We start from the raw sequence: 57,671 nt of genomic DNA on the forward strand, positions 1-57,671 counted from the left end.
AGTGTGCTAGATGCCTTGACTATTTTGGCTTCTGTCAGGCTTGTATTTTGGGTGTCGATTTTGAATTCATGTTTGTAACTTTCCTGTGTGCCTGGGTAAAGTTCGAAGGTGACAAGGTCTTGGGAGTATGAGACATTTAATAATATTGCGCTTTCGTCCTTTATGGACTTTAGCCGGGGTGGATAGGGTTGGACTGGGTTGTTGACTTTCGTATCTTCCCATTCTATCGTTAGCGAAAGTCCCAGCGCAGATATGATTTTTTCAGGAGTGTAGTCAGTTATAACTATGTCAGTTTCAGTGTCAGGTCTGATACTGCCTTTTTTAATAAAGTGCAGGTGAGGAACTAGTCTCTCAGTTGTTCCATCTTTATGTACGACGGTAGGGTGTCGTGGGTCGCTGCCTCGTTCCAGCGTGAAGGCCGGATGGTATAAGTCGTTCTGATCTGTCGTCCACACCCCGCCGGTTGAAAGATATAGAGTGCTGAAGCGGCTTTGCCCGTTAGTGTGAAGGTGGGTAAAGCGCAGTGCCCAGTTTCCAAGGTGGTCGTCGTATAGCTCTGGAGAATAAAAGAGATTGAGGTCCAAAAACGGTCCGCGGCCTTCGTTACCGACTATTGATGCGATAGGTAAGTAAGTATGAAATTGGCCTGTTCGAGGGTCGACTTCATGTATTTGAGGGCTTTGGGTGTCGAAAAGCGGATATTTTGTGATGTCCATGGCTCATTACCTCTTCGTGAAGGGGTTATAGAGGATTGAAATGAAGTAGCCCAAGCATTGCTGACTTCTCAGTCGTTCTCGGGTATGGAAAAATCTTAGGCGGCATGTAATGGGGAGTGAACTGTCAGAAATACTAGTTGTTTAGCTTAAAAAGAAATTAAGGCTATAACCGGATTGGTTTGTTACAGATCGGTCACTTTCATCCGACGTTGCTCAACCACTGATGCTCATGGCGCAGTATTCATCAATCCGATTGGGTAGGCCGTTTACCCTTTGCACGCTAAGCTGGTTGTTCCTACGTCCGACGGACTCCAGCATGTCAGAACTGATCCTCCATCATTACCCAACCTCCCCATTCGCAGAAAAAGCCCGCCTGCTGCTGGGTTTCAAAGGCCTGTCCTGGCGTTCGGTAGGTATCCCGCCAATGATGCCCAAGCCGGACCTGACGGCCTTGACCGGCGGTTACCGCAAGACGCCGGTGTTGCAGATCGGCGCGGACATCTACTGCGACACGGCGTTGATAGCTCGGCGACTTGAGCAGCAGAAAGCCTCCCCGGCGCTGTTTCCCGAGGGCCGGGAAATGATCGCTGCGTCCTTTGCCGCATGGGCGGATTCGGTGGTGTTTCAGCATGCGGTAAGCCTGGTGTTCCAACCGGAATCGGTGGCGGTGCGTTTTGCCAAGTTGCCGCCCGAGGCGATCAAGGCGTTCATCAGCGACCGTGTCGGGCTGTTCAGTGGCGGCACGGTCACGCGTCTATCCGCCGAGCAGGCCAAGCACCAGTGGCCTGTGATCATGGCGCGCCTGGAGCAGCAGTTGCAGCGTGAAGAGGGCGACTTCCTGCTGGGCGATCCGTCGATTGCCGACTTTGCCATGGCCCATCCGCTGTGGTTTCTCAAGGGCACGCCTGTCACTTCACCTTTGGTGGACGCTCATCCGGCGGTATCGGCGTGGCTGGCGCGGGTGTTGGGTTTCGGCCATGGCGCGTCGAGCCAGATGAGTTCCGAAGAGGCCTTGGAGGTGGCTCGCAATGCGACGCCGGCAGCGCTGCCGGATGAGTCATTCGAGGAGCCGAACGGGTTTGTGGCGGGGCAGCGGGTGAGCATCGCGGCGACTGATTACGGTGTCGATCCGGTGGTTGGGGAGTTGTTGTTTGCCGGTAGCGAAGAATTGATTCTGCGTCGTCAGGACGAGCGTGGCGGGGTGGTGCATGTGCACTTTCCGCGGCTCGGGTTTCGCATCGAGGCGGTCTGATTTTTGCTGAGGTGGTGACTGGTCTAACGCCATCGCGAGCAAGCTCGCTCCCACAGTGATTTCGGCGGACGCGAATCCGATGTTCACCGCGCACCTAATGTGGGAGCGAGCTTGCTCGCGATGGGGCCATCAGGGCCGACATCACCGTTGGGCGGCAGATTTATATCGCGGCCAACGCCTTGAGAATATTCTCCGGCTCATACCCACGAATCAACGTGCCATTCACATCCAGGATCGGAATCCCCCGGCCGCCCAGCGCCTCGTAGGCCTTGCGCGCTTCGATCGTGCCCCAGTTCTGGTACGCGACCACCACCAGCAGAACCAGCAGGCACTTTTTCAGTACCCGGGTGAGCATCAGTTACGCCGCTTGAGCTGATCGGTCAGCGAGGTCGGTAAACCCTTGATGATCAGCGTGCCGGCCTCTTCGTCGTATTCGATCTTCGAGCCCAGCAGATGCGCTTCGAAGCTGATGGACAAGCCTTCGGCGCGGCCGGTGAAGCGGCGGAACTGATTGAGGGTGCGTTTATCCGCCGGAATTTCCGGCGACAGGCCGTAGTCCTTGTTGCGGATGTGGTCGTAGAACGCTTTCGGGCGCTCTTCGTCGATCAGCTCCGAGAGCTCTTCCAGGCCCATCGGCTCGCCGAGCTTGGCCTGGCTGCTGGCGTAGTCCACCAGGGTCTTGGTTTTCTCCCGGGCGTCGTCTTCGGGCAGGTCTTCGCTTTCGACGAAGTCGCTGAAAGCCTTGAGCAGGGTGCGGGTTTCGCCGGGGCCGTCGACGCCTTCCTGGCAACCGATGAAGTCGCGAAAGTACTCCGAAACCTTCTTGCCGTTCTTGCCCTTGATGAACGAGATGTACTGCCTGGACTGTTTGTTGTTCTGCCATTCCGACACGTTGATCCGCGCCGCCAGGTGCAACTGGCCCAGGTCCAGGTGGCGCGACGGGGTCACGTCCAGCTCGTCAGTCACGGCCACGCCTTCGCTGTGGTGCAGCAGGGCGATCGCCAGGTAGTCGGTCATGCCTTGCTGGTAATGAGCGAACAGCACGTGGCCGCCCACCGACAGGTTGGATTCTTCCATCAGCTTTTGCAGGTGTTCCACCGCCACGCGACTGAACGCAGTGAAGTCCTTGCCGCCGTCGAGGTATTCCTTCAACCAGCCACTGAACGGATGCGCCCCGGATTCGGCATGGAAGAAGCCCCAGGCCTTGCCTTGCTTGGCGTTGTAGCTCTCGTTGAGGTCGGCGAGCATGTTCTCGATGGCCGTGGACTCCGCCAGTTCGGAATCGCGGGCATGGAGCACAGCGGGCGTGCCGTCGGGTTTTTTGTCGATCAGGTGGACGATGCAATGACGGATCGGCATGGATTTCTCGGCTGATGAAAGAGAGGAGGGCGCGCTCCCCGAAAAAGGGCCCAGTGTACCGCAATCACTGGTTTTGGGACGTGGTGAAGGCCCTTTCAGACCGGTCTGACACCCGGTGAGCATTTTTTTACCGATTTAGCGCAATAAAGCTGACCAAATGGGTAGGTAGAGGCGGATATTTCACAGGCGTTGTGCTAGTTTTGCCCGGTCTTACGCGAAGTCACTGCGTTAAGCGTGCATTCAGCATTTGTCAGGTCGAACCAAACCCGGATTTCGGCATCTATTACCCCGATCCGTCGTGGTGATGACCGAGGGAGGCTGATCAGATAGATCGGCTCGATGGCTGACACTGCACTCTGCAATCCATATGAATTTGATAGGGAAGGAACACTACATGGCTCTTACTAAAGACCAACTGATCGCTGATTTGGCTGAATCTGTAGACGCACCAAAAGCTACCGTGCGTGCGCTGCTGGACCAACTGGGCCAAGTGGTTGCCGATCAGCTGGAAAACGGCGGCGAACTGACCTTGCCAGGTGTTGGCAAGCTGAAAGTCACCGAGCGTCCTGCCCGTACCGGTCGCAACCCTTCGACTGGCGCAGCCATCGAAATCCCGGCCAAGAAAGTGATCAAGCTGGTTGTGGCCAAAGGCCTGACCGACGCGGTCAACAAGTAAGATCGTTTTATGAAAAACCGTGCCGCGGAGCGATCCGGGCACGGTTTTTTGTTGCCTTGAAAAAGTGGACAGTGGTGACTAATGCTGATCACTCAAGAAAAACGACGTACCTGTGGCGAGGGAGCTTGCTCCCGCTCGGCTGCGAAGCAGTCGTATTCCGGCGGGTACGGTGTGTTTGATGCTGCGTATTCGGCAGGTTTTGGGGCCGCTACGCAGCCCAGCGGGAGCAAGCTCCCTCGCCACGGGGATGTCGATACCTTAAGTGAACCGCATCAGGCTGTGTTGAGGGAGTTTCAGTCCTTGCGAGCCCAGCGCGCCTGGCGCCAGGCTTGTTGCTGCGCCTGGTCCTGAAAGGTCCAGGCCACGAACCGACTCTGCTTCTGCCCTTGGGACATTTCCACGACCTGGCTGTGCAGCGCTCCGGCCTTCTTCAGCGCGGCTTGAATCGCCGGCAGGTTCGAGGCCTTCGATACCAGCGTGCTGAACCACAGCACTTGCCCGGCGATCTGGGCGCTCTCACTGATCAACTGCGTGACGAAGCGCGCCTCGCCACCCTCGCACCACAGCTCCGCCGCCTGGCCGCCAAAATTCAGCACCGGCAACTTGCGTTTCGGATCCGCCTTGCCCAATGCCCGCCATTTTCGCTGGCTGCCCTTGGTGGCTTCCTCCAGGGAGGCGTGGAACGGCGGGTTGCACATCGTCAGGTCGAACCGTTCGGTACTTTCCAGAAGCCCCGACAGGATGTGCTTGCGGTTGGGTTGCTGGCGCAGCTGGATGGCTTTGTTCAGGCCGTTGGACTGGACGATGGCCTTGGCCGACGCGATTGCCGTCGGGTCGATTTCCGAGCCCAGGAAGTGCCAGCGGTAATCGCTGTAGCCGATCAGCGGATAAACGCAGTTGGCGCCGGTGCCAACGTCCAGCACCTTGACCGCCGCGCCGCGAGGAATTTCGCCTTCATTGTGGCTGGCGAGCAGGTCGGCGAGAAAATGCACGTAGTCGGCGCGCCCCGGCACGGGTGGGCACAGGTAGTCCGCCGGAATGTCCCAATAGGCGATGCCATAGAAGGACTTGAGCAGCGCCCGGTTGAACACTCGCACCGCCTCGGGGCTGGCGAAGTCGATGCTTTCCTTGCCGTAGGGATTGATGATCACAAACTTCGCCAGTTCCGGTGTGCTCTTGATCAGCGCCGGGAAGTCGTAGTGGCCCTGATGGCGATTGCGCGAATGCAGGCTGGCCTTCTCCCGCGGCGCCTTGGCCTCGGCGACGGGCTTGGGCTTCTGGCGGGGAGGGCGGGGAGGGCGAGGAGGGCGAGGAGGGCGAGGAGCGGTCATGGCGGGTCGATTCAGGGCTGGCTTAAAAAGTGGCGGGCATTGTCCCACATTCGGCGTTGATGGCTGCGCGAATTAAATGTGGAGGCGAGCTTGTGTGGGAGCGAGCTTGCTCGCGATGGCTGTGTATCAGCTGGCATATAAATTGGCTGACCTGCCGCTATCGCGAGCAAGCTCGCTCCCACAGGTTCTCTACTGTCTGAAGGATGGGGCAGGCAGAAACAAGGAGGCCACCAGGGCCTCCCTTTTCAATCACGAACCACCGTTACAGGCTGGCAATCCGCGCGTGCTGCTCGGCCAGCTTGCCCAGGGCCTGTTCGGCCTCGGCCAGTTTGGCCCGCTCCTTCTCGATGACTTCGGCCGGTGCCTTGTCGACGAAGCCGGCGTTCGACAGCTTGCCGCCGACGCGCTGGACTTCGCCCTTCAGACGCAGGATTTCCTTGTCCAGGCGCGCCAGTTCGGCGGCCTTGTCGATCAGGCCGGCCATTGGCACCAGCACTTCCATCTCGCCAACCAGGGCGGTGGCTGACAGCGGTGCTTCTTCGCCCGTAGCCAGTACCGTCACCGATTCGAGTTTCGCCAGCTTCTTGAGCAGCGCTTCGTTCTCGTTGAGACGGCGCAGGTCTTCGGCGTAGGCGTTTTTCAGGAACAGGGTCAGCGGTTTGCCTGGGCCGATGTTCATTTCGGCGCGGATGTTGCGCAGGCCGAGCATGAAGGTTTTCAGCCACTCGATGTCGTCTTCGGCTGCCGGATCGATGCGGCTTTCGTTGGCCACCGGCCACGGTTGCAGCATGATCGTCTTGCCCTGGGCACCGGCCAGCGGTGCGACGCGCTGCCAGATTTCCTCGGTGATGAACGGCATGAACGGATGCGCCAGGCGCAGGGCCACTTCCAGTACGCGAACCAGGGTGCGACGGGTGCCGCGCTGGCGCTCGACCGGTGCGTTTTCGTCCCACAGTACCGGCTTGGACAGTTCCAGGTACCAGTCGCAATACTGGTTCCAGATGAACTCGTACAGCGCTTGTGCGGCCAGGTCGAAACGGAACTGGTCGAGCTGGCGGGTCACTTCGGCTTCGGTGCGTTGCAACTGCGAAATGATCCAGCGATCAGCCAGGCTCAGCTCGTAGGCTTCGCCGTTCTGGCCGCAGTCTTCGCCCTTGTCCAGCACGTAGCGCGCGGCGTTCCAGATCTTGTTGCAGAAGTTGCGATAGCCTTCGACGCGGCCCATGTCGAACTTGATGTCGCGACCGGTGGATGCCAGCGAGCAGAAGGTAAACCGCAGAGCGTCGGTGCCGTAGCTGGCGATGCCCTCGGCAAATTCTTCGCGGGTGGCCTTCTCGATCTTCTTCGCCAGTTTCGGCTGCATCAGGCCCGAGGTGCGTTTCTGTACCAGGGTTTCCAGGTCAATGCCGTCGATGATGTCCAGCGGGTCGAGGACGTTGCCCTTGGACTTGGACATCTTCTGGCCCTGGCCGTCGCGCACCAGGCCATGGACGTAGACAGTCTTGAACGGCACTTGCGGCGTGCCGTCCTCGTTTTTCACCAAGTGCATGGTCAGCATGATCATCCGGGCGACCCAGAAGAAAATGATGTCGAAGCCGGTGACGAGCACGTCGGTGGAGTGGAATTTCTTCAGGAACTCGGTCTGTTGCGGCCAGCCCAGGGTCGAGAACGTCCACAGGCCCGAACTGAACCAGGTGTCGAGAACGTCGTTGTCCTGCGCCAGCGCTACGTCCGGGCCAAGGTTGTGCTTGGCGCGGACTTCGGCTTCATCGCGACCGACGTAGACCTTGCCCGACTCGTCGTACCAGGCCGGGATGCGGTGGCCCCACCACAGCTGGCGGCTGATGCACCAATCCTGGATGTCGCGCATCCAAGAAAAGTACATGTTTTCGTATTGCTTGGGCACGAACTGGATGCGGCCGTCTTCCACGGCGGCAATCGCCGGCTCGGCCAGCGGCTTGGTCGACACGTACCACTGGTCGGTCAGCCACGGCTCGATGATGGTGCCAGAGCGATCGCCTTTCGGGACTTTCAGCCCATGGTCGTCAACGCTGACCAGCAGGCCGGCGGCGTCGAATGCGGCAACGATCTGCTTGCGCGCTTCGAAGCGATCCAGGCCGGCGTATTCGGCCGGGATCTGGCCGTCGACGCTTTCGTTCAGGGTGCCGTCGAGGTTGAATGCCTGGGCGGCCGGCAAGACATTCGCGTTCTTGTCGAAGATGTTCAACAGCGGCAGGTTGTGGCGCTTGCCGACTTCGTAGTCGTTGAAGTCGTGGGCCGGGGTGATTTTCACGCAACCGGTGCCGAATTCAGGATCGCAATAGTCGTCGCCAATGATCGGGATGCGACGGCCAACCAGCGGCAGCTCGACGAACTGGCCGATCAGCGCCTGGTAGCGCTCGTCGTTCGGGTTCACCGCTACGGCGGAGTCGCCCAGCATGGTTTCCGGACGCGTGGTGGCGACGATCAGGTAATCCTTGCCTTCGGCGGTCTTGGCGCCGTCGGCCAGCGGGTACTTCAGGTTCCACAGGAAACCTTTCTCGTCGTGGTTCTCCACTTCGAGGTCGGAAATCGCCGTGTGCAACTTGGTGTCCCAGTTGACCAGGCGCTTGCCGCGATAGATCAGCCCGTCTTCATGCAGGCGCACGAAGGCTTCCTTGACCGCTTCGGACAGGCCGTCGTCCATGGTGAAGCGCTCGCGGCTCCAGTCGACGGACGAGCCGAGGCGACGAATCTGACGGCTGATGTTGCCGCCGGATTCGTCTTTCCATTCCCAGACTTTCTCGAGGAATTTCTCGCGACCCAGGTCATGGCGATTCTGGCCCTGGGCTTCGAGGCGACGTTCCACCAGCATTTGCGTGGCGATACCGGCGTGGTCGGTGCCCGGCTGCCACAAGGTGTTGCGGCCTTGCATGCGACGGAAACGGATCAGGGCGTCCATGATCGCGTTGTTGAAACCGTGGCCCATGTGCAGGCTGCCGGTGACGTTCGGCGGCGGGATCATGATGGTGTAGGAATCGCCCGCGCCTTGCGGAGCGAAATAATTCTCGGACTCCCAGGTGTTGTACCAGGAAGTTTCAATGGCGTGCGGCTGGTAGGTCTTATCCATGCGCGGCGGGACCCTATTGGCATTTATTCAGGAAAAGCCGGGAAGTATAGCGGGCGGGGCGAGTGCAAGCCACAGGCTGGGAGCGGCACGTCGGGTATATATAGGGGCAGTGAACCCTGTGGGAGCGAGCTTGCTCGCGATGGCGGTGGTTCAGCCTGCACTTATATTGGATGTGCCGGCCCCATCGCGAGCAAGCTCGCTCCCACAGAGGAAGATCAGTAGGTCTGTTATCTATTCGTACTGGCTCAACAACCGCTCCATCCGCGCATCCAGCCGGCGCTTGATCTCGGTTTCGATGTGCGGGGCGAAATCGTCGATCACGTCTTGCAGGATCAGTTGGGCGGCGGCGCGCAATTCCTGGTCCAGATGCAACAGGGCGTCGGGGCCTTTTGGTTCGGCCTTCGGGGCTGGCTTGGGTTCGGGCTGGCCGGTGATCGGTTCGAACAGCAGCGGAATCTGCTCGTCATGCACGGCTTCGTGTTCCACCGTGTCGGTCAACAGCGGTGGCTGCAGGGTGTCGTCACCGAGCAGTTGGCGGATCGACTCGAGGTCATCCAGCAGGTGAGCAGGTTTTTGCGGCGGTTTTGGAGTGTCCATCGTAGGCTCAGAGTCGCTGTAAACGGTGGTCTTGCAGAGCATAGCCCTGTTCGCGGTAGAAACGGAAACTCTCCCGCGCGGCTTGCCGGATGGCCGGGTCTTCAACCACGACTTCCGCCACGCGGGCGAAACGCTGGGCAAACGCCGGCACTTTCAGGTCGAGATTGACCAGCAGGTCCTGATGCTGACCGCAGTCTTCCCCCAGCCCGAGCACGATCAGCCCTTCGGGTTCGCTTTCGGCCGGACCGTGGGGCACGAAACTCTCGCCCTTGAACGCCCACAGTCGCGCGTCCAGGTCTTCGCGCTGAGCGGCATCGCTGCAATGCAGATAGATGCGATGGCCCATGCGCCAGGCTTTCTCGGTGAGCTTGCAGGCGAAATCCAGTCGCGCCGAGGGATCGGCGCTGGGCAGGATGTAGAAGTCGACTTTGGTCATTGCGTTCCTTGAATCGCCGAGGCGTCACCCGAGGGCGACGCACCGGCGATCATCGGTGTCAGGCCTTGGCGCGGTCCAGCAGGTACTGGGTCAACAGGGGTACCGGACGGCCAGTGGCGCCCTTGTCCTTGCCGCCGCTGGTCCAGGCCGTGCCGGCGATGTCCAGGTGCGCCCAGTTCAGGTTCTTGGTGAAGCGCGACAGGAAGCACGCTGCGGTGATGGTCCCGGCTTTCGGGCCGCCGATGTTGGCGATGTCGGCGAACGGGCTGTCCAACTGTTCCTGGTACTCATCGAACAGCGGCAACTGCCAGGCGCGATCGTCGGCCTGCTGGCCGGCGCTGAGCAGTTGGCCGATCAGCTCGTCATTGTTGCCCAGCAGGCCCGAGGTATGGGCGCCCAGGGCGACGACGCAGGCGCCAGTCAGCGTGGCGATGTCGATCACCGCTTGCGGCTTGAAGCGTTCGGAATAGGTGAGGGCATCGCACAGCACCAGACGGCCTTCGGCGTCGGTGTTGAGGATTTCCACGGTCTGGCCGCTCATGGTGGTGACGATGTCGCCCGGGCGCGAAGCCGTGCCGCTGGGCATGTTCTCGGCGCAGGCGAGGATGCAGACCAGGTTGATCGGCAATTGCAGCTCGAGCACGGCGCGCAGGGTGCCGAACACGCTGGCGGCGCCGCCCATGTCGTATTTCATTTCATCCATGCCGGCGCCGGGCTTGAGGCTGATGCCGCCGGTGTCGAAAGTGATGCCCTTGCCCACCAGGGCGTACGGCTTCTCGGATTTCTTGCCACCGTTGTATTGCATCACGATCAGGCGTGGCGGCTGGGCGCTGCCCTGGCCGACGGCATAGAACGAACCCATGCCCAGGTCCTTGATTTTCTTCTCGTCGAAGACCTCGACCTTCAGACCCTTGAATTCCTTGCCCAGTGCCTTGGCCTGTTCACCCATGAAGGTCGGGTGGCAGATGTTCGGCGGCAGGTTGCCCAGGTCGCGGGTGAAGGCCATGCCGTTGGCGATCGCGGTGGCGTGGGTCACGGCGCGCTGGACTTCGGCCTGGGCGGCCTTGATGGTCAGCAGGGTGATTTTTTTCAGCGCACGGGGTTCGGCTTTCTGGCTCTTGAACTGGTCGAACTGGTATTCGCCATCCACCAGGGTCTCGGCCAGCAGGCGATTCTTGCCGTAGCTGTCGCGGCCTTTTACAACCAGTTCGTCCAAGGCCAGCACGGCGTCGCCACCGCCCAGGTTTTTCAGGGTGCCCAAGACGCCGGCAATGATCTTGCGAAACGGACGGTCGCCCAGTTCAGCGTCCTTGCCAACGCCCACCAGCAACACGCGCTCGGCCTTGAGGTTGGGGAGGCTGTGCAGCAGCAGGCTCTGGCCGACCTTGCCGGCCAGGTCGCCGCGCTTGAGTACGGCGCTGATGGCGCCGCCGCTCAAGGCGTCGAGCTGGGTGGCGACGACGCCGAGCTGGCGGTTCTCACCAACGGCAACCACCAGCGTGGCGGTCTTCAACGTTTCTGGGCTGACGCTTTTTACAACCAGTTCCATGTCCGGATCCTTGAGTCAATGGTCAAGAGGCCAGGCGCCGCGACGACAGTGGCGCGCTGAACAGCTGTCTTCTATATAAAAGAAGCGCCGGAGCTTGCCGGCGACAAAGGCCGCAGTTTGAACCCCGGCGCCCGAAGCTGACAACCCTCGCAACGGTTAACTTTTTTGGCTGGGGAGCGTCTGCTTAAAGCATGCGCAGTGACAGGCGCCTCCAATCACAGGATAATGCGGCTCTTTTTTCGGCTGCTCGCAGTATGCGTCGGCTCGATACGTTTCTTGTTTGGCCGCCTAGCCTGACAATCGTGGAGTGTCTGGTTTGATCGTCTTCCGTTATCTATCCCGCGAAGTCCTGCTGACCCTGAGCGCGGTCAGTGCCGTGCTGCTGGTCATCATCATGAGCGGGCGCTTCATCAAGTACCTTGCCCAGGCGGCTTCGGGCGCCCTCGATCCGGGCTCGCTGTTCCTGATCATGGGGTTCCGCCTGCCGGGCTTCCTGCAACTGATCCTGCCGCTGGGATTGTTCCTCGGGATCCTGCTGGCCTACGGTCGCCTCTACCTCGACAGTGAAATGACCGTGCTGTCGGCCACCGGCATGAGCCAGCAGCGTCTGTTTCGCATCACTCTGTTCCCGGCCACATTGGTGGCGCTGGTAGTGGCCTGGCTGAGCCTGAGCCTGTCGCCCCAGGGCGCCAACCAGTTCCAACTGCTGATCAACCAGCAGGACGCCATGACCGAATTCGACACCCTGGTGCCGGGGCGCTTCCAGGCCCTGCGTGACGGGACGCGTGTCACCTACACCGAACAATTGTCGGACGACCGGGTCAACCTCGGCGGCGTCTTCATCACCCAGAAAAATATCTCATCGGACACCAAGAAGGACCGCGGGATTTCCGTGCTGGTGGCTGAAAAGGGCCGCCAGGAAATCAACCCCGACGGCAACCGCTACCTGATCCTGGAAAACGGCTATCGCTACGATGGCACCCCGGGGCAGGCCGATTATCGGGCGATCAAGTACGACACCTACGGTGTGCTGCTGCCCAAGCCCGATGTCAGCGATGAAGTCACCGACCGTGATGCCATGCCTACCGCCAGCCTGCTGGGCAGTGACGACATCCGCGCCCGCACCGAATTGCAATGGCGCCTGTCGCTGCCGTTGCTGGTGTTCATCGTGACCCTCATGGCGGTCCCGCTGTCGCGGGTCAATCCGCGCCAGGGTCGTTTCCTCAAGCTGCTGCCGGCGATTCTTTTGTATATGGCCTACCTGACCATCCTGATTTCCGCCCGCAGTGCCCTGGAGAAAGGCAAGATCCCGCCGGCCCTGGGCCTGTGGTGGGTGCACTCGATCTTCCTGGTCATTGGCCTGGGCTTGCTCTATTGGGAGCCGTTGCGCTTGAAGCTGGCCAGTCGTCGCAGCGCGGTGGAGGTGGCCCGTGGTTAAACTCGACCGCTATATCGGCAGCAGCGTGTTCATGGCGATCCTCGCGGTGCTGGGGATCATTCTTGGCCTGGCGACCCTGTTCGCGTTCATCGACGAGATGGGCGATGTCAGCGATACCTATACATTGCTGGACGTGGCGAGCTACGTGTTGCTGACGGCACCACGGCGCCTGTACGACATGTTGCCGATGGCTGCGCTGATCGGTTGCCTGATCGGCCTGGGGAGCCTGGCGAGCAACAGCGAACTGACCATCATGCGCGCCGCCGGCGTGTCCATCGGCCGCATCGTGTGGGCGGTGATGAAACCGATGCTGGTGCTGATGCTGGTCGGGCTGCTGGTCGGCGAGTACGTCGCGCCGGCCACCGAGAACACCGCCCAGGCCAATCGCTCCCTGGCCCAGGGCGGCGGTGATGCCCAAAGCGCCAAGCATGGCTTGTGGCACCGCCAGGGTGACGAGTTCATCCACATCAACTCGGTCCAGCCTAATGGCACGCTGTACGGCGTGACCCGGTATCGCTTCGACGACGAGCGGCACCTGCTGTCGTCGAGCTTCGCCAAACGCGCCAATTTCGCCGAGGATCACTGGCAACTGACCGACGTCACCACCACCTTGTTCCATGACAAGCGCACCGAGGTGGTCGCCGCTCCGCAGGAACGTTGGGACGTGCAGATCAGCCCGCAGTTGCTCAGCACCGTCGTGATGGCGCCGGAGTCGCTTTCGATCACCGGTTTGTGGGGTTACATCCACTATCTGGCGGACCAGGGCCTGAACAATGGCCGCTACTGGCTGGCATTTTGGGTCAAGGTGTTGCAGCCGCTGGTCACTGCCGCCCTGGTGTTGATGGCGATTTCCTTCATCTTTGGTCCGCTGCGCTCGGTGACCCTCGGCCAGCGGGTCTTCACCGGCGTGCTGGTGGGCTTCACCTTCCGTATCGCCCAGGACCTGCTGGGGCCATCGAGCCTGGTGTTCGGTTTCTCGCCGCTGCTCGCGGTGCTGGTGCCGGCCACGGTCTGCGCGCTGGCCGGGCTCTGGCTGCTGCGCCGGGCGGGTTGATCCATTTTATCGTGGCGGGGGGAGCTTCTGTGGCGAGGGAGCTTGCTCCCGCTGGACTGCGCAGCAGTCCCCTGCAGCCTGCCTGACACATCGCCGTGGCGCATAATCGAGGGGCCGCTTCGCAGCCCAGCGGGAGCAAGCTCCCTCGCCACACGTGACGCTTGCACAATGGATCAGGTACAATTCCCGGCTATTTTTCGGCGGGCCTTGCCTGCAGCCTTTTTGAGTGTTGATCCGTGAGTGATTTGAGTCATATCCGCAATTTCTCCATCATCGCCCACATTGACCATGGCAAGTCGACGCTGGCTGATCGCTTCATCCAGATGTGCGGCGGTCTGGCCGAGCGTGAAATGGAAGCCCAGGTCCTGGACTCCATGGACCTCGAGCGTGAGCGCGGGATCACCATCAAGGCCCACAGCGTTACCCTCTATTACAAGGCTCGCGACGGCGTCACCTACCAGCTCAACTTCATCGACACCCCCGGCCACGTCGACTTCACCTATGAAGTCAGCCGGTCGCTGGCGGCCTGCGAAGGCGCGCTGCTGGTTGTCGATGCCGGCCAGGGCGTCGAGGCCCAGTCGGTCGCCAACTGCTACACGGCCATCGAGCAGGGCCTGGAAGTCATGCCGGTGCTGAACAAGATCGACCTGCCCCAGGCCGATCCGGACCGCGTGAAAGAAGAAATCGAGAAAATCATCGGCATCGACGCCACCGACGCGGTCACTTGCAGCGCCAAGACCGGCCTGGGCGTGGATGAAGTGCTCGAGCGCCTGGTCACTACCATTCCGGCGCCGACCGGCAATATCGAAGATCCGCTGCAAGCGTTGATCATCGACTCGTGGTTCGACAACTACCTGGGCGTGGTTTCCCTGGTTCGCGTGCGCCATGGCCGCGTGAAGAAGGGCGACAAGATCCTGGTCAAGTCCACCGGCAAGATCCACCTGGTGGACAGCGTCGGTGTGTTCAACCCGAAACACACCGCCACCGTCGACCTGAAGGCCGGCGAAGTAGGCTTCATCATTGCCGGTATCAAGGACATCCACGGTGCGCCGGTCGGCGACACCCTGACCTTGAGCTCGACCCCCGACGTCGACGTGCTGCCGGGCTTCAAACGCATTCAGCCGCAGGTCTATGCCGGCCTGTTCCCGGTCAGCTCCGACGACTTCGAGGATTTCCGCGAAGCGCTGCAGAAGCTGACCCTGAACGACTCGTCCCTGCAGTACACCCCGGAAAGCTCCGACGCCCTGGGCTTCGGTTTCCGCTGCGGGTTCCTCGGCATGCTGCACATGGAAATCATCCAGGAGCGCCTGGAGCGCGAATACGACCTGGACCTGATCACCACGGCGCCGACGGTAATCTTCGAGCTGCTGCTCAAGAACGGCGAGACCATCTACGTCGACAACCCGTCCAAGCTGCCGGACCTGTCGGCCATCGAGGACATGCGCGAGCCAATCGTGCGGGCGAATATCCTTGTGCCTCAGGAACACCTGGGCAACGTCATTACCCTGTGCATCGAGAAGCGCGGCGTGCAACACGACATGCTGTTCCTCGGCACGCAGGTCCAGGTGACCTACGACTTGCCGATGAACGAAGTGGTGCTGGACTTCTTCGACCGCCTGAAATCTACCAGCCGCGGCTATGCTTCGCTGGACTATCATTTCGATCGTTACCAATCGGCTAATCTGGTGAAGCTGGATGTGTTGATCAACGGCGAGAAAGTCGATGCCCTGGCATTGATCGTGCACCGTGACAACGCGCACTACAAAGGTCGCGCGTTGACCGAGAAGATGAAGGAGCTGATTCCGCGGCAGATGTTCGACGTGGCAATCCAGGCCGCCATTGGCGGGCAGATTGTGGCGCGCACAACCGTCAAGGCACTCAGAAAGAACGTATTGGCCAAATGCTACGGCGGCGACGTCAGCCGTAAGCGCAAGCTGTTGGAAAAGCAGAAGGCCGGTAAAAAACGCATGAAGCAGGTCGGTAACGTGGAAATTCCACAGGAAGCCTTCCTTGCGGTGCTCAGGTTGGATAGTTAGGTCCTATGTCGCTAAATTTCCCGCTGTTGCTGGTGATCGCCGTGTTCGTCTGCGGCCTGTTGGCGTTGCTTGATCTGTTGTTCCTGGCGCCTCGGCGTCGGGCCGCCATTGCCTCATATCAGGGCAGCGTCAGCCAGCCTGATGGCGTGGTCATCGAAAAGCTCAACAAGGAACCGCTGCTGGTCGAATACGGCAAGTCGTTCTTCCCGGTGCTGTTCATCGTCCTGGTGCTGCGCTCGTTTCTGGTGGAGCCGTTCCAGATCCCGTCCGGCTCGATGAAGCCGACCCTGGACGTGGGCGACTTCATCCTGGTGAACAAGTTTTCCTACGGGATCCGGCTGCCGGTGATCGACAAGAAAGTCATCGAGATCGGCGACCCGCAACGGGGTGATGTCATGGTGTTCCGCTTCCCGAGCGACCCGAACGTCAACTACATCAAGCGTGTGGTCGGCCTGCCGGGCGACAGGATTCGCTACACCGCCGACAAGCGTCTGTTCGTCAACGGCGAACTGGTGGCTGAGCAGTTGATCGGCTCCGAGCCGGGCACGCTGGGCAGCGCCGAGCTCTACAAGGAAAAACTCGGCGAGGCGGAACACCTGATCCGCAAGGAAATGAGCCGCTACCGCGCCACGCCGGACCATTCGTGGACCGTGCCGGCCGGGCACTATTTCATGATGGGCGACAACCGCGACAATTCCAACGACAGCCGCTACTGGGATGATCCGAACATTCCCAGGGACATGCTGGGCATGGTCCCCGACCGCAACATCGTCGGCAAGGCCTTTGCGGTCTGGATGAGCTGGCCGGAACCCAAACTCAGTCACCTGCCGAATTTCTCGCGGGTTGGCCTGATCAAGTAATCACACACGGCGCTGTTGAACACAGCGCCGAATGCATTTCTGGAGCCTGCACAAGGCTGCCCGAAGGCATGAAGCCAACGATAGTCAGGACGTCATTTTTGAACACAGCGTTAATTGTCCCAAGCCAACGGCGCTCAGTCGCCGTGGCGGTGGAATCCAGCCACGAACTCAGCGTGGGTAAACCGTGAGCGTTTCTCTAAGCCGTCTCGAGCGTCAGCTCGGCTACACTTTCAAGGATCAGGAGCTGATGCTTTTGGCCCTGACTCACCGCAGTTTTGCCGGGCGCAACAATGAACGCCTGGAATTCCTCGGCGATGCCATCCTCAACTTCGTGGCCGGCGAGGCGTTGTTCGAACGCTTCCCCCTGGCGCGGGAAGGCCAGTTGTCGCGTTTGCGTGCACGGTTGGTAAAAGGTGAGACCCTGGCGGTACTGGCCCGTGGTTTTGACCTGGGCGATTACCTGCGCCTGGGCTCCGGCGAGTTGAAAAGTGGCGGTTTTCGTCGCGAATCGATCCTGGCCGATGCCCTGGAAGCGCTGATTGGCGCGATCTATCTGGATTCCGGCATGGAAATGGCCCGCGAGCGCGTGCTGGCCTGGCTGACTTCCGAGATCGACAGCCTGACGCTGGTGGACACCAACAAGGATCCCAAGACGCGCTTGCAGGAATTCCTGCAGTCGCGCAGCTGCGAACTGCCGCGCTACGAAGTGGTGGATATCCAGGGTGAGCCGCATTGCCGAACCTTCTTCGTCGAATGCGAAGTGGTCCTATTGAATGAAAAAAGCCGAGGCCAGGGCGTCAGCCGTCGTATTGCCGAACAGGTAGCGGCCGCTGCAGCACTGATCGCCCTGGGCGTGGAGAATGGCAATGACTGATACAACCGTCACCCGCTGCGGCTATGTCGCCATCGTTGGCCGGCCGAACGTGGGCAAGTCGACGTTGCTCAACCACATCCTCGGCCAGAAGCTGGCGATCACGTCGCGCAAGCCGCAGACCACTCGCCACAACATGCTCGGCATCAAGACCGAAGGCGCCGTCCAGGCGATCTACGTCGACACGCCCGGCATGCACAAGGGGGGCGAGAAGGCCCTGAACCGCTACATGAACAAGACGGCCTCGGCGGCGTTGAAGGACGTTGACGTGGTCATCTTCGTGGTCGACCGCACCAAGTGGACCGAGGAAGACCAGATGGTCCTCGAGCGTGTCCAGTACGTGACCGGTCCGTTGATCGTTGCGCTGAACAAGACCGACCGCATCGAAGACAAGGCCGAGCTGATGCCGCACCTGAGCTGGTTGCAGGAGCAGTTGCCGAATGCCCAGATCATCCCGATTTCAGCCCAGCACGGTCACAACCTCGACGCGCTGGAGCGGGTGATCGCCGAGCACCTGCCGGAAAACGATCACTTCTTCCCCGAAGACCAGATCACCGACCGCAGCAGCCGTTTCCTCGCCGCCGAACTGGTGCGCGAGAAAATCATGCGCCAGATGGGTGCCGAGCTGCCGTACCAGATCACGGTGGAAATCGAAGAGTTCAAGCAGCAGGGCAAGACCCTGCACATCCATGCCTTGATCCTCGTCGAGCGTGACGGCCAGAAAAAAATCATCATTGGCGACAAGGGTGAGCGCATCAAGCGCATCGGCACCGAGGCGCGCAAGGACATGGAGCTGCTGTTCGACTCCAAGATCATGCTCAACCTGTGGGTCAAGGTGAAGGGTGGCTGGTCCGATGACGAGCGGGCGCTGCGCTCGCTGGGTTACGGCGACCTGTAACCTGATTGGCTGGGGGCGGGCTCTTGTGGCGAGGGAGCTTGCTCCCGCTGGGTTGCGAAGCAGCCCCAGAACCTGCGACTTCGTTCCGCCAGACATACCCCGCTGCCTGATTTTACGACTGCTTCGCAGCCGAGCGGGAGCAAGCTCCCTCGCCACAGGATCTGTTCATCCATTGATGTCTTGCTGATACTCAGGCCCCCGATGTCGCCCAACCAACCCCTCGCCCAACCCGCCTACGTCCTCCACAGCCGCGCCTACCGCGAAAGCAGCGCCCTGGTGGACTTCCTCACGCCTCAAGGGCGGCTGCGGGCGGTGTTGCGGGGGGCTCGGGGCAAGGCCGGGACGCTGGCGCGGCCGTTCGTGCCGCTGGAAGTCGAGTTTCGCGGCCGGGGTGAGTTGAAGAATGTCGGGCGCATGGAAAGCAATGGCGTCGCTTCCTGGCTCAATGGCGAAGCGCTGTTCAGTGGCCTGTACCTCAACGAATTGCTGATCCGCCTGCTGCCCGCCGAAGATCCCCATCCCGCCGTGTTCGACCATTACACCGCCACGTTGCTGGCCCTGGCCGAGGGTCGACCCTTGGAGCCATTGCTGCGCTCTTTCGAATGGCGTCTGCTGGATGACCTGGGCTACGGTTTTGCCCTGGACGCCGACCTGCACGGTGATCCTATTGCGGCCGACGGTCTGTATCGCCTGCAAGTGGATGCAGGCCTGGAGCGGGTCTACCTGCTGCAACCGGGACTGTTCAACGGCGTCGAGTTGCTGGCCATGGCCGAAGCCGACTGGACAGCGCCTGGCGCGCTGGCGGCGGCCAAGCGGCTGATGCGCCAGGCCCTGGCGGTTCATTTGGGCGGCCGGCCGCTGGTCAGTCGCGAGTTGTTTCGCAAGCCCTGATCTCCCCGTATGCTGTGGGCCGAATCTCTGTCCATTCAGGAGCGCTTTTCGTGAGCACCAGCAATCGCATTCTTCTCGGCGTGAACATCGACCATGTCGCCACTCTGCGCCAGGCCCGTGGTACGCGTTACCCGGACCCGGTCAAGGCCGCGCTGGACGCCGAAGAGGCGGGCGCCGATGGCATCACCGTGCACTTGCGCGAAGACCGTCGGCACATCCAGGAACGCGACGTTCTGCTGCTCAAGGATGTACTGCAGACTCGCATGAATTTTGAAATGGGCGTGACCGAGGAAATGATGGCGTTCGCCGAACGCATCCGTCCGGCGCACATCTGCCTGGTTCCGGAGACGCGCCAGGAATTGACCACCGAAGGCGGCCTGGATGTAGCGGGGCAGGAGTCGCGGATCAGCCTGGCGGTGGAGCGCCTGTCGAAGATCGGCGCCGAGGTCTCGCTGTTCATCGATGCCGATGAACGGCAGATCGAAGCTTCCAAACGAGTCGGTGCGCCGGCCATCGAGCTGCACACCGGCCGTTACGCCGACGCAGAGACACCTACGGACGTGGCCGATGAGCTGCAGCGGGTCGCCGACGGCGTCAGCTTCGGCCTGGCCCAGGGGCTGATCGTCAATGCCGGCCATGGTCTGCATTACCACAACGTTGAAGCCGTCGCGGCCATCAAGGGCATCAACGAGCTGAACATCGGCCACGCGCTGGTAGCCCATGCGTTGTTTGTCGGGTTCAAGTCGGCTGTGGCGGAAATGAAAGCGTTGATCCTGGCGGCTGCCCGACTCTGACCCCACCGAGTAAGCACCCCAATCAAAACTGTGGGAGCGAGCTTGCTCGCGATGAGGGCCTGATATTCAACATGAATGTTGACTGACAGACCGCTATCGCGAGCAGGCTCGCTCCCACAGGGGCACTGGGTGGACATAAAACTTGTGGATAAACCAGGCAAGACTGTGGGGAAGCAGCTGTCAGAGCTGTGGAGATTCCTGGTTAGGCTTGCTCTTGTCCACGCCCGGTACATGCAGGTTGCCTTCGGCCACCTGGTCGCCTTCGAGCTGTGGCTGCGTCACCCATGTGAGAATGTCGTAGTAGCGACGGATGTTCGCCACGAAATGCACCGGTTCGCCGCCCCGGGCGTAGCCGTAGCGGGTCTTGCTGTACCACTGTTTCTGGGACAGGCGCGGCAGGATTTTCTTCACGTCGAGCCACTTGTTCGGGTTCAGTCCTTCCTTGGCGGCGAGCTTGCGCGCATCGTCCAAGTGACCACTGCCCACGTTGTAGGCGGCGAGGGCGAACCAGGTGCGGTCCGGCTCCTCGATGCTCTCGTCCAGTTGTTCCTTCATATAGGCCAGGTACTTGGCGCCGCCCATGATGCTCTGCTTCGGATCGAGGCGGTTGGACACACCCATGGCCTGGGCGGTGTTCTGGGTCAGCATCATCAGGCCGCGCACGCCGGTCTTGGAGGTGACCGTTGGTTGCCACAGCGATTCCTGGTAGCCGATGGCAGCCAGCAGGCGCCAGTCGACCTTTTCCTTCTTGGCGTAGGTCTTGAAGTGTTGCTCGTATTTGGGCAAGCGTTGCTGCAGATGCTGGGCGAAGGTGGTCGCGCCCATGTAGCCGAGGACGTCGACGTGCCCGTAATAGCGGTCCTTGAGGCGTTGCAGCGTGCCGTTCTTCTGCACCTTGTCGAGGTAGGCGTTGATTTCGTTGAGCAGGCTGTTGTCTTCGCCGGGGCCCACCGCCCAGCTCTGGTTGCGGGCATCGCCGAGGTCGAACGCCACGCGCACGTTAGGGAAGTACACCTGGTTCATCGCCACTTCGTTGGAATCCACCAGCGTCAGGTCGATCTGGCCTTCATCGACCATGCGCAGCAGGTCGACGACTTCAACCGCGTCGGATTCCTCGTATTCGATTCCTGGATACTGCTGTTTCAACTGCGCCAGCTGCTCCGCGTGGGAGCTGCCCTTGAGCACCATGATCTTCTTGCCCGCCAGGGCGGCCGCGTCGGTGGGGCGGGACTGGCCGTTGCGGTAGATGACCTGCGGGGTAACCTCCAGGTAGGCGTGGGAGAACCTCACCTGTTTCTTGCGCTGTTCGCTGCTGACCAGGCCCGCCGCGGCCAGCACCGGGCCATTGGGCTTGCCGACCTGGCTGAACAGGTCGTCGAGGTTGTCAGCGGTCTCGATCTTCAGCTCGACCCCCAAATCCTCGGCGAAGCGCTTCACCAGCTCGTATTCGAAGCCGGTCTCACCATTGCGATCCTGGAAGTAGGTGGCGGGGCTGTTCCGGGTAACCACCCGCAGCACGCCATCCTCCTTTACGCGCTCCAGTGTGTTGGGTTTCTCAACACAACCACTGAGCACCAGGAAGAGTCCGGTTGCGATCAGCCATCTGGCGTACCGCGGACGCAAAGCCGTTGGGGAAAACATCTGCGCAGTATACGCAAACGGCCTCGACCGCCATATATCGACAGCAAAAGGCCAGTCTGCTAGAGGTTGCAAAACGTGTCCGCAACGCAGGCGGGCCGGCGTGCGGCGGCGGTTGCGCCGGAAAAAAATAACTCCGCTGAATTATCCCAATGACGCCTGGCTGCAGCCGTCCGCGGGATGACCGACGTCCGGCTGGCATCGCACGTAGCGTTTCGGGTGCCGTTGCCAGCGGTTTAGGCTAGAATGCACGGCCTCAAAGCACACCCCCTTCCCGAGGCTGTCCCGAAGATGTTGATCCTGCGCGGCGCTCCTGCCCTTTCTGCCTTTCGCCACAGCAAACTCCTTGAGCAACTGAACCGATGCGTTCCGGCTGTCAGTGGCTTGTATGCTGAATTCGCTCACTTCGCCGAAGTCACCGGCGGTTTGACCGGCGACGAACAGCAGGTGCTCGCGCGCCTTCTGAAGTACGGTCCCAGCGTTCCCGTCCAGGAACCGACCGGTCGTCTGTTTTTGGTACTGCCGCGTTTCGGCACCATTTCGCCGTGGTCGAGCAAGGCCAGCGATATTGCGCGCAATTGCGGCCTGGCGAAAATCCAGCGTCTGGAGCGCGGCATTGCTTTTTATGTCGCCGGTGAGTTCAGCGAGGCCGAGGCCCAACTGATTGCCGATGGCCTGCATGACCGCATGACCCAGCTCGTTCTGGGCAACCTGGAGCAGGCCGCCGGCCTGTTCAGCCACGCCGAACCCAAGCCGCTGACCGCTATCGACGTGCTGGGCGGTGGCCGCGCCGCGCTGGAAAAAGCCAACGCCGAGCTGGGCCTGGCCCTGGCCGAAGACGAGATCGATTACCTGGTCGACGCCTTCCAGGGCTTGCAGCGCAACCCGCACGACATCGAACTGATGATGTTCGCCCAGGCCAACTCCGAGCACTGCCGCCACAAGATCTTCAACGCCAGTTGGGACATTGACGGCCAGAGCCAGGAAAAAAGCCTGTTCGGCATGATCAAGAACACCTACCAGATGCACAACGAAGGTGTACTGTCGGCCTACAAGGACAACGCGGCGGTGATCGTCGGCAACGTTGCCGGTCGCTTCTACCCGAACCCTGAGACCCGCCAGTACGGTGCGGTCCAGGAGCCGGTGCACATCCTGATGAAGGTCGAGACCCACAACCACCCGACCGCCATCGCCCCGTTCCCGGGCGCGTCCACCGGTTCCGGTGGCGAGATCCGCGACGAAGGCGCTACCGGCCGTGGCGCCAAGCCCAAGGCCGGCCTGACCGGCTTCACCGTGTCGAACCTGCAGATCCCGGGCTTTGAACAGCCGTGGGAAAAGCCTTACGGCAAGCCTGAGCGCATCGTCAACGCCCTCGACATCATGATCGAAGGCCCGCTCGGCGGCGCGGCATTCAACAACGAATTCGGCCGTCCGGCCCTGACCGGTTACTTCCGTACTTTCGAGCAGTCCATCAACACCCCGCGCGGTGAAGAGGTTCGTGGCTATCACAAGCCGATCATGCTCGCCGGCGGCATGGGCAACATCCGCGCCGAACACGTACAGAAGGGCGAGATCCTGGTCGGCTCCAAGCTGATCGTCCTCGGCGGCCCGGCCATGCTGATCGGCCTGGGTGGCGGCGCCGCTTCCTCCATGGCCACCGGCACCAGCTCGGCGGACCTGGACTTCGCCTCGGTCCAGCGCGAAAACCCGGAAATGGAACGCCGCTGCCAGGAAGTCATCGACCGTTGCTGGCAGCTGGGCGAGCAGAACCCCATCAGCTTCATCCATGACGTCGGCGCGGGCGGCCTGTCCAACGCCTTCCCGGAACTCGTCAACGACGGCGGTCGTGGTGGCCGCTTCGAATTGCGCAACATTCCGAACGACGAGCCGGGCATGGCCCCGCACGAAATCTGGAGCAACGAATCCCAGGAACGTTACGTCCTTGCGGTCGGCCCGGCCGACTTCGAGCGCTTCAAGGCGATCTGCGAGCGTGAGCGCTGCCCGTTCGCGGTCGTCGGCGAAGCCACCGCCGAGCCGCAACTGACCGTCACCGACAGTCATTTCGGCAACAGCCCGGTGGACATGCCGCTGGAAGTGCTGCTGGGCAAAGCCCCGCGCATGCACCGTTCGGCCGTCCGCGAAGCCGAGCTGGGGGATGATTTCGATCCGTCCACCCTCGACATCGCCGACTCCATCGAGCGCGTCCTGCATCACCCGGCCGTGGCGAGCAAGAGCTTCTTGATCACCATTGGCGATCGCAGCATCACCGGCCTCGTGGCGCGCGACCAGATGGTCGGCCCATGGCAGGTGCCGGTGGCCGACGTGGCCGTGACCGCCACCAGCTTCGACGTCTACACCGGCGAAGCCATGGCCATGGGCGAACGTACCCCGCTGGCGCTGCTGGACGCTCCGGCGTCGGGCCGCATGGCGATCGGCGAGACCCTGACCAACATCGCGGCCTCGCGCATCGGCAAGATCTCCGACATCAAGCTGTCGGCCAACTGGATGTCCGCCGCCGGTCACCCGGGTGAAGACGCCCGCCTGTACGACACCGTCAAGGCTGTCGGCATGGAGCTGTGCCCTGAGCTGGGCATCACCATTCCGGTGGGCAAGGACTCCATGTCCATGGCCACCCGCTGGAACGATGAAGGCGTGGACAAGAGCGTGACCTCGCCGCTGTCGCTGATCGTGACCGGTTTCGCCCCGGTCACCGACATCCGCCAGACCCTGACCCCGCAACTGCGCATGGACAAGGGCACCACCGACCTGATCCTGATCGACCTGGGCCGTGGCCAGAACCGCATGGGCGCCTCGATCCTGGCCCAGGTGCATGGCAAGCTCGGCTCGCAAGCCCCGGATGTCGACGATGCCGAGGACCTGAAGGCATTCTTCGCCGTGATCCAGGGCCTCAACGCCGACGGTCATCTGCTGGCCTACCATGACCGTTCCGATGGTGGCTTGCTGACCACCGTGATGGAAATGGCCTTCGCCGGCCACTGCGGCCTGAACCTGACCCTGGACAGCGTGGCCGAATCGGCCGGCGAAATCCCGGCCATCCTGTTCAACGAAGAGCTCGGTGCGGTGATCCAGGTTCGCCAGGACGCCACCCCGGATATCCTCGCCCAGTTCAGCGCCGCCGGCCTGGCCGAGTGCGTCTCGGTGATCGGCCAGCCGATCAACAATGCCCACATCAACATCACCTTCAATGGCGACACCGTCTTCGAAGGCCAGCGCCGCCTGTTGCAGCGCCAGTGGGCCGAGACCAGCTACCAGATCCAGCGCCTGCGCGACAACGCCGACTGCGCCGAGCAGGAATTCGACGCGATCCTGGAAGAAGACAACCCGGGCCTGAGCGCCAAGCTCAGCTACGACGTCAACGACAACGTGGCCGCGCCTTACATTAAGAAAGGCGTTCGCCCGCAAGTGGCGGTCCTGCGCGAGCAGGGCGTCAACGGTCAGGTTGAAATGGCCGCGGCGTTCGACCGCGCCGGGTTCAACGCGATCGACGTGCACATGAGCGACATCCTCGCCGGCCGTGTCGACCTGAACGACTTCAAAGGCATGGTCGCTTGCGGCGGCTTCTCCTACGGCGACGTGCTGGGTGCCGGTGAAGGCTGGGCCAAGTCGGCGCTGTTCAACAGCCGCGCCCGCGACGCGTTCCAGGGCTTCTTCGAGCGCACCGACAGCTTTACCCTCGGCGTGTGCAACGGTTGCCAGATGATGTCCAACCTGCACGAGCTGATTCCGGGCAGCGAGTTCTGGCCGCACTTCGTGCGCAACCGCTCCGAGCAGTTCGAAGCGCGCGTGGCGATGGTCCAGGTGCAGGAGTCGAACTCGATCTTCCTGCAGGGCATGGCCGGTTCGCGCATGCCGATCGCCATTGCCCACGGCGAAGGCCATGCGGAATTCGAAAGCGAAGAAGCATTGCTTGAAGCCGATCTGTCCGGTTGTGTGTCGCTGCGTTTTGTCGACAACCATGGCAAGGTCACCGAAACCTACCCGGCCAACCCGAACGGCTCGCCACGCGGGATCACCGGCCTGACCAGCCGCGACGGCCGCGTCACGATCATGATGCCGCACCCGGAGCGAGTGTTCCGCGCCGTGCAGAACTCGTGGCGTTCGGACGACTGGAACGAAGACGCGCCATGGATGCGCATGTTCCGCAACGCGCGCGTCTGGGTGAACTGAGGCGGTGTACAAGCTCTGCTTCTTCGTCCCGGCCAGCCATGTGGACGTGGTCAAAAGCGCTGTATTCGCCGCCGGCGGCGGGCGGATCGGCGACTATGACCACTGCGCCTGGCAAGTACTGGGCCTGGGCCAGTTTCGCCCCTTGGACGGCAGCCAGCCGTTCATTGGCGAGGCGGGGCAGGTCGAGCAGGTCGAGGAGTGGAAGGTTGAGCTGGTAGTGGCCGACGGGTTGATCCGCCCCGTGGTGGAGGCGCTGAAACAGAGCCACCCCTACGAGACACCGGCGTATGAAGCGTCGCGCTTGGAGGATTTCTGATCCTCTCTCGCTGAAATGAAAAAACCCGCTGACTGATTCAGCGGGTTTTTTTATTGCCTGCGATTCTGTGTACGCGAATCCCGTGGCGAGGGAGCTTGCTCCCGCTCGGCTGCGTAGCAGTCGCAAAAAACCGGGGCCGCTGCGCGACCCAGCGGGAGCAAGCTCCCTCGCCACGGGGATTGTGTGTATCGGATATTTGATGTTGCTTGTGCCGGCCCCATCGCGAGCAAGCTCGCTCCCACAGGGTAGGGTATGAATCACAAATATCTGCACATCAAAAAAATCCACTGTGGGAGCGAGCTTGCTCGCGATGGCGTACTTCCAGGCAATGAAAGATCAGGCTTTGACATCCGCCTTACGACTCACCACCACCGCCTCCAACGCCCGCCACACCCCCGGCGCTTTCTCTCCCAGCAACAAGTGCCACACGCCATCCTCCAGCGCGCTGACCCCCTGGCAGCCAAGCGCTTTTAGCTGGCTTTCCGACAATCCCTTGCCATCGGCCAATTGCACCCGCAACCGGCTCATCGCCACGCAATCGAGTTGCACCACGTTGTGATTGCCGCCCAAGGCATCCAGCCATTTCTGTGCTTCGACAGCGCCGGCCTGTGGTGACGGTTCAACGCTATCCAGTACAGCGACAGAGGCCGTCTGTTCGGAGGAGGGCAAAGCCTGGCGAATTTCATCGGCGATGCTGTCCGCCATCGGCCCGACCACCACCTGCAAGCTACCGCCATAGCCCGGGCGAACCACGGCCATGGCGCCGAGGGCCTTGAGCTGGGCGTCGGACGCCTTGTTGCGGTCCACCATGTCCAGGCGCAGGCGAGTAGTACAGGCGCCGACGGTGATCAGGTTGTCGGCACCGCCCAGCGCCTGGATGTAGGCTGCGGCTCGCTGGTTTTCGGCGATGACCGGTTTGTCGCCCGCCGGCACCTCTTCACGCCCCGGGGTCTTGAGGTCGAAGCGGCGGATGCAGAAGTCGAACACCAGGTAATAGATCAGCGCGTACGCCAGGCCCACCGGGACGACCAGCCAGCCGTTGGTGGATTTGCCCCAGCCCAGCACCATGTCGATGAAACCACCCGAAAAGGTGAAGCCCAGGTGAATGTCCAACAGGTTGGTCACCGCCATCGACAGACCGGTGAGCAGCGCGTGGACCAGATACAACAGCGGCGCAAGGAACATGAAGGCGAACTCGATCGGCTCGGTGACGCCGGTCAGGAACGAGGTCAGCGCCATCGACAGCAGGATCCCGCCCATTACCTTGCGCCTCTGGGGCAGGGCGTTGCGGTACATCGCCAGGCATGCGGCGGGCAGGCCGAAGAGCATCACCGGGAACATGCCGGTCATGAACTGGCCGCCTTTGGGGTCGCCGGCGAAATAGCGGGTCAGGTCACCGGTGACCACCGCGCCGGTCGCCGGGTCGGTGAAGCTGCCGAAGATGAACCAGGCCATGTTGTTGAGGATGTGGTGCAGGCCGGTGACGATCAGCAGCCGATTGAACACGCCGAACACGAACGCGCCGAAGCTGCCGCTGGCCATCAGCAGTTCGCCGAAGCCGTTGATGCCATGCTGGATCGGCGGCCAGATCAGGCCGAACACGACGCCCAGCCCCACGGCGCTGAAACCGGTGACAATCGGCACGAAACGCCGGCCACCAAAAAACGCCAAGTATTCCGGCAACCGGATGTCCTTGAAACGGTTGTACAGCGCGCCGGCCAGCAGGCCACTGATGATCCCGGCGAGCATGCCCATGTTGATGGTCGCGTCGAGTACCTTCAGCGTCGCGATCATGACCAGGTAGCCGATCGCCCCGGCCAGCCCGGCGGTGCCGTTGTTGTCCCGGGCGAAGCCCACGGCAATGCCGATGGCGAAAATCAGTGCCAGGTTGGCGAAGATTGCCTGGCCGGCGTCGTGAATGATCGCGATATTCAACAGGTCCGTGTCACCCAGGCGCAACAGCAGGCCGGCAATCGGCAGGATCGCGATCGGCAGCATCAGCGCCCGGCCGAGGCGTTGCAGCCCTTCGATGAAATGCTGGTACATGGCGTCTCTCCTTTTTGTTGTTGTTCGACGTGGCTCAGCCCAGAGGCCAGTGTTGGTGACAGGCCTGGCGCACGGCGGCGGCGCTCGGCAGATTGAGCAAATCGGTGCTGATGCGGCGGCATTGGGCAGCGTCGAGGTGGCGCACGCGGTCCTTGATTTCACCAATCTGTGGCGGGCTGACCGATAGCTCCCGCACGCCCAGCCCGATCAACACCGGTGTCGCCAGGGGATCGGAAGCCAGGGCGCCACACACGCCGACCCAGCGTCCATGCCTGGCCGCGCCGGCGCAGGTCTGGGCGATGAGCCGCAACAGCGCCGGGTGCAGGGCATCGACCCGGGCGGCGAGGCCGGCGTGGTCGCGGTCCATGGCGAGGGTGTACTGGGACAGGTCGTTTGTGCCGATGGACAGGAAGTCCGCGTGCTCGGCCAGTTGCTCGGCGAGCAGGGCGGCGGCCGGCACTTCGATCATCACCCCCAGATGCGGACGCTCGCCCAGGCCCAGCTCGGTGCCCAAGGCATCAAGGCGCTGGCGGATGTGCAGCAGTTCGTCGACTTCGGTGATCATCGGCAACAGGATCCGGCAACGATTCAACGGACGGGTCTGCAGCAGGGCGCGCAACTGTTGGTCGAGCAATTCCGGGCGCACCTGGGCCAGGCGTATGCCGCGCAGGCCGAGCACCGGGTTGGCTTCGGCCGGCAGCGGCAGGTAATCCAGCTGCTTGTCGCCGCCGACATCAATGGTGCGGATGATCACCGGCCTGTCGCCCATGGCATCGAGCACGGCTTGATAGGCCTGGCGTTGCTCGCTTTCGTCGGGGGCCGTGTGACGGTCGACAAAAAGAAATTCGGTGCGCAACAAACCGACGCCATCGGCACCGTTGGCGAAGGCCTCGCCCGCTTCGGTGCTGGAGGCGACATTGGCGGCGATTTCGACATCGACCCCATCAACGGTTCGCGCCGGCGTGTGGGCGAGGGACTGATGCCAGGTGCGCAGGGCTGCGCGTTGGGCTTGTGCTTGGCGGACCTGTGTCAGGCGCTCGGCGCTGGGCGTGAGTTCGAGGCGGTCATTGCCAGCGTCCAGCACCACCGTTCGCCCCGGCGCCTGTTCGAGCAGCGCCTCGCCCAACGCCACCAGGCAGGGCAGGCCTTTGCCCCGGGCCAGGATCGCTACGTGGGACGTCGCGCCGCCTTCGGCCATGCATACGCCGGCCACGCCTTGGGCGCCGAGTTGCAGCAGGTCCGAGGGGGTCAGCTCCTGCGCGGCGACAATCGCGCCCACCGGCACGTCGAATTGCCACGCTTCACCCAGCAAGACCCGCAAGACCCGCTGGCGCAAGTCGTGCAAATCATTGGCGCGCTCGGCCAACAACGTGCTGCCCAATTGCCGCAGCACCTGGCACTGCACGTCGATGGAGCGGCTCCAGGCGTGGGCCGCCGCGCAACCCTGATCAATGGAAAGGTAAGCGGCGTCCAGCAGGACCGGGTCTTCCAACAGCGCCAGATGAGCGCTGAAGATCGCCTGCTCCTCCGCGTGGTGCCGGGCCTTGGCGTTTTCCAACGTAACACCGATGTCGCGGCTGACCTGCTCCAGGGCTTGGCGCAGCCGTTGTCGTTGTTCTTCAACGTCGTGACCACCGGGGTCCTCGGGCAATTGAATGCCCTCCAATCGAACCAGCGGGCCGGTGACCAGGCCAGGTGCGGCGCAGACACCGTGCAGTACGCCATCTTCGGCGGGATGGCTCGGCGCCTGGACTCGTGGCGCCTCGACGTGAATCTCTTCGGCCAAGGCTGTGGATAACGTCTTCAACAACGCTTGCAACGCCGCTTCGGCATCACTGCCGCGGCAACTGACATGGACTTCGGCCTGCTCGGTGATTGCCAGGCCCATCATGCCCATCACGCTGTCACAGGGCGCCGAGCGCTCGCCGAAATGCAGGTGCGAGCGGCTCTTGAAGCGTTGCGCAGTCTGGCGAACCAGGGCGGCGGGGCGGGCATGCAGGCCGCCTCGGTGGGCGATGCGGACCTGGCCGGACACTTCGATACCGACCTGCGGTTCATCGCTGCGCGTTTCGCCCGCCGCCCGGGCGACGATGTGCAGCAAGGGCTCGCCGACCTTGACCGCCTTAAGGGTGATGGGCCGTGCCTGGAAGCGCTCGCCATTGGTAATGATCAGCAGGCTCACCAGGCTTTTGCAGCGCAGTGCCACGCGGTCCACGTCGTAGCGCAGCAACGCTTGTCCGTTGCTGACCCGGGCGCCTTGCTTGACCAGCATCGAGAACCCGTCGCCCTGCAACTCGACGGTGTCCAGCCCCAGGTGCAGCAGCAGTTCGGCGCCGTTGTCGGCCCGCAGGGTCACGGCGTGGCCGGTGCGAGCGACGTGGATCACCTCGCCGTCACAGGGCGCGTAGAGCGTGTCGTTCAGTGGGTCGATGGCAATCCCGTCGCCCATCGCGCCGCTGGCGAACACCGCGTCCGGGACGTTGGCGAGGGTGAGCAGCGGACCGCTGAGCGGGGCGCTGAGGGTCAGCTCTTTATTGTTATTGGGCATGGTCTCGCTCTCTTTGAAATCGGATTGGCCTTGCGTTAAAAGACGCCGTCGGCTCAGTGGGTTCGGGTGACCTTGCTCAAGTGCCGTGGCTGGTCCGGATCCAGGCCTCGGGCCACGGCCAGCCGGGCGGCCATGCCATAAAAGCTCTGGATCGCCAGGATCGGGTCCAGGGCCGCGTGTTCGGCGCGGGACAGCGTCAGGTCGCGTTCGGCAATGTCATCGGGGGCGGCCAGCAATACCCGCGCGCCGCGTTGGCGCATGTCGGCGGCCAGGCTCAACACGCCGGCCTGCTCGGCACCCCGCGGAGCGAAGACCAGCAGCGGATAGTGTTCGTCGATCAGCGCCATCGGCCCGTGACGGACTTCGGCGCTGCTGAAGGCCTCGGCTTGAATCGCCGAGGTTTCCTTGAATTTGAGCGCCGCTTCCTGGGCGATGGCGAACCCGGCGCCACGGCCGATCACCATCAACCGGGTACAGTCGCGCAGGGCCTCGACGGCCGGGCCCCAATCCTGGCGCGCGGCGTCGCGCAAGCCTTCGGGCAACGCGCGGCCAGCCTCCAGTAACTCGGAATCGTCCTTCCAGTGCGCCACCAGCCGCGTGCTGGCGCTGAGGGTGGCGATGAAACTCTTGGTCGCGGCGACGCTGTTTTCGACGCCGGCGCACAGCGGCACGCTGAATTCACAGGCAGCCTCCAGCGGCGAATCCTCGGCGTTGACCATCGCCACGCTCAGCGCGCCACGCTTGCGCAACAGACGCAGGCTGTTCACCAGGTCGGGGCTCTGCCCGGACTGGGAAAAGGCAAAGGCCACCTGGCCGCTGACCTTGAGCGGCGCCTGTTGCAGGGTTACCACCGACATGGGCAACGACGCCACCGGCAAGCCCAGGTGCTGCATGGTCAGGTAGGCGAAGTAACTGGCGGCATGATCGGAGCTGCCCCGGGCGACGGTCATCGCCACTTGCGGCGGCTGGCGGCGCAGGCGTCCGGCGATTTCCTGCAGGACCGGATCCAGCCGCTGCAACTGGCGCTCGACGGCATCGGACGAGGCGAGGGCCTCTTCAAGCATTCTGGAAGACAATGGCTTCTCCTTCGACCATCACGTCGGTCAGGTTCAGGGAACGGTCAAGGCGCACACAGTCGGCCCAGGCGCCGGGGTGCAGGCGTCCGCGTTCGGGCAGGCCGAGGTAATCGGCGGGAAATTGCGACAGGCGTTGCGAGGCTTCGGCGAGGGGCAGGCCGATCTTCACCAGGTTGCGCAGGGCCTGGTCCATGGTCAGGGTGCTGCCGGCCAGCGTGCCGTCGGCCAGCCGCACGCCGCCCAGGCATTTGGTCACGGTGTGGCTGCCCAGCTTGTATTCGCCGTCGGGCATGCCGGCGGCGGCCGTCGAGTCGGTGACGCAATACAGGCACGGAATCGAACGCAGGGCCACGCGCATGGCGCCGGGGTGCACGTGCAGCAGATCCGGGATCAATTCGGCATATTGCGCATGGGCCAACGCCGCGCCGACGATGCCCGGTTCGCGGTGATGCAACGGGCTCATGGCGTTATACAAATGGGTAAAACTGCTGGCCCCGGCGGCCAGCGCCGCGACGCCTTCTTCGTAGCTGCCCAGGGTATGGCCGATCTGCATGCGCACGCCGCGGGCGCTGAGGGCGCGGATCAAGGCATCGTGCCCGGCGATTTCCGGCGCAATGGTGATCACCCGGATCGACGCCAGGGCGAGATAAGCCTCCACTTCCGCCATCAACGCGGTGTGGGCGAAATTCGGTTGGGCGCCGAGTTTCCCGGGGTTGATATAAGGCCCTTCCAGATGCACGCCGAGCACCCGCGCGCTGCCGCCGGGCCGCTGTTCGCAGTATTCGCCGAGGGCCTTGAGCACCCCGGCGATTTCTTCGCTCGGTGCCGTCATGGTGGTGGCGAGCAGCGACGTGGTGCCGAAGCGCACGTGGGTTCGGGCGATCGTCTCGAACGCCGTCGCGCCCTCCATGATGTCCTTGCCGCCACCGCCGTGCACATGCAAGTCGATGAAGCCGGGCAGCAGATAGGGCAGGTCGTTGCTCGCCGGGTCGCAGGGCTGGCCTTCGATGGCCGCGACCTTGCCGTGTTCGTGGAACAGGCGGCCGCGTATCCAGCCGTTGGCGGTGAGGATGTTGTCTTCGGACATGGGAATTCTCTGGTCTCTAGCGCCGCAGCTCGGCGACAAAGTCGTAGTAGTCGTTGCGGCAATAGGTGTCGGTGACTTCGATGGGCGTGTTGTCTTCCAGGTAGCCGACCCGCGTCATCAGCAACATTGCGGTGCCGGGGGCGATGCCCACCAGGGCGGCGAATTCATCCGAAGCGTTGATCGCCTGGATGTGTTGCAGCGCGCGAACGACCGGTTTGCCAATGCCATCGAGGAACTCGTACAGCGAATCGCCCACCGCCTGTGGCTTGGGAATGATCGATGCCGGCAGCGTGCTCATTTCAATCGCCATGACCGTGTCATCGGCCTTGCGCAGGCGCTTGAGCCGCGCGACTTTGTCGGTGGGCGACAGGCCCAGGCGGATCAGTTCTTCGTGGGTCGGCGGGGTGATCTCGCGCTCCAGCCATTGCGAACCGGGCACGAAGCCCTTGAGCCGGAGCATCTCGCTGAAGCCGCTGAGGCGTGACAGCGGTTGTTCCAGGCGCGGGGTGATGAACGTGCCCGAACCCTGGTTGCGGCGGATCAGGCCTTGTTCGAACAGCACTTCCAGTGCTTTGCGGGCGGTAACCCGGGAGATGCCCAGTTGTTCGCTGAGGCTGCGCTCGGACGGCATTGCCTGCTCGGCTTTCCATTGGCCGGCGTGGATGGCGGCTTCCAGGTTGCGGGCCAGTTGCAGGTAGAGCGGGGTGGGTTGGGTATCGTCAGGGCGCAGGGTCTGGATGTCGTTCATGGGGGTGTCCGATGCGGTTTTTGTGGGCGTTGTCGCTCGGTAGTTTGGGTGGAAGCTAATACCACTTGAATACCATGTCAACGTGGGATCTGGTTGGTTTTTGGGCGTTTATGGGGTGTTTCGAGGGGGTTGGCTTTAAGTGGTATTACCGGGCGGAGGAGGGTTCGTGAGCGTACGGCGTTGGGTGGTGGTTTCAGGAGGGCAGTGGTATGCATGGGTTGTAAATTAGGGGATTTGATATTTATTTTTTTTGCGACCGGAGGGGGCTGCGTGTATATCCGTTGCTGCGGTGATGGCTACTTATGGTTCCGCTTTTACAGCGGGTCACTTTTGGAAGAGCGCCAAAAGTAACCAAAAGCGCTTTGCCCCACCACTCGGCACCTCGCCTGGGCTCGGTGTGCCCTCACTCCGGCATTGCTCCGTGGGCCCGCCGCGAAGGGCCGTCCCTGGCCCAGCGCGGCTATCCCGGCATCCATGCCGGGATGCCCACTCCACAATACCTGCGTTCGGCCAGCGTGGTTAACGGGGCGTTGAGATCAAAGTCAAAAGCACGGCAAGAGCAAGAGCAAGAGCCGGCCTGTCTTTGGCTGTTGTACTTCGATCCAACTGTGGGAGCGAGCCTGCTCGCGAAGGCGGAGTGTCAGTTGATGAAGATGCTGGCTGTGCCTGCCTCTTCGCGAGCAGGCTCGCTCCCACAGGGGCTGTGGCGTACGCAAATTTTTGTAGCTGCTGAAGATCCAATGTGGGAGCGAGCCTGCTCGCGAAGGCGGAGTGCCTGTCGATGAAGATGCCGGATTTGCCGGCCTCATCGCGAGCAAGCTCGCTCCCACATTTTGGACTGACCCCAAAATGTTGGACGGTCTACTGCCACATGCCCACGGATTGAGTCCTGTATTCCACAGGGCTCAGTCCACCGAGCTTCGATTTGATCCGCTCATGATTGTAATAATTGATGTACTCGTCCAGCCCTACATTCAGCTCTTCCAGATTTTCAAAGCGTTTTAGGTAGAAAAACTCGGACTTCAGGGTGCCGAAAAAACTCTCCATCGCCGCGTTGTCGAGGCAATTTCCCTTACGTGACATGCTCTGCTTTATGCCGCGTTGCTTCAGTGCATGCTGATAGCGAGGTTGCTGATACTGCCAGCCCTGGTCAGAGTGCAGCAGCAGATGAGACGGCCCTTGCAGGCGCTCGAAGGCCTTTTCCAACATTCCGGTCACCAAGGCAAAGCATGGGCGCGGGGCGGTTTCATAGGCGATGATCTCGCCGTTGTACAAATCCATTACCGGCGATAAATAGAGCTTCTTTGATCCGACTTTGAATTCGGTGACGTCCGTTACCCATTTCTGATTGGGCCGTTGCGCGACGAAATTACGCTCCAGAAGATTCGCCGCGACGGTTCCAACTTGCCCTCTATAAGATCGATACTTTTTTGGGCGCACCAAGGATTTAAGGCCCATGCGGTCCATCAGGCGCTGAATCATTTTTTCACTGACCGACTCTTTCTTTTGAAGTGCCAAAGCGATGCGGCGATAGCCAAATCGCCCTTCGTGCTGGTCGTAGAGGTCGCGGATCTTCGTTTTCAGCGAGGCATATTTGTCAGGTTTCTGAAGGGCGCTGACCTGGTAATAGAACGTGCTGCGGGCCAGGTTGGCTAACTTCAGCAGACTGTCCAGAGGAAACCTGGATCTCAACGCCATTACGGAGATGGTTTTTTCCCGGGGCGACTCCTCTTCGAAGCCTCCCTTACCTCTTCGAGCTTTTTTAGGTAAGCGTTCTCCATACGTAGGTATTCGAGTTCGGCCTTCAGTTGCTCTCGGCTCTTTGAATCGTCGTCCACGGGTTGGGAGTGATCAGGGACAGGCGTTTTTTTGGGCATGACAACAGCCTTTTTTCTCTTGGGTACGATCAGGGCAGGAAGACTGCCACTGTAGTACTGCCGCTCCCAAATGCCCACCTGCGAGGACTGACCGAGCCCGAACCGCGCGGCGACTTCCCGATGTGAGAGCCGCTCTTTTTGCATGCATTGGATGACTGAGCGTTTGAAGGCCGCGCTGTAATGGTGACCATGCGATTGCAGCCCAGCACTGCCTCGAGCCTGATAGGTGGCGACCCAGCGCCGAAGCAGGCTGTAGTCGATCAAGTAGCGGTGAGCTACCTTTCGAAAGCCTTCATTGCCATTGATATAAGCCTCAATCGCCGTAATTTTGAACTGAAGCGAAAATTTGCCCATGGAAACACCGCCAAAAGTCAGGTTGGTGTCCAACTTTTGGGGTGCAGTCCAGGGGCTGTGGCGTACGCAAATTTTGTAGCTGCTGAAGACCCAATGTGGGAGCGAGCTTGCTCGCGAAGGCGGAATGTCAGTTGATGAAGATGCTGGCTGTGCCGGCCTCTTCGCGAGCAGGCTCGCTCCCACAGGGGCTGTGGCGTACGCAAATTTTGTAGCTGCTGAAGACCCAATGTGGGAGCGAGCTTGCTCGCGAAGGCGGAATGTCAGTTGATGAAGATGCTGGCTGTGCCGGCCTCTTCGCGAGCAGGCTCGCTCCCACAGGAGAAATGCGATTCCATCAAGAGTCAGGTCGGCTTCAGGCCGCCTCGTGGTGGACGTTGATTTCGGCGCCCCGTTAAGCACGCTGGCCGAACGCAGGCATTGTGGAGTGGGCACCCCGGCATGGATGCCGGGATAGCCGCGCTGGGCCAGGGACGGCCCTTCGCGGCGGGCCCACGGAGCAATGCCGGAGTGAGGGCATGCCGAGCCTTGGCGAGGTGCCGAGTGGTGGGGCAGAGCGTTTTTGGTTACTTTTGGCTGGTCCGGCTCCCGGCTCTTTCCAAAAGTGACCCGCTGTAAAAGCGGAACCATTACCAGCCGTTACCGCAGCAACGGATATGTACCCCATTCAGCTCCCAAAAAGACTACCCGGAACTCTGTGGGAAACATCCCTGATCAGATGGTGGGTCTGTCAGACGCCCCGAAATTTCCGACATGTTTTTAAGGTTGTCCCTCGGAAGTCAGGCGGCTAGCCTCAAGGTGTCGCTGCCAATTCAGCGACTCGGATTTGACCGTCCGAATTAATAAGGCGCGTCAGCGCTCCAAGGCCTATTTCAGGCGTTTTTCTTTCGTCTGAGGTATCGTGTCGCGGCGGCTGTGCGTGGGACGTCTGCGGACGTGCCGGTTTGCCTTATTCCCGGTCGGTCAACCCGCGTACAGCTGCCACTTTTTTGTTTGACCGCGAAGGGTGGTGGCTCCGTCAAAAATGAGGAGTTGCAAATGATCAAAGAAACCCCAAACCCGCCAAACCCCGCCGATCGCGCTATGGACCAGAATCCCAAGCCCGACGACAGCGACTCAGACCCCCAACCCTCGACCCAACTGTTCAACGTGACGGACTGCATCGACACGGAAACCCTGCTAGCCAACCTCAGCGAAACCCTGGCCTCGGCCAATGCAATGCTCAGCGACTTGGCATTCAATCTCGACGGCTCACGACGGCACGTGGCATTGGGAGTGGTGCAGATGATAGAGCTAGGGGAGTTGCTGACGAACAAGGCCTTGGATCGGGTCGAGCTTCGCACTTGATGCCATAAGGAATGGCCTCATCCCTTGCACGATGCGGGAACGCCAGGCCCCCTGTGGCGAGGGAGCTTGCTCCCGCTGGGTTGCGAAGCGACCCCAAGGCCAGCAACTCAATCTGCCTGATACACCGCGCTGTCGGGTCTTGGGGCTGCTGCGCAGCCCAGCGGGAGCAAGCTCCCTCGCCACAAGAGCTTTCTCTCCACAGGGAAAATGGGGTTACGGGCGAATCTCGATCATCGTCCCATCCGGCACCAGGTTCCACACCTCACGCATATCCACATTGCGCATGGCGATGCAGCCATCGGTCCAGTCCAGCGTATGGAACAACTGCTCAGGGTTCTCCTCCGAATCCGGCGTGCCGTGGATCATGATCATTCCCCCCGGCTCCACGCCTTCGCGGCGGGCGCGGGCGGCGTCGCTGATGTTGGGGTAGGAAATGTGCATCGACAGGTAGAAGCGCTCGCTGGTCTTGCGCCAGTCCAGCCAGTAGAAACCCTCGGGGGTGCGCTTGTCGCCTTCGATCAGCTTGGGGCCTTTCTTGGCACCCTTGCCCAGGGAGATGCGATAGGTCTTCAGCGGCTTGCCGTCGTTGATCAATTGCAATTGATGGGCGGACTTCAGCACCAGGACTTTTTCAATGACCTTGCCGTTATAGGTTCCCACGGCGGCGGCTTGGGACACAGCGGTGAACGACAGGCAGAACAGGACAAGCAACCAGCGCATTAAAACGATATCCCTAGAGGTGTCGCGACTATTATTGATGTTCAGGTATTGGCAGGCTGGGCCAGCGGCGGTATCGACTCGGATCGTACCGGGTAATCCTCGGCCTGTCGGTCCGCGTAAAAGTATTCCAGGGTACGGCCCACCGTGCGGAACGCCAGTTCGTCCCACGGAATCTCGGTTTCTTCGAACAGCTTCACTTCCAGGCTCTCGGGCCCGGCGGCAAAATCCATGTCGACCAGCTCTGCGCGGAAGAATACATGCACCTGGCTGATGTGCGGTACGTCGATCAGCGTATAGATGCTCAGGTTTCGTACCCGGGCGCAGGCTTCCTCGGCGGTTTCACGGACGGCGGCCTGCTCGACGGTCTCGCCGTTTTCCATGAAGCCCGCCGGCAACGTCCAATAACCGCGGCGCGGCTCGATGGCGCGGCGGCATAAAAGGACTTTGCTACCCCAGGTCGGTACACATCCGGCAACGATATTGGGGTTCTGATAATGGATGGTGTGGCAGGTGTCGCAGACGAAGCGCAGGCGCGAGTCGCCCTCGGGTATGCGCTGGGTCACCGGGTTACCGCACTGGCTGCAGAATTTCATGCTTGGATTCCTGGAGGCTGCGCCTATCTTGGCGTGTGCGGGCGGGTATCGGCAAGTTGTCGTTTCGCGACATGACGTGGTCCCGGGGCTTGGGCCGCCTGGCTGATTGGTGCATGATGCTAGGCAGCGAATAAATCGAGAAGTCTCATGCTGGACGAGCTACTGCATCGAGTAAGCAACCATACGCCGCGCGATCTGGAGACCGATCGGCGTTTCCCTGAAGCGGCGGTGCTGGTGCCGATCACCCGCAGCGACGAGCCGGAACTGGTCCTGACTTTGCGCGCCAGCGGGCTCTCGACCCACGGCGGCGAAGTGGCTTTCCCCGGCGGGCGCCGCGACCCGGAAGACCCGGACCTGATCTTCACTGCCTTGCGCGAAGCCGAAGAGGAAATCGGCCTGCCGCCTGGCCTGGTGGAAGTGATCGGCCCTCTCAGCCCGCTGATTTCCCTGCATGGCATCAAGGTCACCCCCTATGTCGGGGTGATTCCCGATTACGTCGAGTACCAGGCCAACGATGCCGAGATCGCCGCGGTCTTCAGCGTGCCGCTGGAGTTTTTCCGCAAGGACCCGCGCGAACACACCCACCGCATCGATTACCAGGGGCGCAGCTGGTACGTGCCCAGTTATCGCTTCGGCGAATACAAGATCTGGGGCCTGACGGCGATCATGATCGTCGAGCTGGTCAACCTGCTGTACGACGCGGGTATCGACCTGCACACACCGCCCAACAGTTTCATCAATACCTGACGCCCCGAGGACTTCCATGAAATACCGCCTGGGCGATGCCCGTGTCGAAACCCACCCACAGAGCTGGGTCGCGCCCAACGCCACGCTGGTGGGCAAGGTCCGCCTCGAAGAAGGCGCCAACGTCTGGTTCAACGCCGTGCTGCGCGGCGACAACGAACTGATCCTGATCGGCAGGAACAGCAACGTGCAGGACGGCACGGTGATGCACACCGACATGGGTTTTCCGCTGACCATCGGCACCGGCGTGACCATCGGCCACAACGCGATGCTCCACGGCTGTACGGTGGGGGACTACAGCCTGATCGGCATTAACGCGGTGATCCTCAATGGCGCGAAGATCGGCAGGAATTGCATCATCGGCGCCAACTCGCTGATTGGCGAAGGCAAGGAGATTCCCGACGGTTCGCTGGTGATGGGCTCGCCGGGCAAGGTCGTGCGCGAGCTGACCGAGGGCCAGAAGAAGATGCTCGAAGCCAGCGCGGCGCACTATGTGCACAACTCGCAGCGTTATGCCCGCGACTTGGTCGAGCAAGAACAATGAACCCGGCTGAACGTCCGGTTCCCTCGCCCTGCGTGAACATCTGCGCGCTGGATGATGACGACATCTGCACCGGCTGCCAGCGCACGGTGGCGGAAATCACCCGCTGGAGCCGGATGGACAATGAAGAGCGGCGCGGCGTCCTGGCGTTGTGTCACGAACGGGCCAAGGCCAGTGGGTTGGTTTGGATGTTGCCGGCAAAACCTTGATTGTGATTACGCCGCTGTGGCGAGGGAGCTTGCTCCCGCTGGGCCGGTCCGACGCTTCGGGCGCAGCGGCCCTGAAACCAGACAACCCGGTACTACAGGCAGATTGAGTTGCATGTTTTGGGGCCGCTGCGCGACCCAGCGGGAGCAAGCTCCCTCGCCACAAAAGCATTCACAACGCTTTAGCTGCCCGCCGCCCCAGCCACCAATCCAATCCCACCACCCCCAGCGCGATCCCGACAAACCCCGCCAATATCCCCCCGGCGTTGATCAGTACCTGTGGATAACCCAGAGTCGCCACATCAATGAAAGGGTAAGGGTAAGCCGCCAGCAGATTGCCACGCAGCAGGATATAACCGAAGTACATCAAGGGATAAAGCATCCACAGCCCGATGTGGCGCAGGCGCAAGCTGCCCTTGGGCACGCAGAACCACCAGTAGCCGGTGAACAGCACGGGCATCACGTCATGCAACAGTTCGTCGGCGATGAACTGCCAGCCTTCGGGTTGCCAGAGATGGCGCAGCAGCAGGCTGTAGGCCAGGCCGACCAGGGCAATGCTCACGGCGATGCCGCTGCATACCGCTGGCCCGAGGAACCAGCGCCGCGCCGCTGAATCACGGTGGGTCAGTTCGAAGCTCAGCACCACGGCCACCAGCGTGTTGGTCAGCACCGTGAAAAAACTGAAGCAATTCACCAGCCCGCCCAGCAGGCTCGCGCCCAATTCCCAGCGTCCCAGCAAGATCAGATACAACTGGATGCTCAGTCCCGCCCAGCCAAGCAGTGCCGCCATCGACACGAAACCGCGCCGCAGGGGAATTCCAACGCCCACGACTCAGACCGGCCGTTTCGTGCGCATCAGCTTGATGTACAGGCGCTCGACTTTTTCCCGCGCCCACGGTGTCTTGCGCAGGAAGGTCAGGCTCGACTTGATGCTGGGGTCGCTCTTGAAACAGCGGATATCGATGCGTTCGGCCAGGCCCGACCACTCGTAGTGTTGCACCAAGGCATTGAGGATCTGCTCCAGCGTCACGCCGTGCAGTGGATTGTCGTTGTGTTCGGTCATGAAGCCTGTACACCAGGTAAGTGATATGCCGCGCACCTTAGCCGAGGTACCGTTCGGGTGGAAGCGCCACGCTTTGAAAGCAGTGGTCGCGTCGTTGAAGCCCGTTTGACTGTTACCGAATCCGAAAGGATCCATGTTGGTAAAAGCGCTTTCTCTATTTGTAACAGAACATTATCCTTGCGCCGCCAGCTGAAACGCTTCTTCTGGCGTGCCAGAGCCTCTGCGTTACAGCTATTCCCATTGAAAGATCCAAAGAACGCTCAATGTCCTGACCTTGAAAGACAGCGCTGTCTTAATGAGTTCCTGTGGGAGCGAGCTTGCTCGCGATAGCGACTGCACAGCAAACATTGAAGCCGACTGACACGCCGCCATCGCGAGCAAGCTCGCTCCCACAGGGGATCGCGGCAACCGAATTTGCTTTTTTCAACTGAACCATGCCCCGCCAGGATCGTCATCTAAAGTGACACCTTGCGCGGGACTCTTTAAAACGTCACGGAGATACACACTATGAGCACTGAGGGTGCTTTGAGTCGAAGCCGTCTGCTACCGAGCCTGCTCGGCATTCTGCTTCTATTGATGGGCCTGGCCCTGTTGGCCGGGGGAATCAAGCTGAGCACGCTCGGCGGCTCGCTGTATTACCTGCTGGCCGGTATCGGCCTGGCGCTGACCGGCGTCCTGCTGATCCTGGCCCGCCGTGCGGCGTTGGGGCTGTACGCGCTGGTGCTGTTCGCCAGTACCGTTTGGGCCCTGTGGGAAGTGGGCCTGGACTGGTGGCAACTGGTGCCGCGCCTGGCGATGCTGTTTGCCCTGGGCATCGTCTTGCTGCTGCCATGGTTCCGCCGCCCGTTGCTGACTGCCGACGCGTCGCCGATGGGCACCCGCGCATTGGGCGCTGCGGTGATCATCGCCGGTATCGCCGCGCTCGCCAGCCAGTTCACCAACCCGGGTGAAATCAAGGGCCAACTGGACCGCGACAGCGTGCCGGGCATGGCCAACACCGCACCGGCGATGCCGGACGGGGACTGGAACTCCTACGGCCGCAGCGCCCACGGCGACCGTTATTCGCCGCTGGCGCAGATCACCCCGCAGAACGTCGGCCAGTTGAAGGAAGCCTGGACGTTCCGCACCGGTGACCTGCCAGGGCCGAACGACCCGGGCGAGACTACCGCTGAAAACACCCCGCTCAAGGCCAACGGCATGCTCTACGTGTGCACGCCGCACAGCCAGGTGATTGCACTGGAGCCTGAAACCGGCAAGGAAATCTGGCGTTTCGATCCGAAGCTTTCCACGCAGAACGCGGAAAACTTCAAGGGTTGGGCCCACATGACCTGCCGCGGTGTGAGCTATCACGATGACGCCGTGTACGCCTCGGCCGAGCAGAGCCCGACCGGCACCGCCAGCACCGCGCCGGCCAGCACCGTGTGCCCACGGCGGATCTTCCTGCCAACCGCTGACACCCGCCTGATCGCCCTCAACGCCGACACCGGCAAGATGTGCGAAGACTTCGGCGACAAGGGCCAGGTCGACCTGACCGCCAACATCGGTGGTTTCACCGCCGGCGGTTACTACTCCACCTCGCCGCCGGCGGTCACCCAGAACCTGGTCGTGATCGGCGGCCACGTCACCGATAACGTTTCCACTGACGAGCCAAGCGGTGTAATCCGTGCCTACGACGTGCACACCGGCAAGCTGGTATGGAACTGGGACAGCGGCAACCCGGACGACACCACGCCGATTGCCGAAGGCCAGACCTACACCCGCAACTCGCCAAACATGTGGTCGATGTTCAGCGTCGACGAAAAACTCGGCATGCTCTACCTGCCGATGGGCAACCAGACGCCCGACCAGTTCGGTGGTTTCCGCACGCCCGAGTCGGAAAAATACGCTGCCGGCCTGACCGCGCTGGACATCGCCACCGGCAAGGTGCGCTGGTACTTCCAGTTCACCCACCACGACCTGTGGGACATGGACGTCGGCGGCCAGCCGACCCTGATGGACCTCAAGACTGCTGATGGCGTGAAACCGGCCGTGCTGGCTTCGACCAAGCAGGGCAGCATCTACGTGCTGGACCGCAGCAACGGCCAGCCGATCGTGCCAATCAAGGAGATCCCGGTGCCGCAAGGCGCGGTGGAAGGCGACTTCACTTCGCCGACCCAACCGATGTCCGACCTGAACTTCGTGCCGCCGGTCCTTAAGGAGCGCGACATGTGGGGCGTGACCCCGTTCGACCAGATGCTGTGCCGGATCGACTTCAAGTCGCTGCGCTACGAGGGCATGTTCACACCGCCGTCGTTGCAGGGCTCGATCGTCTATCCAGGCAACTTCGGTGTGTTCGACTGGGGCGGTATCTCGGTGGATCCGGTGCGCCAGATCGCTTTCGTCAACCCGAGCTACATGGCGTTCAAGTCGAAACTGGTGCCGGCGGCGGAAGTGGCCGGTGGCCCGGGTCGCAAGAGCGAAACCGAAGGCGTGCAGCCGAACAAGGGCGCGCCGTACGGCGTAATCCTCGAGGCGCTGCTTTCGCCAATGGGCCTGCCTTGCCAGGCACCGGCCTGGGGTTATGTGGCGACCGTCGACCTGACCAACAACAAAACCCTGTGGAAGCACAAGAACGGCACCGTGCGCGACAGCTCGCCGGTTCCGATCCCGCTGAGCATGGGCGTTCCGAGCCTGGGCGGCACGTTCACCACCGCCAGTGGCCTGGCGTTCCTGAGCGGCACGCTGGACCAGTACCTGCGCGCCTATGACGTGAAGAACGGCAAACAGCTGTGGGAAGGCCGCCTGCCCGCCGGCGCCCAGACCACGCCGATGACCTACACCGGCAAGGACGGCAAGCAATACGTGCTGGTCGTAGCCGGCGGCCATGGCTCGCTGGGGACCAAGCAGGGTGATTATGTGATCGCCTACAAGCTGCCGGATTAAGCAGAACCGCGCCCAAGAAAAAGGCGACACCCTTGTGGGTGTCGCCTTTTTTTTGTGCCGCGCGGAGTCTTTGTGAACGCAGGCCTTTTAGCTTCTGCCTTTTGTGGCGAGGGAGCTTGCTCCCGCTGGATGCGTCAGCATCCCCTGCGGTGTAATGGCTGACAAAGCAAGGGGGCTGCTTCGCAACCCAGCGGGAGCAAGCTCCCTCGCCACGGGGTTTTATGTACGAGGTTTTACAGTTCGATCTTGACCGCCTGCGAAGCACGGGTTGCCTTGGCGCGGGCGGCTTCGATGGATTCGTCGCGGGCCAGGGCTACGCCCAGGCGGCGCTGGCCGTTGACTTCCGGCTTGCCGAACAGCCGCAGGGCGGTGTCCGGTTCGCTCAGGGCGGCGCCGAGGTTGGCGAAGGCGGTCTGCGTCGACTGGCCTTCCACCAGAATCACCGCCGAAGCCGATGGGCCGAACTGGCGGATCAGCGGAATTGGCAGACCCAGAATGGCGCGGGCGTGCAGGGCGAATTGCGACAGGTCCTGGGAGATCAGCGTCACCAGGCCGGTGTCGTGCGGGCGCGGCGAGACTTCGCTGAACCACACCTGGTCACCCTTGATGAACAGTTCGACGCCAAACAGTCCACGACCACCCAAGGCCTCGGTCACTGCCTTGGCGACGCGCTCGGATTCGGCCAGGGCCACCGGGCTCATGGCCTGTGGCTGCCAGGATTCCTGATAGTCGCCCTTTTCCTGACGGTGACCGACCGGTGCGCAGAACGTGGTGCCGCCGACGTGGCGCACGGTAAGCAGGGTGATTTCGTAGTCGAAGTCGATGAAACCTTCAATGATCACCCGGCCCTTGCCGGCGCGGCCACCTTCCTGGGCGTAGTCCCAGGCTTTCTGCACGTCATCGGCACTGCGCAGAAGACTCTGGCCCTTGCCCGAGGAACTCATGACCGGCTTGACCACGCATGGGAAACCCAGGGTCTCGACGGCCTTGCGGTAGTCTTCCACGGTGTCGGCGAAGAAATACGGCGAGGTCGGCAGGCCGAGTTCTTCGGCGGCCAGGCGGCGGATGCCTTCGCGGTTCATGGTCAGTTGCGCGGCGCGGGCGGTAGGGATCACGGTGAAGCCTTCGGCTTCCAGTTCCACCAGGGTCGCGGTGGCGATGGCTTCGATTTCCGGCACGATGTAGTGCGGCTTCTCGGCCTCGATCACTGCGCGCAGGGCCGCGCCGTCGAGCATGTTGATCACGTGGCTGCGGTGGGCCACTTGCATGGCCGGCGCGTTGGCGTAGCGATCCACGGCAATCACTTCAACGCCCAGGCGCTGCAGTTCGATTACCACTTCCTTGCCCAGCTCACCGCTGCCACACAACAAAACGCGGGTCGCGGTGGGCGACAATGGGGTTCCGATACGGGTCATCTGAAGGTCCTCAAACAGGAGCGGATCATCGGGGCGCGCGCCGGGCGAGCTTCCCATGGGGAGAAAGCGCGGCATTTTACATGAACCGCGTCAGCCGGCGACGGCCTGTTTGCGCAGACGCCAGGCCATGATCAGCCAGACGGCCGTGACCCCGGCGAATTTCGACAGCAGGGCGGTGATGACCACGCCTGGCGTGAGGGCGTCGATCAGGCCGAAAAAGATGAAGGTATCCAGGGGAATACTCAGGGCCGAGCTGATCCACAATCGATCGTGCAACGGGCGCTTGGTGACGCTGAACACCAGCCAGTCGATGCATTCGGACACTGCGAATGCCGTGGCGCTGGCCAGGGCGATGGTTGGGTCGGAGGTGACGTAGGACAGCACCAGCGCCACCAGCATCGCCGCAATGGCACCATGGCCGAAGCGGGTCTGCACCATGTCGCGCAGGACGAACACCAGGCCACCCCAGGCTGACCAGATAATGTCCAGGTGCGGCGCGGCGGAGAACGCGAAGTTGATCAGCACGACGCTGCCGATGTAGGCGATCAGGAAAAGCATGGGACGGGGTACCTGGTGGGTTGGATGTCGGGTAACGACTCCGTGGCGAGGGAGCTTGCTCCCGCTGGGCTGCGAAGCAGCCCCCAAAGCAGTCACCTCGATTTATCTGATCCACCGAGTTGTCAGGTTTTGGGTCTGCTGCGCAGCCCAGCGGGAGCAAGCTCCCTCGCCACGGAGGTTGTGTTCAGTCAGTGGGTAAAGGTTACTTCAGCACCGCCAGACCCTCAATCTTCCTCATTGTCATCAAGCTTCCAATACCCCACCGCCTTGATGAAATCCTGGTCCAGCCCTTTCTCCTCCAGCAACACTTTGCGAATCTGCCGCGACACTTTGCTCTCGGTCGCGACCCAGGCGTACAGCTTGCCACCAGGCATTTCCAACTGCGGGACGGTGCGAAGCAGGCTATCGCGGTGGCCTTCGCGCAGTACCCAGATCACTTGCACCTGGGCCGGGCTGTGAAGGATCTGCTGTTCGGCGCCGTTTTCCACTTCCACCACCACCAGTGCCCGCCGGTTGGCTGCCAGGCCTTCGAGACGTCGGGCGATGGCGGGCAGGGCGGTTTCGTCGCCGATCAGCAAGTAGCTGTCGAAAATATCCGGCACGATCATCGAGCCCCGTGGCCCGGCGATGTTCAGGTACTGCCCGGGCGCCGCCTGGGCCGCCCAGGTTGAAGCAGGGCCGTCGCCGTGGAGGACGAAATCGATCTCCAGCTCCAGGGCGTCCAGGTCGTAGCGGCGCGGGGTGTAGTCGCGCATCTCGGGCATCGGGCCCTGGGCCTTGCCGGCGCCGGGGTTGAAGTTTTCCAGGGCGGCGTGTTCTTCGGCGTTCTGCGGGAACAGCAACTTCACGTGATCGTCCGTGCCGAGGCTGACGAACCCGGCCAGTTCCGGTCCGCCGACGGTGATGCGGCGCATGCGTGGTGTCAGGTCTTGCACCCGCAGCACTTGCAGGCGGCGGCGTTTGATTTCGTGGCTGACGCGGTGGATGGTGTCTGGATCGACTTCAGTCATGCTTTTACTCCGAAACGGTTGGACGGCGAGGGCCGTCGACAATGGCTTTGGCGGTGTCGTTGAGCAGGTCGCGTACCCGCAGGATCTCTTCCGGGCTCCAGCGACCATGGTGCATCTGCAAGGCGTGGCGCAGGTTGTGGACCGCCTCGTGGATTTCCGGCGGCCGATCCTGGCCGCGCAGCGAACGCTTGCTGACTTCGATGCGCATCCGTACGCCGTCCAGCGCCACGGCCTGGTCTTCAAGGGATAGACGTCCGGCATCGGTGACGCTGTAGCGTTTTTTTCCGCCATCGGCATCGCCGCTGACCATTTCGCTTTCTTCGAGGAAGGTCAGGGTCGGATAGATCACGCCGGGACTGGGGCTGTAGGCGCCGTCGAACATGCTTTCGATCCGGCGGATCAGGTCATAGCCGTGGCAGGGTTGTTCTGCAATCAGTGCCAACAACAGCAGTTTCAGGTCGCCCGCGGCGAAAACACGCGGCCCGCGACCGCCGCGCTCACGGCTTGCCGCACGTTTGTCGAAGCCGTCGTGGGCGGCGTGTTCGCGGTGAGGGTGGGAATGCGGGTCTCTCATCGGTCTGTCCTCAGAAATTCTTAAGATAGAACTTAAGATATATCTTTAGACGATGCACGCATGTTTTTTATAAATCCGACGAGCAGCCGGATTCGCCCGACGGCGCAGCGTTGAGCGCGATGGGTTATCAGAAGCTGAAATGGCGGTTGCTCAGCGGCTCGTCACCAATGGCTGACATTGGGTGTGGCTGCCCGGTTGCAAATAGGCCGAGAGAAACGGCGCCATGCCCTTGAGCACCTGTACCGGCAAGGCCGAGGTGAACTTGAAGTTCTGTGCCGAGGCGCCCGGTACGAAGGCGGTCAGGGTGCCGAAATGGCTGTCGCCGATGTAGAACACGAACGTGGCGGTGCGGTTTATCGATTTGGAACTGATCACCCGTCCGCCTGAGCCGACGGCTTCGATGCGGTTGTCGCCGGTGCCGGTCTTGCCGCCCATGGCCAGCGGCGTGCCGTCGGCCAGTTTGAAACTGCCCGCGACACGTTTCGCGGTGCCGGCGTCCACCACTTGCGACAGGGCGCCGCGCAAGGCCCGGGCCACTTCCACCGGCATCACCCGCTTGCCGTTGTCCGGATCGCTGACCAGCCGCGTTTCGTAAGGCGTGTCGACGGCAAACTGCAGGCTGTCGACACGCAGCGCCGGCTGGCGGATGCCGTCGTTGAGGATGGTCCCTACCAGTTCCGCGAGGGCGGCGGGGCGGTCGCCGGAGCTGCCGATCGCAGTGGCAAGCGACGGCACCAGATGGTCGAACGGATAGCCGACTTGCTGCCAGCGCTGATGGATATCCAGGAAGGCTTCGACCTCCAGCATGGTGCGGATGCGGCTGTCGCGGGCACTCTTGTGCCGGCTCTTGAACAGCCAGCTGTAGACCTCCTGGCGCTCGAACTGGCTGGCCTTGACGATCTGGCTGAACTTGGCGTCGGGGTTGTTGAGCAGGTAGCCCACCAACCACAGGTCCAGTGGATGGACCTTGGCGATGAAGCCTTGGTCCGGCAGGTCATAGGCGCCGGGGCCGTAGCTTTGGTAGAGCCGCTGCAGACGCTCGTCGGTGAGCTTTTCGGCGCTCTTGGCGTTTTTCAGATGGGCGCGTACGAAGCGGTTGAAACTCTCCTGGCTGTCGTTGGGAAAGAAATAGCGGTGCACGGCGGCGAGGCGGATCGCGGTGGGACGCATGCCGTCGAGGAAGGTTTCGAGGCGCTGGGCGGTGTCCTTTTTCTGGTATTTCTTCCAGAACCTGAGCAGGAACGAGGTGCCTTCGCGATCGGCGAACTGGGCCAGGTATTCCTGGCGGCGCGGGTCCTTGTCATCCTTGAGCAGTTCGGAGCTGTTGTTGGGACCGGCATAGGTGGCGTAGCGCACCAGGTCGCGCATCAGGCGAATGAACGGCAGGTTGATCGATTCGCGCAGGGCGTCGCGCAGGGTCGGCAGGCGACCGTCGTCTTCCCTGCGAAAGTTATGAAAGGTGTGCAGCCCGCCGCCGGTGAAAAATGCCTCGCCGGGGCTGGCAGAGTAGGTGCGGTCGAGTGCCGCTTCGAGCATTTTCGGCAGGCTGCGGTCGGTGTTTTCAATCAGGTAGTCCACCGCCCAGCGCGAGAGGCGGTCCTGGTCGGCGATCTCGGTTTTCTTCAGTTGCGCCGGGGTCTGTTGGGCGTAGCGCTCGTGCAATTCGGCGATGATCTGCAGGTAGGTGGTCAGCACCCGCAACTTGGCGGTGGAGCCCAGTTCCAGCTTGCTGCCCTCGTTGATGTCGAAGGGCTGGTCGGTGCTGTCGGTCTGTACCCGCACACGCGAACCGTCCGGCGTCAGTTCCAGCAGGGTAAAGCTGTAGCGCACCTGCGTGGTGCTGGTGGGGGTCAGCAGGCGCTCTCCCATCAGGCCGATCTCGGCGGCGAACGCCGGGTCGGCCAATCGCTTGAGGTACTCGGTGGCCTGGGCCTGCAATTCGCTTTGCAAGGTGCTGGTGGCCGACAGGTCGAGGCGATCAAGGTCGTACAGCGGACGATTGAGCAGCGTGGCGAGACGACTGCGGGCGGCGCTGATGCCCTTGTTGGTTTCGTTGGGCTGGATCGTCGGCTGCTGCACCCAGTCGCGATAACTGACTTTGCTCGCCAGGGCGGCCTCGGCCAGGGCCGCATCGATCACGCCGTTCTGCGCCAGCAGCCGGATGTGGCTGTCAGTCAGGCGAGCGAGTTCATCGTGACCCTTCGATAGGTAATGGGAAGGCCGTCGCTGGGCGATCATCAACGAGAGCATTTCCCGCAGGGCCAGGCCTTTTTGCGCCAGGCTCTCGGGGTCGGTGGCGGTGCTGAACAGGCGCTCGTTGGCCTTGTTGAAATCGGCGCCGTACCAGACCCTCAGTCCTTCCGCCATGCCATGGACTTCGCCATGACCCGGAACAGCGGAAAGCGGCACGCTGTTGAGGTAGTCGCGGATGACCCGCTGGCGGGCCTCGAGGGTTTGCGGGCCGGCCTGGTAGGCGCGCACGCTGGCGGAAATCATCTGGCGGATCTTCTCCGCCCCCGACACGGTCAGGCCCTCGGGGGAGTGCCGGTATTTCTCCAACTGCGTCGCCAATGTGCTGCCGCCCGCCGACTGGCCGGGCAAGCTCAGCAACTTGGCCACTTGCGACCAGGCCGCCATGCCGAAACGCGGCCAGTCCACCGCCGGGTTTGCCAGCGGCTGCTTGGGATCGAGCAGGAAGCGGTTCTCGATGAACAGCAGGCTCTGCACCACAAGCGGCGGGATGGCGTCGAAACTGGCGTACAGCTGTTGCGGGTATTTGAACTGATACACCGGCGCGGCGCGGCAATCGGTGATGGTCAGTCCGGCCTGGATCTTTTCCGCGTAGGGCACGAACAGGCCTTTATCGACATAGTCCATCAGCTCTGGGGGGAAACGGGCCTGGGCCTGGATCACATAGTCGCGCTTGATCAGTCGTGGCAGGAACTCCCCCAGCGAGCTGTAGCCCAATCGCCGGTCGAACGGACCCGCGCCAGGGTAGACGATGGCGTCGCTGGGCCCCGGTTGCACCGAATAGGTCAAGGACGCGGCGTACTTGCTGATCTCCCGGGCCTGGAACCGGGACGTGCGCATCTCCTTGGCCACGGCAAGGCCGACCACCACGACGATAATCAGCAACAACAACCAGAACGCCCGCCAGCCATGCCGTGCGCGGCGTTTTTTCGGGGGTAAAGGCGCTTCTTCCATACGTTCAGTCGGGACCACAGGTTTATTCGAATCGGTTTGCCACAAAGCGCCCATAGTCGACTGATCCATTCACGCAGATTGATCGGACTTGCTTGAAGCTTAGACGGTGGTTGGCGTGGGGGGAGGGAAATTGTGGGCATCTGAATCATGGCGCGGTGAGGCCGCTGTGGCGAGGGAGCTTGCTCCCGCTCGGTTGCGCAGCAGCCGCAAGCTTTCAAAAGCTGAAAGCGAGGGCGGCTTCGCCCCCCAGCGGGAGCAAGCTCCCTCGCCACAAAGGCGGTTAGAGCCATATCGCATCCCAGAGAGGGTAATCACCAACGCGTGTTACCAAGCCGGCGCGAAGAGGGTTGGCAATGATGTAGCGGGCGCAAGGCAACAAGTCCTGGTTATCGCGGATTGCCCTGTCATGAAATCCGTTTTGCCAGAAAGCGCCCTGCCTGCCCATGACTCGATTGATAGCGAGGGTGCTGCGGGATTTCACTGCCTGCATCACGTTGGGCAGTTGGGCTTGTTCCAATTGCAGCAGCCAATGCAGATGATCCGGCATCACGACCCAGGCGAGAGAATTGACCTGACATTGCTCATGCGCCAAACGCATTTCCGCAACCAGCAACCGGCCTAACTGCAAGTCGTTGAACAGAGGTGCGCGTCGGTGGACTACCGTAGTGACGAGGTAACCTCGCCCCGTATCCGAAGAGCGTCCGTGGCGAAGACGATGAGCGTTTGGACGGTGAGGACGCATTCCGTGCTTCCTTTGACTGGAGTAACTATTACCGTAGCTTCGCTCGTTCCGACCCGACGCGTTGATGACTGAGCGACTTTTCCGAAAACAACGTAGTCCCGTGGCGAGGGAGCTTGCTCCCGCTCGGTTGCGCAGCAGCCGTAAGCTTTCAAAAGCTGAGAAGCGAGGGCGGCTTCGCCACCCAGCGGGAGCAAGCTCCCTCGCCACGAGACGTAGGCTGAAAGTATTGTGCTAGAGCCATCGCCTGCGCCAGCGCATGACCCTGCACCATCACTGTGCAATACTTGCCGCGTTCCTTGAACCGCTGTAATCGCAGATAATGCCTCTCCTTAAAGACGGTTTTTACTGCGGTATATCCCTGAATTTTCCAGGTTTTACAGTGAAACTCTCTGTTCTCTGCTTTTTATACTGCACGACCCGCTGATCTTGAGGACTTGTCCTACAGGACGGTCTGCCCACGAGGCAGGCCCGGTTTCGGCAAGGTTGCAGGCTTATCCGCCTGTGGCCTTGGAGACTCGGTGGTTAATCCAATAACAAGACGAGGTTGTATCCCTATGCCAGTCGGCAATCCTCTGCCCCATGGCGAGACCGCTCAGGGTGGTCCGCTCAAACGTGAGCTCGGCGAGCGGCATATCCGCTTGATGGCGCTCGGCGCCTGCATCGGTGTCGGGCTGTTCCTCGGTTCGGCCAAGGCCATCGAAATGGCCGGCCCGGCGATCATGCTGTCCTACATCATTGGTGGCCTGGCGATCCTGGTGATCATGCGCGCCCTCGGCGAGATGGCCGTACATAACCCGGTGGCCGGTTCGTTCAGCCGTTACGCCCAGGATTACCTCGGCCCGCTGGCAGGCTTCCTGACCGGTTGGAACTACTGGTTCCTCTGGCTGGTGACCTGTGTGGCGGAGATCACCGCGGTGGCGGTGTACATGGGCATCTGGTTCCCCGATGTGCCCCGCTGGATCTGGGCGTTGGCCGCACTGGTCAGCATGGGCTCGATCAACCTGATCGCGGTCAAGGCTTTCGGTGAGTTCGAATTCTGGTTCGCCCTGATCAAGATCGTGACGATCATCGCCATGGTCATCGGCGGCGTCGGCATCATCGCCTTCGGGTTCGGCAACGATGGCGTGGCCCTGGGCATTTCCAACCTGTGGACCCACGGCGGCTTCATGCCCAACGGCGTGTCCGGCGTGTTGATGTCTCTGCAAATGGTGATGTTCGCCTACCTGGGCGTCGAGATGATCGGCCTGACCGCCGGTGAAGCGCGCAACCCGCAGAAAACCATCCCCAACGCCATCGGTTCGGTGTTCTGGCGGATCCTGCTGTTCTACGTCGGTGCGTTGTTCGTGATCCTGTCGATCTACCCGTGGAACGAAATCGGCACCCAGGGCAGCCCGTTCGTGATGACCTTCGAGCGCCTGGGCATCAAGACCGCCGCTGGCATCATCAACTTCGTGGTCATCACCGCCGCCTTGTCGTCCTGCAACGGCGGGATCTTCAGCACCGGTCGCATGCTCTACAGCCTGGCGCAGAACGGCCAGGCCCCGGCCGGTTTCGCCAAGACCTCAAGCAACGGCGTGCCGCGCCGAGCGTTGCTGTTATCGATCGCCGCGCTGCTGCTGGGCGTGCTGCTCAATTACCTGGTACCGGAGAAAGTCTTCGTCTGGGTCACCTCCATCGCCACCTTCGGCGCGATCTGGACCTGGGTAATGATCCTGCTGGCCCAGCTGAAATTTCGCAAAGGCCTGAGCGCGTCCGAGCGTGCGGCGTTGAAGTATCGCATGTGGTTGTACCCGGTCAGCTCGTACCTGGCGCTGGCATTCCTGGTGCTGGTGGTGGGCCTGATGGCGTACTTCCCCGACACGCGTGTGGCGCTGTATATCGGCCCGGCGTTCCTGGTGCTGCTGACGGTGTTGTTCTACACGTTCAAGTTGCAGCCGACCGGTGATACGCAGGGTTCGGTGCGTTCGGTTTCGTAACGTGATAACGCGGTAAAACAAGAGCCCCGGTCGGAAATGACAGGGGCTTTTTTGTAGGTGTTGATTTTGACCGTCCGTCGGGTTTGATGTCCGACCTGTAAGTTCTGACAGTAGATCGCCGCAGCTCCCTGGCCTAGCTTGAAAGCCCGCCAACTGGCCTGGCAAATGGCAAGGCAGGCACGATGAAGGATTTCTCCGCGTTGATGGTGATCGCGCTGGTCAATGGATTGATTCATTGCCAGGTTTTTTTCCTGCTGTATGGCGCTGTTGGACTGACTCAAGCGAACAGCAATCTCGCGGCGTTCGGCGTGGCGGAGGCGTTTTCGTTTTATGTGAATGCGCTTTTCATCTTCGAGCCCGGGGAGCCATGGCGCGGCTATCTGCTGTTCAATGGTTTGATGGGCATCGCGAGCTGTGGGATTGGCTCGATCGGCGATGCTTTGAGTTCGCCTGGCTGGCTGGCGGTAGCTTTGTATTTCTTGCTGAAACTGACGACGGGCTACAGCTTGTTCCGGTGCAAGTTGCTTCGTGAGGCTCAGCAGCTATGAACGTATTCCGGAGCGCTTTTTTTACTTACTCATTGGTCGGCCTCGCCAATACGCTGCTTCATTGGCAAATATTTTTTGTGCTGCGCGTGGCGGTCGGTCTCGATCAGTCGATCAGCAATCTTGCCGCATTCTGTGTCGCGGCCTCCTTTTCCTATTACCTCAATGCGCTCTATACCTTCGAGGCCAAACTCTCGGTGACGGGTTATATGGTTTTCCTGTGCGCCATGGGAGCGCTCAGTTATGCCGTGGGGTATCTGGGAGATCGCTGGCGGCTCCATGGGTTGCTGACGGTAGCGGTATTTTCGCTGCTGAGTTTGGTTTTCGGTTTCCTGCTCTCTCGGTTCGTGGTGTTTCGTGGGCATCGCCCATGAAAATCTCGCTGGTTGTGCCGGTGTTCAACGAAGAGCAAACCCTTGAACTGTTCTACAAAAGTGTTCGCCAGCATCCAGCGCTGGCCGGCTACAGCGTCGAGATCGTTTTTATAAACGATGGCAGCGCGGATCAGACTGGTTTTCTGGCTCGCGACATTGCGCTGGCCGATAACTTGGTCGTGTTCATCGAACTCTCTCGAAATTTCGGTAAGGAGCCAGCGTTGTTTGCCGGGATCGAGCACGCCAGTGGCGATGTGGTGATTCCAATGGACGTAGATTTGCAAGATCCCCTCGACGTTATTCCTAGGTTGATCGCAGAGTGGGAGAAGGGCGCCGAGGTGGTGCTGGCCAAGCGTCGCGATCGTTCATCCGATAGTTATCTCAAGCGTGGATGCGCTGCGCTGTTCTATCGCCTGCTTGATCGAATCGCCTCTCCTCATATCGAGCGGAACGTGGGTGATTTTCGCCTGATGGACCGCAAGGTCGTGGAGGTGATAAAGACCCTTTCCGAGTGTCAGCTGTTTATGAAAGGGGTGTTGTCGTGGGCTGGGTTCAACACTGTCATTATCGAATACGACCGCGCCCGCCGCGCCGCTGGTAACAGCAAGTTCAATGGTTGGAAGTTGTGGAACTTGGCGCTGGAGGGCATCACGTCGTTCAGTACCGTGCCGTTGCGGTTGTGGACTTATGTCGGCGGTTGCATCTCGTTTTTATCGCTGGTGTATGCCGCGTACATGGTGTTGGACAAGCTGTTTTTTGGAAACGATCTGCCCGGTTATCCATCGCGGATGACCGCGATTTTGTTTTTGGGTGGAGTGCAACTGATCGGCATCGGTGTGTTGGGTGAGTACATTGGGCGGATCTATTTGGAAACGAAGCATCGACCGAGGTATGTCATCAGGGAGTTAATTCGAGGGGAGTCGGGTCACAAGGAAGTCATGAGCGCATCCGCCAATCGGTTGGTCATCTATGAGTGACTTTCATGCCCGTTTAGGCCAACCTACAAGCCGGTTTGTCGAAGGCTCAGCCTTGGCAGCAGTGTTAGCACTTGCTCTGTACGTGCGTCTTTATGGAATCACGACACCTGCGATTTGGTACGACGAGGCTTTTAGCGTACTGCTTGCCAGACACGAGCCTGGGCAGATCTGGTCCATTACAGCGAAAGATGTTCACCCGCCCCTTTATTACTTGGTATTGCATTACTGGATAGCGCTGTTTGACGAAGGAGTCTTGTCTGTGAGATCGCTAGGCGCCGTCGCAGACGTTGGCACAGTTTTGCTAAGCATAAAATTGATGAGCCTGGTTGCCACGCGAAGAGCTACCTGGATTGCCGCATTGCTTTTGGCGCTGCTACCAATTTCGGTCCGCTACAGCCAAGAAGCGAGGATGTATACCTTGCTCGGGTTTTGGCTGATGGGCGCGACTGTGGCCTTGGTGTGTTGGGTTAAAGAACCGGAAAAAAAAGGTTTCCAGCACTCTATGTTTTTCTGATGAGCGCGGCTTTCTATACCCATTATTTTGCTGGGCTGTGTGTACTTGTTCATTGGTTTTATTGGTGGTGGGGAGCGGCGGGTGTTTTTCGGATGGTCCTCCCGGTTCGTGGCTGGATTTTTGCCAATGGCGTTATTTTGGTGCTGTTTGTGCCTTGGCTGCCTAATTTTCTAGAGCAGCTTTCAATGAAGGGGCTTGAATGGATACCTCCCGTTACAGGGCACGCGGTGCTGAGCCTTGTTTGGCAGTTCACGATAATGAATGCATGGGGTGCGCATTCCTTGTTGCTGCAGGCAATCCCTTTGGTGGTTGTTTTTGTATGCGCAGCGATGCTGATTTGGAAGGATCAGTCTCAGTATCGTTTTAACGGTTTATTGATTGGATATTTTTTCATCCCCGCTGGCGTTCTCTCTCTGGTGGCGCTAGTTGTTCCGGTATTCGTTCCTCGCTATCTGGTATTCGCGGCGGTGGGAATACCCTTCATTGTCGCTGTAGCGCTGGATGTTATGGTGCGTCGAACATCTATTCTGGTCTTGGGGCTAGTAATTGTGCTGGCAGCAGTCATACAGGGGCTGCAGCCAGTGTATCGGCAAGTGGATGGCTTGAATGGAACAGACAATCGCGTGATTTACGGGCTCGATAAACTAGCGGTCGAGATTGCGGAGGAGATTCGGCCTGAAGACGAAATCGTGGTCGGCGATTTTTACTGGTATTTGCCATTCAGCTATTACAACCAGACAGGCATACAGCCGAGAGTTTATATTCGCACGCTTCCCATCAATGCGTTGGAACTCCCTACTCATGGAGGCTATGCCTTGGTTCCCAAAGGGCAAAAAGATTTTTATTTGAATGAAGTAATAATATCAAAATGTGTTAGGCGCAGAGTCTGGTGGGTGGCGCCGATAGAGCTAATCACGCCTTTTACTGAAAAAAATTGGGTGCAAACGCTTGCCTTCACTGACAAAAAAATGACTGCTTTACTGTTTACCTCTAAAGCAGTCGTGCATGAGGCGGACAGCCCAGAAGCCGTCACGCCGCCGCTGTTTCCCGCGGCTCAAAACTGTCCGCCCGCGCCAGCTGCCACATCCGCGAATAAAACGCGCCATTGACCTCACCCGTCAGCAATTCCCCCGGCTTCAAAAACACATGCAACTGGGAAAACAGTTTGATCTCGGTCGCCGACATGCGCCGCACCAGATGCTTGGGTTGCAATTGCGAAGGGTGGTCGAGGCCGGCGGCGGCGAGCATTTCGGCCAGGGCCTTGAGGGTGTTGCGGTGGAAGTTGTAGACCCGCTGGGCTTTGTCCGGGACGACCAGGGCGCGCTGGCGCAGGGTGTCCTGGGTGGCGACGCCGGTGGGGCATTTGTTGGTGTGGCAGCTTTGTGACTGGATGCAGCCGATGGCGAACATGAAGCCGCGTGCGGCGTTGGCCCAGTCGGCGCCGATGGCCAGGACACTGGCGATGTCGAAGGCGCTGACAATCTTGCCGCTGGCGCCGAGCTTGATCTTGTCCCGCAGGTTCAGGCCCACCAAGGTGTTGTGCACAAACAGCAGGCCTTCGCGAAGCGGCACGCCGATGTGGTCGGTGAACTCCACCGGCGCGGCGCCGGTGCCGCCTTCCTTGCCGTCGACCACGATGAAGTCGGGCAGGATTCCGGTTTCCAGCATGGCCTTGGCGATGCCCATGAATTCCCACGGATGCCCCAGGCAGAACTTGAAGCCCACCGGTTTGCCGCCGGACAGTTCGCGCAGTTGCTGGATGAATTGCATCAATTCAATCGGAGTGGAAAACGCGCTGTGGCAAGACGGCGAAATACAATCCTCGCCCATGAGGATGCCCCGGGTCTCGGCAATTTCCCGGGTGACCTTGTGCTTGGGCAGAATCCCGCCGTGGCCCGGCTTGG

At 61.3% G+C, this 57,671-nt stretch carries 49 protein-coding genes (2 of these 49 cut by a window edge); 23 read left to right on the forward strand and 26 right to left on the reverse strand.

Annotated elements, in window-relative coordinates; all coding sequences use genetic code 11:
- Positions 1-716, reverse strand: partial view of an RHS repeat-associated core domain-containing protein gene (locus tag J3P91_RS04985; RefSeq protein ID WP_434602890.1) — the 5' end (the start) only. The gene continues 4,399 nt to the left of window position 1, outside the view; 716 of the gene's 5,115 nt are visible here — the first part of the coding sequence; its start codon is at positions 714-716; its stop codon lies off the left edge, out of view.
- Between the two features lie 316 nt (positions 717-1,032).
- Here J3P91_RS04985 and J3P91_RS04990 point away from each other — a divergent pair, with 316 nt between their 5' ends.
- Positions 1,033-1,968 carry a glutathione S-transferase family protein gene (locus J3P91_RS04990; RefSeq protein WP_434602891.1) on the forward strand — a complete coding sequence of 312 codons (936 nt, stop codon included), beginning with the start codon at positions 1,033-1,035 and terminating at the stop codon, positions 1,966-1,968.
- Positions 1,969-2,128: 160 nt separating this feature from the next.
- On the opposite strand, the gene J3P91_RS04995 is transcribed toward J3P91_RS04990, so the two are convergent.
- Positions 2,129-2,323, reverse strand: coding sequence for a hypothetical protein (locus tag J3P91_RS04995; protein WP_434602892.1), 195 nt, complete (start codon positions 2,321-2,323; stop codon positions 2,129-2,131).
- Positions 2,323-3,327, reverse strand: a complete 1,005-nt coding sequence (gene yejK / locus J3P91_RS05000; protein ID WP_420765369.1) for a nucleoid-associated protein YejK — start codon at positions 3,325-3,327, stop codon at positions 2,323-2,325. Before yejK ends, J3P91_RS04995 begins: the two co-directional genes overlap by 1 nt.
- Before the next feature lie 394 nt (positions 3,328-3,721).
- On the opposite strand from yejK, the gene J3P91_RS05005 reads away from it, so the two are divergent.
- Entirely contained in the window at positions 3,722-4,003 is a 282-nt protein-coding gene (locus J3P91_RS05005) for an HU family DNA-binding protein (protein ID WP_030139622.1), read from the forward strand.
- A gap of 293 nt (positions 4,004-4,296) precedes the next feature.
- On the opposite strand, the gene rlmF is transcribed toward J3P91_RS05005, so the two are convergent.
- The 5 genes from rlmF to J3P91_RS05030 form a co-directional block, all read right to left on the reverse strand.
- Positions 4,297-5,334, reverse strand: coding sequence for a 23S rRNA (adenine(1618)-N(6))-methyltransferase RlmF (rlmF, locus tag J3P91_RS05010; RefSeq protein ID WP_434602893.1), 1,038 nt, complete (start codon positions 5,332-5,334; stop codon positions 4,297-4,299).
- 262 nt (positions 5,335-5,596) lie between these two features.
- On the reverse strand, positions 5,597-8,443 hold the full coding sequence (locus J3P91_RS05015; protein WP_434602894.1) for a valine--tRNA ligase: 2,847 nt from the start codon (positions 8,441-8,443) through the stop codon (positions 5,597-5,599).
- Between the two features lie 231 nt (positions 8,444-8,674).
- Entirely contained in the window at positions 8,675-9,040 is a 366-nt protein-coding gene (locus tag J3P91_RS05020; protein WP_305496568.1) for a DNA polymerase III subunit chi, read from the reverse strand.
- A 7-nt stretch (positions 9,041-9,047) separates the two neighbouring features.
- Entirely contained in the window at positions 9,048-9,476 is a 429-nt protein-coding gene (locus J3P91_RS05025) for a DNA polymerase III subunit chi (RefSeq protein ID WP_305496566.1), read from the reverse strand.
- 58 nt (positions 9,477-9,534) lie between these two features.
- Complete coding sequence (locus tag J3P91_RS05030) at positions 9,535-11,025, reverse strand: leucyl aminopeptidase (RefSeq protein WP_305496564.1); 1,491 nt, start codon at positions 11,023-11,025, stop codon at positions 9,535-9,537.
- Between the two features lie 316 nt (positions 11,026-11,341).
- On the opposite strand from J3P91_RS05030, the gene lptF reads away from it, so the two are divergent.
- From lptF to pdxJ, 8 genes are all read left to right on the forward strand, one after another.
- Complete coding sequence (gene lptF, locus J3P91_RS05035) at positions 11,342-12,463, forward strand: LPS export ABC transporter permease LptF (protein WP_434602895.1); 1,122 nt, start codon at positions 11,342-11,344, stop codon at positions 12,461-12,463.
- A complete protein-coding gene (gene lptG, locus J3P91_RS05040; RefSeq protein ID WP_434569698.1) occupies positions 12,456-13,517 on the forward strand; it encodes an LPS export ABC transporter permease LptG in 1,062 nt (353 codons plus the stop codon). Before lptF ends, lptG begins: the two co-directional genes overlap by 8 nt.
- Positions 13,518-13,753: 236 nt before the next feature.
- Positions 13,754-15,553: a translation elongation factor 4 gene (gene lepA / locus J3P91_RS05045; RefSeq protein ID WP_053124835.1), complete on the forward strand. Its 1,800-nt coding sequence runs from the start codon at positions 13,754-13,756 to the stop codon at positions 15,551-15,553.
- A gap of 5 nt (positions 15,554-15,558) precedes the next feature.
- The gene (gene lepB / locus J3P91_RS05050; protein ID WP_305496556.1) at positions 15,559-16,413 is read left to right on the forward strand and encodes a signal peptidase I; all 855 of its coding nucleotides are present in this window, start codon (positions 15,559-15,561) and stop codon (positions 16,411-16,413) included.
- 184 nt (positions 16,414-16,597) lie between these two features.
- Entirely contained in the window at positions 16,598-17,287 is a 690-nt protein-coding gene (rnc, locus tag J3P91_RS05055) for a ribonuclease III (protein ID WP_030139612.1), read from the forward strand.
- Complete coding sequence (era, locus tag J3P91_RS05060) at positions 17,280-18,182, forward strand: GTPase Era (RefSeq protein ID WP_072345611.1); 903 nt, start codon at positions 17,280-17,282, stop codon at positions 18,180-18,182. Before rnc ends, era begins: the two co-directional genes overlap by 8 nt.
- A 201-nt stretch (positions 18,183-18,383) precedes the next feature.
- A complete protein-coding gene (recO, locus tag J3P91_RS05065) occupies positions 18,384-19,073 on the forward strand; it encodes a DNA repair protein RecO (RefSeq protein WP_434602896.1) in 690 nt (229 codons plus the stop codon).
- Between the two features lie 50 nt (positions 19,074-19,123).
- Positions 19,124-19,867 carry a pyridoxine 5'-phosphate synthase gene (pdxJ, locus tag J3P91_RS05070; protein ID WP_434602897.1) on the forward strand — a complete coding sequence of 248 codons (744 nt, stop codon included), beginning with the start codon at positions 19,124-19,126 and terminating at the stop codon, positions 19,865-19,867.
- Positions 19,868-20,047: 180 nt separating this feature from the next.
- Here pdxJ and mltF read toward each other — a convergent pair whose 3' ends face one another.
- Positions 20,048-21,508, reverse strand: a complete 1,461-nt coding sequence (gene mltF, locus J3P91_RS05075; RefSeq protein ID WP_434602898.1) for a membrane-bound lytic murein transglycosylase MltF — start codon at positions 21,506-21,508, stop codon at positions 20,048-20,050.
- A 288-nt stretch (positions 21,509-21,796) separates the two neighbouring features.
- On the opposite strand from mltF, the gene purL reads away from it, so the two are divergent.
- Positions 21,797-25,693 (forward strand): phosphoribosylformylglycinamidine synthase, encoded by a 3,897-nt coding sequence (gene purL / locus J3P91_RS05080; RefSeq protein ID WP_434602899.1) that lies wholly within the window; start codon positions 21,797-21,799, stop codon positions 25,691-25,693.
- 4 nt (positions 25,694-25,697) lie between these two features.
- The gene (locus J3P91_RS05085) at positions 25,698-26,009 is read left to right on the forward strand and encodes an NGG1p interacting factor NIF3 (RefSeq protein ID WP_434602900.1); all 312 of its coding nucleotides are present in this window, start codon (positions 25,698-25,700) and stop codon (positions 26,007-26,009) included.
- 336 nt (positions 26,010-26,345) lie between these two features.
- Here J3P91_RS05085 and nagE read toward each other — a convergent pair whose 3' ends face one another.
- From nagE to J3P91_RS05115, 6 genes are all read right to left on the reverse strand, one after another.
- Positions 26,346-28,055, reverse strand: a complete 1,710-nt coding sequence (gene nagE / locus J3P91_RS05090) for an N-acetylglucosamine-specific PTS transporter subunit IIBC (RefSeq protein ID WP_434602901.1) — start codon at positions 28,053-28,055, stop codon at positions 26,346-26,348.
- Between the two features lie 34 nt (positions 28,056-28,089).
- On the reverse strand, positions 28,090-30,603 hold the full coding sequence (gene ptsP / locus J3P91_RS05095) for a phosphoenolpyruvate--protein phosphotransferase (protein WP_434602902.1): 2,514 nt from the start codon (positions 30,601-30,603) through the stop codon (positions 28,090-28,092).
- 53 nt (positions 30,604-30,656) lie between these two features.
- Positions 30,657-31,679, reverse strand: a complete 1,023-nt coding sequence (locus J3P91_RS05100) for an SIS domain-containing protein (protein ID WP_434602903.1) — start codon at positions 31,677-31,679, stop codon at positions 30,657-30,659.
- Entirely contained in the window at positions 31,660-32,766 is a 1,107-nt protein-coding gene (nagA, locus tag J3P91_RS05105; RefSeq protein ID WP_434602904.1) for an N-acetylglucosamine-6-phosphate deacetylase, read from the reverse strand. Before nagA ends, J3P91_RS05100 begins: the two co-directional genes overlap by 20 nt.
- A 16-nt stretch (positions 32,767-32,782) precedes the next feature.
- The gene (locus tag J3P91_RS05110) at positions 32,783-33,514 is read right to left on the reverse strand and encodes a GntR family transcriptional regulator (RefSeq protein WP_305496537.1); all 732 of its coding nucleotides are present in this window, start codon (positions 33,512-33,514) and stop codon (positions 32,783-32,785) included.
- Between the two features lie 861 nt (positions 33,515-34,375).
- Positions 34,376-35,745, reverse strand: a protein-coding gene (locus J3P91_RS05115; RefSeq protein ID WP_434605000.1) for an IS3 family transposase whose coding sequence is annotated in 2 segments (ribosomal slippage) — positions 34,376-35,269 and positions 35,272-35,745 — 1,368 coding nt in all. Because the reading frame shifts where the segments join, the coding sequence is not laid out codon by codon here.
- Positions 35,746-36,780: 1,035 nt separating this feature from the next.
- Here J3P91_RS05115 and J3P91_RS05120 point away from each other — a divergent pair.
- Positions 36,781-37,089, forward strand: coding sequence for a DUF6124 family protein (locus J3P91_RS05120; RefSeq protein ID WP_434602905.1), 309 nt, complete (start codon positions 36,781-36,783; stop codon positions 37,087-37,089).
- A gap of 213 nt (positions 37,090-37,302) precedes the next feature.
- Here the strand turns inward: J3P91_RS05120 and J3P91_RS05125 are convergent, their stop codons facing one another.
- Both J3P91_RS05125 and J3P91_RS05130 read right to left on the reverse strand, forming a co-directional pair.
- The gene (locus J3P91_RS05125; protein WP_305496533.1) at positions 37,303-37,809 is read right to left on the reverse strand and encodes a L,D-transpeptidase family protein; all 507 of its coding nucleotides are present in this window, start codon (positions 37,807-37,809) and stop codon (positions 37,303-37,305) included.
- Positions 37,810-37,850: 41 nt separating this feature from the next.
- Entirely contained in the window at positions 37,851-38,402 is a 552-nt protein-coding gene (locus J3P91_RS05130; RefSeq protein WP_434569686.1) for an NUDIX hydrolase, read from the reverse strand.
- Positions 38,403-38,549: 147 nt separating this feature from the next.
- Here J3P91_RS05130 and J3P91_RS05135 point away from each other — a divergent pair, with 147 nt between their 5' ends.
- The 3 genes from J3P91_RS05135 to J3P91_RS05145 are packed head-to-tail and all read left to right on the forward strand — an operon-like array spanning position 38,550 to position 39,896.
- Positions 38,550-39,149, forward strand: coding sequence for a CoA pyrophosphatase (locus tag J3P91_RS05135; RefSeq protein ID WP_434569685.1), 600 nt, complete (start codon positions 38,550-38,552; stop codon positions 39,147-39,149).
- Between the two features lie 16 nt (positions 39,150-39,165).
- Entirely contained in the window at positions 39,166-39,690 is a 525-nt protein-coding gene (locus J3P91_RS05140) for a gamma carbonic anhydrase family protein (RefSeq protein WP_434602906.1), read from the forward strand.
- Positions 39,687-39,896: a DUF1289 domain-containing protein gene (locus J3P91_RS05145; protein WP_434569683.1), complete on the forward strand. Its 210-nt coding sequence runs from the start codon at positions 39,687-39,689 to the stop codon at positions 39,894-39,896. The genes J3P91_RS05140 and J3P91_RS05145 overlap by 4 nt, the downstream gene beginning before the upstream one ends.
- Before the next feature lie 169 nt (positions 39,897-40,065).
- Here J3P91_RS05145 and J3P91_RS05150 read toward each other — a convergent pair whose 3' ends face one another.
- Both J3P91_RS05150 and J3P91_RS05155 read right to left on the reverse strand, forming a co-directional pair.
- A complete protein-coding gene (locus tag J3P91_RS05150; RefSeq protein ID WP_434602907.1) occupies positions 40,066-40,683 on the reverse strand; it encodes a Pr6Pr family membrane protein in 618 nt (205 codons plus the stop codon).
- Between the two features lie 42 nt (positions 40,684-40,725).
- On the reverse strand, positions 40,726-40,956 hold the full coding sequence (locus tag J3P91_RS05155; protein ID WP_434569681.1) for a VF530 family DNA-binding protein: 231 nt from the start codon (positions 40,954-40,956) through the stop codon (positions 40,726-40,728).
- A 507-nt stretch (positions 40,957-41,463) separates the two neighbouring features.
- On the opposite strand from J3P91_RS05155, the gene J3P91_RS05160 reads away from it, so the two are divergent.
- Complete coding sequence (locus tag J3P91_RS05160) at positions 41,464-43,878, forward strand: glucose/quinate/shikimate family membrane-bound PQQ-dependent dehydrogenase (RefSeq protein WP_434602908.1); 2,415 nt, start codon at positions 41,464-41,466, stop codon at positions 43,876-43,878.
- Between the two features lie 233 nt (positions 43,879-44,111).
- Here the strand turns inward: J3P91_RS05160 and purT are convergent, their stop codons facing one another.
- The 6 genes from purT to J3P91_RS05190 form a co-directional block, all read right to left on the reverse strand.
- Positions 44,112-45,293, reverse strand: a complete 1,182-nt coding sequence (purT, locus tag J3P91_RS05165) for a formate-dependent phosphoribosylglycinamide formyltransferase (protein ID WP_230151134.1) — start codon at positions 45,291-45,293, stop codon at positions 44,112-44,114.
- A 90-nt stretch (positions 45,294-45,383) separates the two neighbouring features.
- Positions 45,384-45,851: a VUT family protein gene (locus J3P91_RS05170; protein WP_434569679.1), complete on the reverse strand. Its 468-nt coding sequence runs from the start codon at positions 45,849-45,851 to the stop codon at positions 45,384-45,386.
- 224 nt (positions 45,852-46,075) lie between these two features.
- Positions 46,076-46,861: a siderophore-interacting protein gene (locus tag J3P91_RS05175; RefSeq protein WP_434602909.1), complete on the reverse strand. Its 786-nt coding sequence runs from the start codon at positions 46,859-46,861 to the stop codon at positions 46,076-46,078.
- Positions 46,862-46,865: 4 nt separating this feature from the next.
- Positions 46,866-47,435 carry a PadR family transcriptional regulator gene (locus J3P91_RS05180; RefSeq protein WP_434602910.1) on the reverse strand — a complete coding sequence of 190 codons (570 nt, stop codon included), beginning with the start codon at positions 47,433-47,435 and terminating at the stop codon, positions 46,866-46,868.
- 150 nt (positions 47,436-47,585) lie between these two features.
- The gene (locus J3P91_RS05185) at positions 47,586-50,693 is read right to left on the reverse strand and encodes a transglycosylase domain-containing protein (RefSeq protein ID WP_434602911.1); all 3,108 of its coding nucleotides are present in this window, start codon (positions 50,691-50,693) and stop codon (positions 47,586-47,588) included.
- Between the two features lie 226 nt (positions 50,694-50,919).
- A complete protein-coding gene (locus J3P91_RS05190; protein WP_434602912.1) occupies positions 50,920-51,381 on the reverse strand; it encodes an REP-associated tyrosine transposase in 462 nt (153 codons plus the stop codon).
- A 554-nt stretch (positions 51,382-51,935) separates the two neighbouring features.
- Here J3P91_RS05190 and J3P91_RS05195 point away from each other — a divergent pair.
- The 6 genes from J3P91_RS05195 to J3P91_RS05220 all read left to right on the forward strand — a co-directional run bounded on the left by J3P91_RS05195 (position 51,936) and on the right by J3P91_RS05220 (position 56,876).
- On the forward strand, positions 51,936-53,357 hold the full coding sequence (locus J3P91_RS05195; RefSeq protein ID WP_434602913.1) for an amino acid permease: 1,422 nt from the start codon (positions 51,936-51,938) through the stop codon (positions 53,355-53,357).
- A gap of 182 nt (positions 53,358-53,539) precedes the next feature.
- Entirely contained in the window at positions 53,540-53,905 is a 366-nt protein-coding gene (locus J3P91_RS05200) for a GtrA family protein (RefSeq protein ID WP_434602914.1), read from the forward strand.
- Positions 53,902-54,276, forward strand: coding sequence for a GtrA family protein (locus tag J3P91_RS05205; RefSeq protein WP_434602915.1), 375 nt, complete (start codon positions 53,902-53,904; stop codon positions 54,274-54,276). Before J3P91_RS05200 ends, J3P91_RS05205 begins: the two co-directional genes overlap by 4 nt.
- Positions 54,273-55,253 (forward strand): glycosyltransferase family 2 protein, encoded by a 981-nt coding sequence (locus tag J3P91_RS05210; RefSeq protein WP_434602916.1) that lies wholly within the window; start codon positions 54,273-54,275, stop codon positions 55,251-55,253. Before J3P91_RS05205 ends, J3P91_RS05210 begins: the two co-directional genes overlap by 4 nt.
- Positions 55,246-55,767 (forward strand): hypothetical protein, encoded by a 522-nt coding sequence (locus J3P91_RS05215; protein WP_434602917.1) that lies wholly within the window; start codon positions 55,246-55,248, stop codon positions 55,765-55,767. The genes J3P91_RS05210 and J3P91_RS05215 overlap by 8 nt, the downstream gene beginning before the upstream one ends.
- Positions 55,767-56,876 carry a hypothetical protein gene (locus tag J3P91_RS05220; RefSeq protein WP_434602918.1) on the forward strand — a complete coding sequence of 370 codons (1,110 nt, stop codon included), beginning with the start codon at positions 55,767-55,769 and terminating at the stop codon, positions 56,874-56,876. Before J3P91_RS05215 ends, J3P91_RS05220 begins: the two co-directional genes overlap by 1 nt.
- Here J3P91_RS05220 and J3P91_RS05225 read toward each other — a convergent pair.
- Positions 56,797-57,671, reverse strand: partial view of an FMN-binding glutamate synthase family protein gene (locus J3P91_RS05225; protein WP_434602919.1) — the 3' portion only. It continues 745 nt past the right edge of the window; the window shows 875 of its 1,620 coding nt (coding positions 746-1,620); the start codon falls outside the window, past its right edge; its stop codon occupies positions 56,797-56,799. The genes J3P91_RS05220 and J3P91_RS05225 overlap by 80 nt on opposite strands.

This window comes from Pseudomonas sp. Z4-7, assembly GCF_051131965.1.
Lineage (GTDB): Bacteria > Pseudomonadota > Gammaproteobacteria > Pseudomonadales > Pseudomonadaceae > Aquipseudomonas.

Coding starts and splice junctions, on each gene's coding strand:
- J3P91_RS04990 (WP_434602891.1), top strand. CDS start 1,033: ATGTCAGAACTGATCCTCCATCATTACCCAACCTCCCCATTCGCAGAA.
- J3P91_RS04995 (WP_434602892.1), bottom strand. CDS start 2,323: ATGCTCACCCGGGTACTGAAAAAGTGCCTGCTGGTTCTGCTGGTGGTG.
- yejK (WP_420765369.1), bottom strand. CDS start 3,327: ATGCCGATCCGTCATTGCATCGTCCACCTGATCGACAAAAAACCCGAC.
- J3P91_RS05005 (WP_030139622.1), top strand. CDS start 3,722: ATGGCTCTTACTAAAGACCAACTGATCGCTGATTTGGCTGAATCTGTA.
- rlmF (WP_434602893.1), bottom strand. CDS start 5,334: ATGACCGCTCCTCGCCCTCCTCGCCCTCCTCGCCCTCCCCGCCCTCCC.
- J3P91_RS05015 (WP_434602894.1), bottom strand. CDS start 8,443: ATGGATAAGACCTACCAGCCGCACGCCATTGAAACTTCCTGGTACAAC.
- J3P91_RS05020 (WP_305496568.1), bottom strand. CDS start 9,040: ATGGACACTCCAAAACCGCCGCAAAAACCTGCTCACCTGCTGGATGAC.
- J3P91_RS05025 (WP_305496566.1), bottom strand. CDS start 9,476: ATGACCAAAGTCGACTTCTACATCCTGCCCAGCGCCGATCCCTCGGCG.
- J3P91_RS05030 (WP_305496564.1), bottom strand. CDS start 11,025: ATGGAACTGGTTGTAAAAAGCGTCAGCCCAGAAACGTTGAAGACCGCC.
- lepB (WP_305496556.1), top strand. CDS start 15,559: ATGTCGCTAAATTTCCCGCTGTTGCTGGTGATCGCCGTGTTCGTCTGC.
- era (WP_072345611.1), top strand. CDS start 17,280: ATGACTGATACAACCGTCACCCGCTGCGGCTATGTCGCCATCGTTGGC.
- recO (WP_434602896.1), top strand. CDS start 18,384: ATGTCGCCCAACCAACCCCTCGCCCAACCCGCCTACGTCCTCCACAGC.
- mltF (WP_434602898.1), bottom strand. CDS start 21,508: ATGTTTTCCCCAACGGCTTTGCGTCCGCGGTACGCCAGATGGCTGATC.
- purL (WP_434602899.1), top strand. CDS start 21,797: ATGTTGATCCTGCGCGGCGCTCCTGCCCTTTCTGCCTTTCGCCACAGC.
- nagE (WP_434602901.1), bottom strand. CDS start 28,055: ATGTACCAGCATTTCATCGAAGGGCTGCAACGCCTCGGCCGGGCGCTG.
- ptsP (WP_434602902.1), bottom strand. CDS start 30,603: ATGCCCAATAACAATAAAGAGCTGACCCTCAGCGCCCCGCTCAGCGGT.
- nagA (WP_434602904.1), bottom strand. CDS start 32,766: ATGTCCGAAGACAACATCCTCACCGCCAACGGCTGGATACGCGGCCGC.
- J3P91_RS05110 (WP_305496537.1), bottom strand. CDS start 33,514: ATGAACGACATCCAGACCCTGCGCCCTGACGATACCCAACCCACCCCG.
- J3P91_RS05120 (WP_434602905.1), top strand. CDS start 36,781: ATGATCAAAGAAACCCCAAACCCGCCAAACCCCGCCGATCGCGCTATG.
- J3P91_RS05125 (WP_305496533.1), bottom strand. CDS start 37,809: ATGCGCTGGTTGCTTGTCCTGTTCTGCCTGTCGTTCACCGCTGTGTCC.
- J3P91_RS05130 (WP_434569686.1), bottom strand. CDS start 38,402: ATGAAATTCTGCAGCCAGTGCGGTAACCCGGTGACCCAGCGCATACCC.
- J3P91_RS05135 (WP_434569685.1), top strand. CDS start 38,550: ATGCTGGACGAGCTACTGCATCGAGTAAGCAACCATACGCCGCGCGAT.
- J3P91_RS05140 (WP_434602906.1), top strand. CDS start 39,166: ATGAAATACCGCCTGGGCGATGCCCGTGTCGAAACCCACCCACAGAGC.
- J3P91_RS05145 (WP_434569683.1), top strand. CDS start 39,687: ATGAACCCGGCTGAACGTCCGGTTCCCTCGCCCTGCGTGAACATCTGC.
- J3P91_RS05150 (WP_434602907.1), bottom strand. CDS start 40,683: ATGGCGGCACTGCTTGGCTGGGCGGGACTGAGCATCCAGTTGTATCTG.
- J3P91_RS05155 (WP_434569681.1), bottom strand. CDS start 40,956: ATGACCGAACACAACGACAATCCACTGCACGGCGTGACGCTGGAGCAG.
- J3P91_RS05160 (WP_434602908.1), top strand. CDS start 41,464: ATGAGCACTGAGGGTGCTTTGAGTCGAAGCCGTCTGCTACCGAGCCTG.
- purT (WP_230151134.1), bottom strand. CDS start 45,293: ATGACCCGTATCGGAACCCCATTGTCGCCCACCGCGACCCGCGTTTTG.
- J3P91_RS05170 (WP_434569679.1), bottom strand. CDS start 45,851: ATGCTTTTCCTGATCGCCTACATCGGCAGCGTCGTGCTGATCAACTTC.
- J3P91_RS05175 (WP_434602909.1), bottom strand. CDS start 46,861: ATGACTGAAGTCGATCCAGACACCATCCACCGCGTCAGCCACGAAATC.
- J3P91_RS05180 (WP_434602910.1), bottom strand. CDS start 47,435: ATGAGAGACCCGCATTCCCACCCTCACCGCGAACACGCCGCCCACGAC.
- J3P91_RS05185 (WP_434602911.1), bottom strand. CDS start 50,693: ATGGGCGCTTTGTGGCAAACCGATTCGAATAAACCTGTGGTCCCGACT.
- J3P91_RS05190 (WP_434602912.1), bottom strand. CDS start 51,381: ATGCGTCCTCACCGTCCAAACGCTCATCGTCTTCGCCACGGACGCTCT.
- J3P91_RS05195 (WP_434602913.1), top strand. CDS start 51,936: ATGCCAGTCGGCAATCCTCTGCCCCATGGCGAGACCGCTCAGGGTGGT.
- J3P91_RS05200 (WP_434602914.1), top strand. CDS start 53,540: ATGAAGGATTTCTCCGCGTTGATGGTGATCGCGCTGGTCAATGGATTG.
- J3P91_RS05205 (WP_434602915.1), top strand. CDS start 53,902: ATGAACGTATTCCGGAGCGCTTTTTTTACTTACTCATTGGTCGGCCTC.
- J3P91_RS05210 (WP_434602916.1), top strand. CDS start 54,273: ATGAAAATCTCGCTGGTTGTGCCGGTGTTCAACGAAGAGCAAACCCTT.
- J3P91_RS05215 (WP_434602917.1), top strand. CDS start 55,246: ATGAGTGACTTTCATGCCCGTTTAGGCCAACCTACAAGCCGGTTTGTC.
- J3P91_RS05220 (WP_434602918.1), top strand. CDS start 55,767: ATGAGCGCGGCTTTCTATACCCATTATTTTGCTGGGCTGTGTGTACTT.